53 protein-coding genes and 3 tRNA genes (2 of these 56 cut by a window edge) are annotated in these 57,671 nt (G+C 69.4%); 33 read left to right on the forward strand and 23 right to left on the reverse strand.

Annotated elements, in window-relative coordinates:
* Both HUN08_RS06400 and HUN08_RS06405 read left to right on the forward strand, forming a co-directional pair.
* Positions 1-334: the 3' portion of a DUF3817 domain-containing protein gene (locus HUN08_RS06400; protein WP_124248352.1), read on the forward strand. 56 nt of this gene lie to the left of the window's left edge; only the last 334 of its 390 coding nucleotides appear in the window; its start codon lies off the left edge, out of view; it ends in the stop codon at positions 332-334.
* Positions 331-1,299: a tetratricopeptide repeat protein gene (locus HUN08_RS06405; RefSeq protein WP_301546924.1), complete on the forward strand. Its 969-nt coding sequence runs from the start codon at positions 331-333 to the stop codon at positions 1,297-1,299. The genes HUN08_RS06400 and HUN08_RS06405 overlap by 4 nt, the downstream gene beginning before the upstream one ends.
* A 129-nt stretch (positions 1,300-1,428) precedes the next feature.
* Here the strand turns inward: HUN08_RS06405 and glgB are convergent, their stop codons facing one another.
* Genes glgB through HUN08_RS06420 form a run of 3 tightly spaced genes read right to left on the reverse strand, consistent with a single transcriptional unit; the run spans position 1,429 to position 7,050 of the window.
* On the reverse strand, positions 1,429-3,648 hold the full coding sequence (gene glgB, locus HUN08_RS06410; RefSeq protein ID WP_301546973.1) for a 1,4-alpha-glucan branching protein GlgB: 2,220 nt from the start codon (positions 3,646-3,648) through the stop codon (positions 1,429-1,431).
* Positions 3,649-3,667: 19 nt separating this feature from the next.
* Positions 3,668-5,740: an ATP-dependent DNA helicase gene (locus HUN08_RS06415; protein WP_301546925.1), complete on the reverse strand. Its 2,073-nt coding sequence runs from the start codon at positions 5,738-5,740 to the stop codon at positions 3,668-3,670.
* Positions 5,741-5,748: 8 nt separating this feature from the next.
* Positions 5,749-7,050 (reverse strand): nicotinate phosphoribosyltransferase, encoded by a 1,302-nt coding sequence (locus HUN08_RS06420; RefSeq protein WP_124248354.1) that lies wholly within the window; start codon positions 7,048-7,050, stop codon positions 5,749-5,751.
* A gap of 18 nt (positions 7,051-7,068) precedes the next feature.
* Here HUN08_RS06420 and clpS point away from each other — a divergent pair, with 18 nt between their 5' ends.
* From clpS to murI, 7 genes are read left to right on the forward strand one after another with little or no spacing between them, the layout of a single operon-like run.
* Positions 7,069-7,386 (forward strand): ATP-dependent Clp protease adapter ClpS, encoded by a 318-nt coding sequence (gene clpS / locus HUN08_RS06425; protein WP_174900887.1) that lies wholly within the window; start codon positions 7,069-7,071, stop codon positions 7,384-7,386.
* Between the two features lie 11 nt (positions 7,387-7,397).
* Complete coding sequence (locus tag HUN08_RS06430; RefSeq protein ID WP_301546974.1) at positions 7,398-7,991, forward strand: DUF2017 domain-containing protein; 594 nt, start codon at positions 7,398-7,400, stop codon at positions 7,989-7,991.
* Positions 7,988-9,097, forward strand: coding sequence for a P1 family peptidase (locus HUN08_RS06435; protein WP_124248356.1), 1,110 nt, complete (start codon positions 7,988-7,990; stop codon positions 9,095-9,097). The genes HUN08_RS06430 and HUN08_RS06435 overlap by 4 nt, the downstream gene beginning before the upstream one ends.
* Positions 9,097-9,576, forward strand: coding sequence for a Mov34/MPN/PAD-1 family protein (locus tag HUN08_RS06440; protein WP_124248357.1), 480 nt, complete (start codon positions 9,097-9,099; stop codon positions 9,574-9,576). Before HUN08_RS06435 ends, HUN08_RS06440 begins: the two co-directional genes overlap by 1 nt.
* A gap of 2 nt (positions 9,577-9,578) precedes the next feature.
* Complete coding sequence (locus HUN08_RS06445; protein WP_124248358.1) at positions 9,579-9,878, forward strand: MoaD/ThiS family protein; 300 nt, start codon at positions 9,579-9,581, stop codon at positions 9,876-9,878.
* 1 nt (position 9,879) lies between these two features.
* Complete coding sequence (locus tag HUN08_RS06450; RefSeq protein ID WP_124248359.1) at positions 9,880-10,866, forward strand: PLP-dependent cysteine synthase family protein; 987 nt, start codon at positions 9,880-9,882, stop codon at positions 10,864-10,866.
* A 32-nt stretch (positions 10,867-10,898) separates the two neighbouring features.
* Entirely contained in the window at positions 10,899-11,720 is an 822-nt protein-coding gene (murI, locus tag HUN08_RS06455) for a glutamate racemase (protein ID WP_174900888.1), read from the forward strand.
* A 70-nt stretch (positions 11,721-11,790) separates the two neighbouring features.
* Here the strand turns inward: murI and HUN08_RS06460 are convergent, their stop codons facing one another.
* The gene (locus tag HUN08_RS06460) at positions 11,791-12,900 is read right to left on the reverse strand and encodes a type I restriction endonuclease (RefSeq protein ID WP_301546926.1); all 1,110 of its coding nucleotides are present in this window, start codon (positions 12,898-12,900) and stop codon (positions 11,791-11,793) included.
* A gap of 304 nt (positions 12,901-13,204) precedes the next feature.
* Here HUN08_RS06460 and HUN08_RS06465 point away from each other — a divergent pair, with 304 nt between their 5' ends.
* Genes HUN08_RS06465 through rdgB form a run of 3 tightly spaced genes read left to right on the forward strand, consistent with a single transcriptional unit; the run spans position 13,205 to position 15,385 of the window.
* The gene (locus HUN08_RS06465) at positions 13,205-13,987 is read left to right on the forward strand and encodes a cyclic nucleotide-degrading phosphodiesterase (protein ID WP_124248360.1); all 783 of its coding nucleotides are present in this window, start codon (positions 13,205-13,207) and stop codon (positions 13,985-13,987) included.
* A 25-nt stretch (positions 13,988-14,012) separates the two neighbouring features.
* Positions 14,013-14,774, forward strand: a complete 762-nt coding sequence (rph, locus tag HUN08_RS06470; RefSeq protein WP_124248361.1) for a ribonuclease PH — start codon at positions 14,013-14,015, stop codon at positions 14,772-14,774.
* Positions 14,774-15,385: an RdgB/HAM1 family non-canonical purine NTP pyrophosphatase gene (rdgB, locus tag HUN08_RS06475; RefSeq protein WP_124248362.1), complete on the forward strand. Its 612-nt coding sequence runs from the start codon at positions 14,774-14,776 to the stop codon at positions 15,383-15,385. The genes rph and rdgB overlap by 1 nt, the downstream gene beginning before the upstream one ends.
* 41 nt (positions 15,386-15,426) lie before the next feature.
* Here rdgB and HUN08_RS06480 read toward each other — a convergent pair whose 3' ends face one another.
* The 3 genes from HUN08_RS06480 to HUN08_RS06490 form a co-directional block, all read right to left on the reverse strand.
* Complete coding sequence (locus HUN08_RS06480; RefSeq protein ID WP_124248363.1) at positions 15,427-17,169, reverse strand: HNH endonuclease signature motif containing protein; 1,743 nt, start codon at positions 17,167-17,169, stop codon at positions 15,427-15,429.
* A gap of 74 nt (positions 17,170-17,243) precedes the next feature.
* Positions 17,244-17,603 carry a DUF3817 domain-containing protein gene (locus HUN08_RS06485; RefSeq protein WP_124248364.1) on the reverse strand — a complete coding sequence of 120 codons (360 nt, stop codon included), beginning with the start codon at positions 17,601-17,603 and terminating at the stop codon, positions 17,244-17,246.
* Positions 17,600-18,031 carry a transcriptional regulator gene (locus tag HUN08_RS06490; protein ID WP_124248365.1) on the reverse strand — a complete coding sequence of 144 codons (432 nt, stop codon included), beginning with the start codon at positions 18,029-18,031 and terminating at the stop codon, positions 17,600-17,602. Before HUN08_RS06490 ends, HUN08_RS06485 begins: the two co-directional genes overlap by 4 nt.
* Before the next feature lie 67 nt (positions 18,032-18,098).
* On the opposite strand from HUN08_RS06490, the gene HUN08_RS06495 reads away from it, so the two are divergent.
* Positions 18,099-18,180 (forward strand) — tRNA-Leu (locus tag HUN08_RS06495).
* A gap of 66 nt (positions 18,181-18,246) precedes the next feature.
* On the opposite strand, the gene HUN08_RS06500 is transcribed toward HUN08_RS06495, so the two are convergent.
* On the reverse strand, positions 18,247-18,984 hold the full coding sequence (locus HUN08_RS06500) for a trypsin-like serine protease (protein WP_124248366.1): 738 nt from the start codon (positions 18,982-18,984) through the stop codon (positions 18,247-18,249).
* A 116-nt stretch (positions 18,985-19,100) separates the two neighbouring features.
* On the opposite strand from HUN08_RS06500, the gene HUN08_RS06505 reads away from it, so the two are divergent.
* Positions 19,101-19,835 (forward strand): HNH endonuclease family protein, encoded by a 735-nt coding sequence (locus HUN08_RS06505; RefSeq protein ID WP_301546927.1) that lies wholly within the window; start codon positions 19,101-19,103, stop codon positions 19,833-19,835.
* A gap of 5 nt (positions 19,836-19,840) precedes the next feature.
* Complete coding sequence (locus tag HUN08_RS06510; RefSeq protein ID WP_124248368.1) at positions 19,841-21,349, forward strand: class I SAM-dependent methyltransferase; 1,509 nt, start codon at positions 19,841-19,843, stop codon at positions 21,347-21,349.
* On the opposite strand, the gene opgC is transcribed toward HUN08_RS06510, so the two are convergent.
* Together opgC and HUN08_RS06520 are read right to left on the reverse strand one after the other, a co-directional pair.
* A complete protein-coding gene (opgC, locus tag HUN08_RS06515) occupies positions 21,315-22,556 on the reverse strand; it encodes an OpgC domain-containing protein (RefSeq protein WP_301546928.1) in 1,242 nt (413 codons plus the stop codon). The two genes, HUN08_RS06510 and opgC, sit on opposite strands and share 35 nt — an antisense overlap.
* Positions 22,537-24,321: a long-chain fatty acid--CoA ligase gene (locus HUN08_RS06520; protein WP_165353419.1), complete on the reverse strand. Its 1,785-nt coding sequence runs from the start codon at positions 24,319-24,321 to the stop codon at positions 22,537-22,539. Before HUN08_RS06520 ends, opgC begins: the two co-directional genes overlap by 20 nt.
* Positions 24,322-24,471: 150 nt before the next feature.
* Between HUN08_RS06520 and HUN08_RS06525 the strand changes: the two genes are divergently transcribed.
* Both HUN08_RS06525 and HUN08_RS06530 read left to right on the forward strand, forming a co-directional pair.
* Positions 24,472-26,214, forward strand: a complete 1,743-nt coding sequence (locus HUN08_RS06525; protein ID WP_124248369.1) for a DEAD/DEAH box helicase — start codon at positions 24,472-24,474, stop codon at positions 26,212-26,214.
* A gap of 178 nt (positions 26,215-26,392) precedes the next feature.
* Complete coding sequence (locus HUN08_RS06530) at positions 26,393-26,695, forward strand: rhodanese-like domain-containing protein (protein WP_301546929.1); 303 nt, start codon at positions 26,393-26,395, stop codon at positions 26,693-26,695.
* Between the two features lie 59 nt (positions 26,696-26,754).
* On the opposite strand, the gene HUN08_RS06535 is transcribed toward HUN08_RS06530, so the two are convergent.
* Positions 26,755-27,186, reverse strand: coding sequence for an HIT family protein (locus HUN08_RS06535; RefSeq protein WP_124248370.1), 432 nt, complete (start codon positions 27,184-27,186; stop codon positions 26,755-26,757).
* Between the two features lie 290 nt (positions 27,187-27,476).
* On the opposite strand from HUN08_RS06535, the gene HUN08_RS06540 reads away from it, so the two are divergent.
* Positions 27,477-36,782 carry a type I polyketide synthase gene (locus tag HUN08_RS06540; RefSeq protein WP_301546975.1) on the forward strand — a complete coding sequence of 3,102 codons (9,306 nt, stop codon included), beginning with the start codon at positions 27,477-27,479 and terminating at the stop codon, positions 36,780-36,782.
* On the forward strand, positions 36,779-37,180 hold the full coding sequence (locus HUN08_RS06545) for a holo-ACP synthase (protein ID WP_124248372.1): 402 nt from the start codon (positions 36,779-36,781) through the stop codon (positions 37,178-37,180). Before HUN08_RS06540 ends, HUN08_RS06545 begins: the two co-directional genes overlap by 4 nt.
* A 25-nt stretch (positions 37,181-37,205) precedes the next feature.
* Here HUN08_RS06545 and HUN08_RS06550 read toward each other — a convergent pair whose 3' ends face one another.
* On the reverse strand, positions 37,206-37,841 hold the full coding sequence (locus HUN08_RS06550; protein WP_124248373.1) for a TetR/AcrR family transcriptional regulator: 636 nt from the start codon (positions 37,839-37,841) through the stop codon (positions 37,206-37,208).
* A 9-nt stretch (positions 37,842-37,850) separates the two neighbouring features.
* A complete protein-coding gene (bcp, locus tag HUN08_RS06555) occupies positions 37,851-38,327 on the reverse strand; it encodes a thioredoxin-dependent thiol peroxidase (protein ID WP_124248374.1) in 477 nt (158 codons plus the stop codon).
* Positions 38,328-38,422: 95 nt separating this feature from the next.
* On the opposite strand from bcp, the gene HUN08_RS06560 reads away from it, so the two are divergent.
* The 13 genes from HUN08_RS06560 (at position 38,423) to HUN08_RS06620 (ending at position 48,667) form a co-directional block, all read left to right on the forward strand.
* The gene (locus HUN08_RS06560; RefSeq protein ID WP_124248375.1) at positions 38,423-38,647 is read left to right on the forward strand and encodes a DUF3618 domain-containing protein; all 225 of its coding nucleotides are present in this window, start codon (positions 38,423-38,425) and stop codon (positions 38,645-38,647) included.
* Positions 38,644-39,843 carry an Ig-like domain-containing protein gene (locus HUN08_RS06565; RefSeq protein WP_174900889.1) on the forward strand — a complete coding sequence of 400 codons (1,200 nt, stop codon included), beginning with the start codon at positions 38,644-38,646 and terminating at the stop codon, positions 39,841-39,843. The genes HUN08_RS06560 and HUN08_RS06565 overlap by 4 nt, the downstream gene beginning before the upstream one ends.
* A 75-nt stretch (positions 39,844-39,918) precedes the next feature.
* Positions 39,919-39,994: transfer RNA gene (locus tag HUN08_RS06570), tRNA-Lys, on the forward strand.
* Positions 39,995-40,176: 182 nt separating this feature from the next.
* On the forward strand, positions 40,177-41,394 hold the full coding sequence (locus HUN08_RS06575; RefSeq protein ID WP_124248376.1) for an Ig-like domain-containing protein: 1,218 nt from the start codon (positions 40,177-40,179) through the stop codon (positions 41,392-41,394).
* Positions 41,395-41,445: 51 nt separating this feature from the next.
* Positions 41,446-42,588 carry an acyl-CoA dehydrogenase family protein gene (locus tag HUN08_RS06580; protein ID WP_124248377.1) on the forward strand — a complete coding sequence of 381 codons (1,143 nt, stop codon included), beginning with the start codon at positions 41,446-41,448 and terminating at the stop codon, positions 42,586-42,588.
* Positions 42,589-42,680: 92 nt separating this feature from the next.
* Entirely contained in the window at positions 42,681-44,165 is a 1,485-nt protein-coding gene (locus tag HUN08_RS06585) for a DUF4185 domain-containing protein (protein WP_124248378.1), read from the forward strand.
* Between the two features lie 115 nt (positions 44,166-44,280).
* The gene (locus tag HUN08_RS06590; protein ID WP_124248379.1) at positions 44,281-44,529 is read left to right on the forward strand and encodes a hypothetical protein; all 249 of its coding nucleotides are present in this window, start codon (positions 44,281-44,283) and stop codon (positions 44,527-44,529) included.
* Positions 44,530-44,555: 26 nt separating this feature from the next.
* The gene (locus HUN08_RS06595) at positions 44,556-45,056 is read left to right on the forward strand and encodes a hypothetical protein (protein WP_124248380.1); all 501 of its coding nucleotides are present in this window, start codon (positions 44,556-44,558) and stop codon (positions 45,054-45,056) included.
* Between the two features lie 67 nt (positions 45,057-45,123).
* Positions 45,124-45,327, forward strand: a complete 204-nt coding sequence (locus tag HUN08_RS06600) for a hypothetical protein (protein ID WP_124248381.1) — start codon at positions 45,124-45,126, stop codon at positions 45,325-45,327.
* A 49-nt stretch (positions 45,328-45,376) separates the two neighbouring features.
* Complete coding sequence (locus tag HUN08_RS06605; RefSeq protein WP_301546976.1) at positions 45,377-46,294, forward strand: alpha/beta fold hydrolase; 918 nt, start codon at positions 45,377-45,379, stop codon at positions 46,292-46,294.
* Between the two features lie 113 nt (positions 46,295-46,407).
* The gene (ectA, locus tag HUN08_RS06610; protein ID WP_124248383.1) at positions 46,408-46,917 is read left to right on the forward strand and encodes a diaminobutyrate acetyltransferase; all 510 of its coding nucleotides are present in this window, start codon (positions 46,408-46,410) and stop codon (positions 46,915-46,917) included.
* A 71-nt stretch (positions 46,918-46,988) separates the two neighbouring features.
* A complete protein-coding gene (gene ectB / locus HUN08_RS06615; protein WP_124248384.1) occupies positions 46,989-48,275 on the forward strand; it encodes a diaminobutyrate--2-oxoglutarate transaminase in 1,287 nt (428 codons plus the stop codon).
* The gene (locus tag HUN08_RS06620; RefSeq protein WP_124248385.1) at positions 48,272-48,667 is read left to right on the forward strand and encodes an ectoine synthase; all 396 of its coding nucleotides are present in this window, start codon (positions 48,272-48,274) and stop codon (positions 48,665-48,667) included. Before ectB ends, HUN08_RS06620 begins: the two co-directional genes overlap by 4 nt.
* Before the next feature lie 76 nt (positions 48,668-48,743).
* Here HUN08_RS06620 and HUN08_RS06625 read toward each other — a convergent pair whose 3' ends face one another.
* From HUN08_RS06625 to HUN08_RS06665, 9 genes are all read right to left on the reverse strand, one after another.
* The gene (locus HUN08_RS06625) at positions 48,744-49,826 is read right to left on the reverse strand and encodes an AI-2E family transporter (RefSeq protein WP_124248386.1); all 1,083 of its coding nucleotides are present in this window, start codon (positions 49,824-49,826) and stop codon (positions 48,744-48,746) included.
* A 78-nt stretch (positions 49,827-49,904) separates the two neighbouring features.
* A complete protein-coding gene (locus HUN08_RS06630; protein ID WP_124248387.1) occupies positions 49,905-50,714 on the reverse strand; it encodes an SDR family oxidoreductase in 810 nt (269 codons plus the stop codon).
* 75 nt (positions 50,715-50,789) lie between these two features.
* Positions 50,790-50,862 (reverse strand) — tRNA-His (locus HUN08_RS06635).
* A gap of 107 nt (positions 50,863-50,969) precedes the next feature.
* Complete coding sequence (gene orn, locus HUN08_RS06640) at positions 50,970-51,566, reverse strand: oligoribonuclease (RefSeq protein WP_124248388.1); 597 nt, start codon at positions 51,564-51,566, stop codon at positions 50,970-50,972.
* A 10-nt stretch (positions 51,567-51,576) separates the two neighbouring features.
* The gene (gene cmrA / locus HUN08_RS06645) at positions 51,577-52,395 is read right to left on the reverse strand and encodes a mycolate reductase (RefSeq protein WP_124248389.1); all 819 of its coding nucleotides are present in this window, start codon (positions 52,393-52,395) and stop codon (positions 51,577-51,579) included.
* 23 nt (positions 52,396-52,418) lie between these two features.
* Complete coding sequence (locus HUN08_RS06650) at positions 52,419-54,518, reverse strand: FAD-dependent oxidoreductase (protein WP_124248390.1); 2,100 nt, start codon at positions 54,516-54,518, stop codon at positions 52,419-52,421.
* Positions 54,519-54,544: 26 nt separating this feature from the next.
* The gene (locus tag HUN08_RS06655; protein ID WP_124248391.1) at positions 54,545-55,102 is read right to left on the reverse strand and encodes a PadR family transcriptional regulator; all 558 of its coding nucleotides are present in this window, start codon (positions 55,100-55,102) and stop codon (positions 54,545-54,547) included.
* An 86-nt stretch (positions 55,103-55,188) separates the two neighbouring features.
* On the reverse strand, positions 55,189-56,100 hold the full coding sequence (locus tag HUN08_RS06660) for an NAD-dependent protein deacetylase (RefSeq protein ID WP_124248392.1): 912 nt from the start codon (positions 56,098-56,100) through the stop codon (positions 55,189-55,191).
* A gap of 24 nt (positions 56,101-56,124) precedes the next feature.
* On the reverse strand, positions 56,125-56,490 hold the full coding sequence (locus HUN08_RS06665) for a PLD nuclease N-terminal domain-containing protein (RefSeq protein ID WP_124248393.1): 366 nt from the start codon (positions 56,488-56,490) through the stop codon (positions 56,125-56,127).
* 49 nt (positions 56,491-56,539) lie between these two features.
* Between HUN08_RS06665 and HUN08_RS06670 the strand changes: the two genes are divergently transcribed.
* Positions 56,540-57,163, forward strand: a complete 624-nt coding sequence (locus tag HUN08_RS06670) for a TMEM175 family protein (protein WP_124248394.1) — start codon at positions 56,540-56,542, stop codon at positions 57,161-57,163.
* Between the two features lie 84 nt (positions 57,164-57,247).
* Here HUN08_RS06670 and HUN08_RS06675 read toward each other — a convergent pair whose 3' ends face one another.
* Positions 57,248-57,671, reverse strand: the 3' portion of a protein-coding gene (locus HUN08_RS06675) for a hypothetical protein (protein ID WP_124248395.1). It continues 35 nt past the right edge of the window; only the last 424 of its 459 coding nucleotides appear in the window; the start codon falls outside the window, past its right edge — the gene reads right to left on this strand; the stop codon is at positions 57,248-57,250.

Genomic DNA, 57,671 nt, shown 5'->3' on the forward strand with positions numbered 1-57,671 from the left:
CGCCGAGGCGATCACCTGGGCCGCGCTGTTGGTGGCGATGTACTTCAAGTGGGTCGAGGGACATGAGTCGGCCGTCCGGATCCCCGGCATGGTGCACGGCATCGTGTTCCTGGCCTTCGTCGCCGTCTCCTTCCTCACCGCCCGTGCGCTGAAGTGGAATCTGATCACCCTCGGGTTGGCGCTGGTGTCGTCGCTGCCGCCGTTCGGCACCCTCGTCTTCGAGTGGTGGGCGCGCCGCAGCGGACGGTTGGCCGAACTCTCGGCGGCCGTGCAGGAGCCCGCCGGTGATCGCGACGGCGAGGCGCCCGCCGAACATGCCAAAATGGACGTGTGAGCAGACCAGTCAATCGTCAGCAGGCCGCCGCGGCCGCCCGTCAGCAGCAAGCTGCCGCAGCGATGTCGGGCGCCGTTGACCTGTCCGTCCTCAAGGACCGGGCCGAGGCCCGTCGCGCCGGGCAGTCCGCGCCGCCACCACCCGCGGGGGGAGCGGGCGCGGCGCCGGTTCCGTCCGGGCCGGTCGTCGACGTCACCGAGGCGACCTTCGAGCGCGACGCCATCGAGGCGTCGACGCGCCAGCCCGTAGTGGTCGAGCTGACCGCGGCGTTGGGCGGGGAGACCGCCGAGCTGTCGTCGGTCCTGGAGCAGTCGGCCGCGCGGGCCGGTGGTCGCTGGGTGCTCGCCCGGGTCGACGTCGAGACGAATCCGCGCATCGCCCAGGCGTTCCGCGCGCAGTCGGTGCCGATGGTCATCGCGCTCGCGCACGGGCAGCCGGTGTCGGCCTTCGCCGGCGCCAAATCGCCGTCGGAGGTCCAGACCTGGCTCGACGACGTCTTCGCCCAGGTCGGCCAGGCCTATCCCAACCTTCCCGGAGCCCCGGCGCCGGTCGAGGAGCCGGAGGACCCGAAGATGGTCGCCGCCGCCGACAAGCTCGACGCCGGTGATCTGGACGGCGCGCTCGCCGACTATCGGGAGATCGCCGACGCGGAACCGCACAACGTCGAGGCGGCGTCGTTGGTCCGAAACCTGACCTTCGTCGCCCGCGCGTCGAAGCAACCGGCCTCCGCGGTCGAGCTCGCCGTCCCCGGTGACGTCGACTCCCAGCTCGCCGCCGCCGACGTCGAGCTGCTCAACCAGCAACCGGAGGCGGCCTTCGACCGGCTCGTCGAGTTGGTGCGGGCCACCGCGGATGACGACCGCGCGCGTGCCCGGGCACGACTGTTGGAGTACTTCGAGCTGTACGAGCCGAGTGAGCCGGTCGTGATGGCCGCGCGTCGAAAGCTGGCCTCCGCCCTCTTCTGACCGCCGAGTGGGCACCCCAACCCCGCCGCGCTGGTCGAGTGGATCCGAGCCCCCTGGGGCGAGGAACCGTATCGAGACCGTGGGCACCCAAATCGTGCCGAGTGGGCACCCAGGTCGGCGGATAGCGGCTCAGCCGAGCTCGAGCCAGACCGATGTGTTCGCGGCCAGCGGGAGGGCGATCGACGTGGCGCGACCCTGCCAGGGGATGTCCTCGGTGTCGTAGACCGCGCCCACGTCGACCTGTTCGGAGCGACGGCCGCCGTACCGCTCGTCGTCGCTGTCGAACACGACCGTCCAGCGCCCGGGTTCGGGCATCCCCACGCGATACTCGCCGAACGGATCGGGCGCGACGTTGAACAGGCACACCAGCGTCGAACCGTCGCCGCGACGGCAGAAGCCGAAGACGGGTGAGGAGGCCTCGCCCGCGGAGATCCATTCGTAGCCGGTGGGTGACGCGTCACGGCCGTGGAGCGCGGACAGGCGGTGCGAGAGTGAGTTCAGCTCCCCGACGAGGCGCGCGATCCCGCGGTGCAGCGCCGCCGGCCCCTCGCCGCGACCGTCCTCGTCGAGTTCGTGCCAGTCGACGCCGCGCTGATCGGCCCATTCGGCGGTCTGGCCGAACTCCTGGCCCATGAACAGCAACTGCTTGCCCGGATGGCACCACTGATAGGCCAGGAAGAAGCGCACCGCGCGGGCCTTCGCGTCGTCGTCGCCGGGGACCCGGGTCCACAGTGTGCCCTTCTCGTGGACCACCTCGTCGTGGGAGAGCGGCAGCAGGAAGTGTTCGTTGAACGCGTACATGAGCGAGAACGTGATCTCGTGGTGGTGGAAGGCACGGTCGGTCGCGTCGCGGGAGAGGAACGCGAGGGTGTCGTGCATCCAGCCCATACTCCATTTGAGGGAGAAGCCGAGGCCGCCGGCCGAGGTCGGGCGGGTGACCCCCGGCCACGACGTCGACTCCTCGGCGATCGTGACGACGCCGGGATGCGCGTCGTGGACCGCCTCGTTCAGCTCCCGCAGGAAGGCCACGGCCTCCAGGTTCTCCAAGCCCCCGTGGATATTCGGCGTCCACCGCCCGGGACCGCGCGAGTAGTCGAGATACAGCATCGAGGCGACCGCGTCGACGCGCAGCCCGTCGAGATGGAATTCCTCGATCCAGTACAGCGCGTTGGCGACGAGGAACCCGGCGACCTCGCGACGGCCGAAATCGAAGACGAGGGTGCCCCAATCGGGGTGTTCGCCGCGTTGCGGGTCGGCGTGCTCGTAGGTGGGGGAGCCGTCGAACCGGGCGAGCGCCCACGCGTCGCGGGGGAAATGCGCCGGCACCCAGTCGACGAGCACGCCGATGCCGCGCCGGTGGAAGGCGTCGACGAGAAACCGGAAGTCGTCGGGGGTGCCCAACCGCGACGACGGCGCGAAGTAGGAGGTCACCTGGTAGCCCCACGACCCGCCGTACGGGTGTTCCGCGACGGGCAGCAGCTCGACGTGGGAGAAGCCCGCAGCGGCGACGTAGTCGACCAGCTCGACGGCGAGCTCGCGATAGCCCAGCCCGGGACGCCACGACGCGAGGTGGACCTCGTAGATGCTCATCGGGGCGGTGAGCGGATCGGTATGCGAGCGCCCCGCCAGCCAATCCGAGTCACCCCAGCGATGCCCGCCGTCGCCGGTGATGATCGACGCGGTGCCGGGCGCGGTCTCGGCGAAGCGCGCCATCGGGTCGGCTTTGTCGACGACCGTCCCGTCGGCGCCGTGGACGCGGAATTTGTACAGCTCACCGGCGCGCACCTCGGGCAGGAACACCTCCCACACGCCGCTGGAACCCAGGCGTCGCATCGGGGCCATGCGCCCTTCCCAGCCCTCGAAATCGCCGACGACGGTGACGCCGCGAGCGCTGGGCGCCCACACCGAGAAGGCCACCCCGGCCACCGGGCCCGACGCGGAGTCGACGGCGAGGGGCCGGGCCCCGAGGACCTCCCACAGCCGTCGGTGCCGGCCCTCGACGACGAGCCGCAGCGCCTCCTCGTCGACGGTGGGCGCGAACCGGTAGGGATCGGCGACGACGAATTCGCGGTCGGGGTCGGTGTAGTGGGCGCGCAGCCGGTAGTCGTCGACGACGGCGTGCCCGGATTCCACCGCGGCCGTCCACACCCCGTCGGCGGATTCGGTCATCGGCCACTCGGTCTCGCCGACGAGGACGGTCACCGCCGTCGCCTGCGGGCGCAGGACGCGGACCGCCCATCGGCCGTCGGGCAGCGGGTGCGGACCGAGGACCGAATGGGGATCGGTGTGGGTGTGCGCGCCGAGGGCGTCCAGATCGGCCGCCGGAAGCCGCGGGTCGCTCCCCGCGATGCTCACGCGACCCCGGACGTCATGCGGTCAGCCGGTCGAGGGCGGCGAGGACCGTCGCGGTGTCGGTGGTCTTCCAGAACGGGGGCAGCGACGTGAGTAGGTAGTTCCCGTACCGCGCGGTGGCCAGGCGGGAGTCGAGGACGGCGACGACGCCGCGATCGGTGGTCGACCGGAGCAGCCGGCCAGCACCCTGGGCCAACAGGAGCGCCGCGTGGTTCGCCGACACCGCCATGAACCCGTTGCCGCCGGCCGCTTCGGCCGCGCGGGCGCGGGCACTGGCCAGCGGATCGTCGGGGCGCGGAAAGGGGATGCGGTCGATGACGACCAGGGAGAGGGAGTCGCCGGGCACGTCGACCCCCTGCCACAGCGACAGCGTGCCGAACAGGCAGGTCGCCGGGTCCTCGCTGAAGCGGCGGACCAGCGTCGACGTGGAGTCTTCGCCCTGACACAGGATGGGGGTGTCGGTGCGCTCGCGCAGTGCCTCGGCGGCCTCGCGGGCGGCCCGCATCGACGAGAAGAGTCCCAGCGTCCGCCCGCGCGCGGCGGCCATGAGCTTCTCCAGTTCGGCGAGCATCTCGTCGGACAACCCGCCGCGCCCGGGCGGGGGCAGGTGCTTGGCGACGTAGAGGATGGCCGAGCGCGGGTAGTCGAATGGTGACCCGACGTCGACCCCGCGCCACCGGAGCACCTCGTCGTCGGCGGGGACCGCCTTTCCGGTGGCCGTCACATCCCCGGTGGTGGCCGCCTCGTCGCGCGCCTGGTTGCCGGCGACGGGGAGTCCCCACGTCGTCGCCAGGGCGTCGAAGGAGCCGCCGACGACGAGGGTGGCCGACGTCAGCACGACGGTGGCGTCGGCGAAGAGCGAGGCGCGCAGCAGCCCGCCGACCGAGAGCGGCGCGATGCGCAGCACCCGCCGAACGGAGCCGGATTTCAACGGTTCCTCGGCCAGCCACACGACATCGCGCCGTTTGGCGGCGTCCGGCTCGTCGAAGGCGGTCAGCACGCGGACGGCCGCGTCGTGCAGTTCCTCGAGCGACGTGATCGCCGCCGATCGCGCGGCGGCCGCGTCGCCGTCGGTGTCGCCGCTCGCGCGCACCGGGCCGATCCCGCTGCGCGCCCGCCACAACCGGTCGCGCAGGCTGGCCAGCGCCGAGTCCCAGCCGTTCGGCAACGACGTCAGCAGCCGCGGCGTCGAATCCTCCAGCAGCCGTTCGAGCAATTCGGCGCCGCCGAGCACGTCGTCGACCAGTTCCTCGTCGACCAGTTTGGCCGCGCGCCGGGCGGCCAGCGTCACCGACGCGGCCGAGAGTTCGTCGGTGGCGACCGAGGTGATGCGGTCGGTCAGCTCGTGGGCCTCGTCGATGATGACGACGTCGTGCTCGGGCAGGATCTGGGCCGGGGAGAGCGCGTCGATGGCCAGCATCGCGTGGTTGGTGACGACGACGTCGGAATGCGCCGCGAGGTCGCGGGCGCGCTCGGCGAAACAGTCGTCGGAGAAGCTGCAGTTGGCCGCGCCGAGGCATTCGCGCGCACTAACGCTGACCTGCCGCCAGGAGCGGTCGGAGACGCCGGGGGAGAGGTCGTCGCGATCACCGGTCTCGGTGTCCGAGCACCATTCCCGCAGGCGGGTGACCTCGCGCCCGGTTCGCGACATCTCGAAGGCGTCGAACAGCTCGGTATCCGGTTCGTCGGCGAGGCCGCCGTGGATCTTGTTGAGGCACAGGTAGTTCGAGCGGCCCTTGAGGATTGCGAAGCTGGGTTCGGAGCCCAACGGGTCGGCCAGCGCCGGCGCCAACCGGGGCAGGTCGCGCTCGATGAGCTGGCGCTGCAGGGCGATGGTCGCGGTCGAGACGACGACGGTCTTGCCCGACTCGCAGGCGTGGGCGATCGCCGGGACCAGATAGGCCAGCGACTTGCCGGTGCCGGTGCCGGCCTGCACCGCGAGGTGTTCGCCGGTGTCGATGGCGTGGGCGACGGCGCCGCACATGCGGACCTGGCCGTCGCGGGTCTGTCCGCCCAGCGCCTGTACCGCCGCGGCGAGGAGATCGGTGGTCGCGGCGGAGATTGGCGCCGGCGAGGTCTCAGCGGTCACGCGTCGACTCAGAACGCATAGCGGGTGGGGATGGCGGGTTCGCCGTGTGAGAGGCCCAGCCCCTCCCACGGCAGGGTCACCAGCGCGGCGCGCAGGTGCTCGCGGGCGTCGGTCAGCGTGCCGGCGTCGGCGACGACGGCACCGTCGCGGACCAGCGGCACCTGCAGCGGTGTCGTCGCGTGGCCGGCGACCTCCGGTGCCGGCGCGCCGGCCGGGTACAGCACCTCTTCGGTCACCGTCCCCGACGGCCGGGCGATGCGCGCGGCACCCTTCGCCCCGCCGTGCGATTCCTTGTGGCTGGACCGTTTGGCGACGGGGATGCCGTCGATCTCGACGAGCTTGTAGACCATGCCTGCGGTCGGCGCACCGCTGCCGGTGACCAGCGACGTGCCGACGCCGTAGATGTCGACCGGCTCGGCGCGCAGCGAGGCGATCGCGTATTCGTCGAGGTCGCCGGAGACGACGATCTTCGTCTTGTGCGCGCCCAGGGAGTCCAGCTGGTCGCGCACCTGGCGGGCGAGAATGCCCAGGTCGCCGGAGTCGATACGGACCGCGCCCAACTCCGGTCCGGCGGCCTCGATGGCGTTGGCGACGCCGCGGGTGATGTCGTAGGTGTCCACCAGCAGCGTGGTGCCGGTGCCCAGCCGGGCGACCTGCGCGCGGAAGGCGTCGGTCTCCTGCGGCCCCTTCTCGTCGGTGAACAGCAGGGTGAAGGCGTGCGCCGCGGTGCCCGCGCTGGGCACGCCGTAGCTGCGTGCGGCCTCCAGGTTCGACGTCGCCGTCACACCGGCGAGGTAGGCCGCCCTGGCACTGGCCACCGCGGCGTACTCGTGGGTGCGCCGCGACCCCATCTCGATGATCGGCCTGGTCCCGGCCGCCGAGACCATGCGCGCGGCGGCCGAGGCGATGGCGCTGTCGTGGTTGAGGATCGAGAGGATCAGGGTCTCGAGGATCACCGCGTCGGCGAAGGGTGCCTTGACGGTGAGGATGGGGGAACCGGGGAAGTACAGCTCGCCCTCGCGGTAGCCGTCGATCTGGCCGGTGAAGCGGTAGTCGGCGAGCCAGGCCACCGTCTCGTCGTCGAGGAATTCCGAGACGAGGGCCAGCTCGTCGGAGGTGAACCGGAAGTCGGCGAGGGCGTCGAGGAGTCGTCCGGTGCCGCCGACGACGCCGTAGCGACGACCGTCGGGCAGACGTCGGGCGAATACCTCGAACACGCAGGGCCGGTCCGCCGCGGGGTGTGATCGCGCGGCCGAGATCATCGTCAGCTCGTAGTGATCGGTGAGGAGAGCTGTGCTTGGGCGGGTCACTCTCGTTACCCTAGTCTCATGTCCCTCGAGTCAGGCGGCAGCGCGGCCGCGCCTTCGGGTGCCACCGTCGCCGAGCCGGAGACGACGGTCGACGAGTCGATCGACCGTCCGTGGGTGGCGGTCGTCTGGGACGACCCGGTGAACCTGATGCCGTATGTGACCTACGTGTTCCAGAAACTGTTCGGCTACTCGCGCGCCAAGGCACACGAACTGATGATGCAGGTACACACGGAGGGCAAGGCTGTCGTCTCGTCGGGGTCGCGGGACCGGATGGAGGCCGACGTGCGCAAACTCCACACCGCCGGGCTGTGGGCGACGATGCAGCGGGATTCATGAGCGTGCACCATCTGGCCGGGTGGAGGCGACGGGGTTCGGGCGAGCGCGCCACCTACTCCGCGCACTGCAGCCAGCACGAATCCGAGTTGCTGCGGTCCATCGTCACCTCGATGTGCGAGCTGCTCACCGAGCGCGCCGACTCCGCGCCCGTCGACGACCTCTCGGCGCTCACCGGCATCGCGTCCGGGCACTCGGTTGCGCCGCAGGACGCGACGCTGGGCCGGTTGCTGCCCGACTTCCACCGGCCCGACCAGGACGAGGAGCTGGGCTGCGACGCGGTCAACGGGGACCTCAACGGCGCGTTGCGCAGCATCAACGAGCCGCTCATCATCGACGACAAGCTGGCCGCGGCGCATTGCCTGCTCGACACCGTGCCGGTGGGCGGCGGCGAGATCACCCTCACCGCGGCGCAGGCCGACCAATGGCTGACCGCGATCAACGACGTGCGGCTGTCGTTGGGGGCGATGCTCGGCATCTCCGAGGACACCCCAGAGGAATTGGCACCCGACCATCCCTATGCCGCGCACTTGCACGTGTACCGGTGGCTGACCGAGCAGCAGTGGATCCTCGTCGAGGAGATGATGGGGAGTGGGGAAGGCCGATGACGACGAGCACGCCGGGCGACCGGATCACCGAGGTCGCCGGGATCGGCGTCGGCCACCACACGCGCCTCGACGCCGAGGTTGTTCTGGGCACGCCTGAGTCCGCGGGTAGCGGCTGGGCGACGGGGACCACCGTCGTGACGGTTCCGCCCGGAGCCGCGGTCGCCGTCGACGTCCGCGGCGGCGGGCCGGGCACCCGGGAGACGGATCTGCTCGATCCGGCGAACACGGTGCAAACGGCGCACGCCATCGTGTTGAGCGGCGGCAGCGCGTTCGGGCTCGCCGCGGCCGACGGCGTGATGCTCGGGCTGGAGGAGCGCGGCATCGGGCTCCCGATGGACACGCTGGGCCACGTGGTGCCGATCGTCGCCGGGGCGGTGATCTTCGACCTCCTCGTCGGTGACTGGTCGGCCCGCCCGGACGCCACCTTCGGCGCCGCCGCGCTGGCCGCCGCCGGACCGGATTTCGCCACCGGCACGGTGGGCGCCGGCACCGGTGCGCGGGCCGGTGCGCTCAAAGGCGGCATCGGCACGGCGAGCATCACTTTCGACGAGGGGGCGGCTGCCGGGATCACCGTCGGCGCGCTGATCGTCGCCAATCCCGTCGGTGACGTGCTCGATCCCGCCACCGGTTTGCCGTGGGGCGCGGGCGAGAGCGATCTGCGGTACTACGGGCTACAGCCGCCGTCGGAGTCGGACCGGGCCGCGCTGGGGGCGGCGCGCGCCAAGTCGACGCCGCTGAACACGACGATCGGCGTGGTCGCGACCGACGCCGATCTCGACCAGGCTTGCACCAAGCGGATCGCGATGGCGGCCCACGACGGCCTGGCCCGCGCGATCGTGCCCGCGCACTCGCCGCTGGACGGCGACACGATTTTCGCGGTCGCGACCGGTGCCACCCCGGGTTCGGCCCGCGACGCGCTGCGCGGTCTGACGCCGCCGGGGATGCACCCCGACGTGGCGATCGTGGCCGCCGTGAGCGCCGCCGCGGCAACGGTGACGCAGCGGGCGATCGTCAACGCGGTGCTGGCCGCCGACCCGGTGGCCGGATTGCCCGCGCTGCGGGAGCTGCTGCCGTCTGCGCTGGCGCCGGCCGATAGCGGGGAATGATGCTGCGGATCGATCGTCGGCTGGTGACGCAGATGGTGGAACACGCGCGCGCCGACCATCCCGACGAGGCCTGCGGAATCCTGGCCGGTCCGGCGGGGTCGGACGATCCGACGCGGTTCGTGCCGATGCTCAACGCCGAGCGCTCGCCGACGTTCTACCGGTTCGACTCGGGTGAACAGCTCAAGGTGTGGCGGGCGATGGACGAGGCCGACGAGGAGCCGGTCGTCGTCTATCACAGCCACACGGCCACCGAGCCCTACCCGTCGCGGACCGATGCCGGGCTGGCCGCTGAACCCGGCGCCCACTACGTGTTGATCGGGACGGCCGATCCCGACGTCGCCCTGGTGTGCAGCTATCGGATCGTCGACGGGGAGATCACCGCCGAACCCGTCGTCGTCGACGGGGAGGGCGGGGACGGCCCGGCCTTCGTCGTGCCCGATCCGGACTCCGACGACCATCCAGCCCGAAACAAGGAGTGATCATGTCCGTCTCCGTATCGATCCCGACGATCCTGCGGCCGCACGTCGGCGGGGCCAAGCGGGTCAGTGCCGACGGCACGACGCTGGCCGAGGTGTTCGCCGACCTCGAGGCCAACCACCCCGGACTCAAGGGGCGGCTGCGCGACGACGACGGCGCCCTGCTGCGCTTCGTCAACATCTATGTCAACGACGAGGACGTCCGCTTCACCGGCGGCCCGGACACCCCGGTCGGCGACGGGGACGACGTCACCGTGCTCCCGGCCGTCGCCGGGGGCGCACCGTTCATCGCCGCCGGGGGCTGAGGTGGCGCGTTACGACTCGCTCGTCGAGTCGGTGGGCCACACCCCGCTGGTCGGATTGCCGCGGTTGTCACCGCGCTGGGCCGACCCGGCGCCGGGAGCGGAGCGAATGGACCTCCACGTCCGGTTGTGGCTGAAGCTCGAGGACCGCAATCCGACCGGGTCGATCAAGGACCGGGCGGCGTTGGCGATGGTCGAGGCGGCCGAGCGCGACGGGACGCTGAAACCCGGGGCGACGGTGCTGGAGCCGACGAGCGGCAACACCGGGATCTCGTTGGCGATGGCCTGCAAGCTCAAGGGGTACCGCCTGATCTGCGTGATGCCGGAGAACACGTCGGCCGAGCGACGGCAGTTGTTGGAGATGTACGGCGCGCGGATCATCTCCTCGCCCGCCGCGGGCGGGTCGAATACCGCTGTCGCGGTGGCCAAGGAGCTGGCCGCGGACAACCCGGATTGGACGATGCTCTACCAGTACGGCAACGAGGCCAACGCCCGTGCGCACTACGAGCACACCGCGCCCGAGCTGTGGGCCGATCTGCCGGAGATCACGGCATTCGTCGCGGGCCTGGGCACCACCGGCACCCTGATGGGGGTCGGTCGGTTTCTGCGGGAGAAGCGCGACGACATCGCGATCGTCGCGGCCGAGCCGCGGTATGGCGACGAGGTCTACGGCCTGCGCAACGTCGACGAGGGGTTTGTGCCGGAGCTCTACGACGAATCGGTCCTCACCAGGCGCTTCTCGGTGACCGGCGAGGACGCGGTGGCGCGGGTGCGCGAACTCGTCGAGGTGGAGGGGATCTTCGCCGGGGTGTCGACCGGGGCCATCCTGCACGCCGGGATGCGGCTGGCGCAGGCGGCGGTGCGCGCCGGCGAGTGCGCCGACATCGCGATGGTGATGCCCGACGCGGGCTGGAAGTATCTGTCGACCGGCGTGTACGGGGCCGATCCCGACGCCGCCGTGGCGGGCGTCGAGGGCCAGCTGTGGGCATGAGCGCCGATGCGTCGGCGTAAAATCGTCTCACTGTGGACCAGGCCAGCCCGATCAGCATCGACCAGCAGGCGCCGATCGGCATCTTCGATTCCGGTGTGGGCGGCCTGACCGTCGCGCGCGCGATCATCGATCAACTGCCCGACGAGGACATCGTTTACATCGGCGACACCGCCAACGGTCCGTACGGCCCGCTCACGATCCCCGAGGTCCGCCGGCACGCGTTGGCGATCGGCGACGAGCTGGCCTCACGCGGCGTCAAGGCCATCGTCATCGCCTGCAACACCGCGTCGGCCGCATGTCTGCGCGACGCCCGGGAGCGATACGCGCCCATCCCGGTCATCGAGGTCGTGCTGCCCGCGGTCCGTCGGGCCGTCGCGACGACCAAGTCCGGGCGCATCGGTGTGATCGGCACCCAGGCCACGGTCTCCTCGCGCGCCTACGAGGACGCGTTCGCGGCCGCGCGCGACGCACAGATCACCTCGGTGGCCTGCCCGAAGTTCGTGGACTTCGTGGAGCGCGGGATCACCAGCGGGCGCCAGATCCTCGGATTGGCGCAGGGATATGTGGAGCCGCTGCAGGAGGCCGCCGTCGACACGTTGGTACTCGGCTGCACGCACTACCCGCTGCTGTCCGGGGTCCTCCAGCTCGCGATGGGCGAGGAGGTCACCCTCGTCTCCAGTGCCGAGGAGACCGCCAAGGATGTACTGCGGGTGCTGACCGAGATGGACCTGCTGCACCCGCACTCCAACCGCGAGAGCAAGCGCGTCTTCACCGCGACCGGCGCCCCCGACTCCTTCGCCAAGCTGGCCAAGCGGTTCCTCGGCCCGGCGGTCGGGCACGTCGAGCACCTGTAGCGTCGATTCGACCGTAATGCCGAGGTTTGGTGTCGCTATCCGGTCGCAAACCTCGGCGCAGCGGAAGTCGTCAGGTCAGGTGGCTGCGGATCGTCTGCCGAATCTGGTCTGACACGCGGTAGATGTCGACCACGGATTCGATGTCGTGCCGAGTCGGTGCATCTTTTCCACGCTCGAAGGTCGATACGAACTTCACATTCTGACCGTTCAAGTGCAGGCGAATAACAGGTTTGCGGTTGTTGTCGTCCAAGAGCACGGCGAAGTATGCCTTGCCGTCGCGGAAGCTGACGCGCTCGGGCGGGACTTCGGCGACGGCGATCGCCCTCACGATGTTGAACCCATCGATCTCCTCATCGGTCGTGACGATGTCCGGCGACGGCGTGTCCGCCTCGACGAGGGGTTCGGTCTCGATCTTGGTCTGCTGCCTAGCCGCCACTGATGCGTCGTTCTCCGCGTTTGCGTCGTCGCCCAACGCGGCCTTGAGTCGGTCGTTGACCTGTGCGCCGACGTATTGACCGAGTGCCTTCGCGACGAGGGGGCGGAACTGGTCGAGCACTCTCTGAGTCGCCTTGCCGTCGTAGATTCGAGAGACGAAGTATCGGACCCAATCGTCGGAAGGTTCTTTGACCTCGTCGGCGATCAGACGGCGGATACCGCCGACATACTTCAGCTCTTGTGCGGCGTTGATAACCGAGTCCAGATCGAAAGCGTCCTTCGATAGCTTCTGAATTTCGGGCAGGAGGCTGCGATCCAGATCGAGTAGGTCGAACACCAGGAACGGCTTCTCGTCCATACGGTTCGGCAGCTCGCTATCGGTGAACACCTGGTATTCCTGTCCGTTGGTCAGGATCGCGATGCGGGCGGACGTGACCGAGAAGTAGCGGAAGAGCTGGCCTGCATGTCGAAGATCAAGGGGTGATCCGATGGGTTTGCATTCGATCAGAAGTTGAATGCTTCCATCGTGGAAGATTGCGTAGTCGACCTTCTCGCCGCGCTTTAGCGCCACATCAGCGGTGAACTCTGGCACCACCTCGGCCGGATCGAATACGTCATATCCGAGCACGTTGGAGATGAACGGCATAATGAAGGCATTCTTTGTAGCTTCCTCGGTTTCGATGCCGTCTTTCGTGGATTCAATCTTCCGTGCCAATGCGCTGATTTGCTCGCTGAGCGTTGCCACGATCGACTCCCATCGCCTTTGAAGTGGGACTCACACTATTCCCTGTGGTGAGGACCGCGTGCGTGTTCAGGCCGAAACCTTGTCGGTCGCAGCTGGCCAAGCGGTTCCTCGGCCCGGCGGTCGGGCACGTCGAGCACCTGTAGCGTCGATTCGACCGTAGTGCCGAGGTTTGGTGTCGCAATACGGTCGCAAACCTCGGCGCAGCGGAAGCCGATGTGGACGTGAGCAGCGGAGCCGGGTCACAGATGGGTCGCAACAGGCCATTCGGCGTCGGGCGTCGAGCGCGGCATGGCAGAGTGGTGCCATGCATCTGACAGTCCTTGGATGCTCGGGCAGCGTTAACGGCCCCGGGGCGGCGTGTTCGGGATACCTTGTGTCCGCCCCCGGTGAACTGCCCGTTCTCATCGACTGCGGACCTGGCGTGTTCGGGGAACTCCAGGCCGTCGCCGACCCCAACGACGTGGCAGTGGTGTTGAGCCACCTGCATGCCGACCACTGCATGGACCTGCCCGCGATGTTGGTGTGGCGCAGATGGGCGCCCGTTCCGGCGACCGGCCGCGCGCCGATGTTCGGACCGGAGGGAACCGCACAGCGGATCGGCGCGGGTTCGTCGGAGTTCCCCGGCGAGATCGACGACATCAGCGACACCTTCGACGTCGCCGAGTGGGTCGAGGGCGAGCCGGTGGCCCTGCGGGGGCTCACCTTCGACGCGCGCAAGATGGACCATCCGCCGGCGACCTATGGTCTGCGGATCGCCGGCCCGAACGGGGAGGTCCTGGCCTACAGCGGTGATACCGCGCCCTGCGATCAGCTCATCGAGTTAGCGCGCGGCGCCGACGTCTTCCTGTGCGAGGCATCGTGGACGCACGACCCCGCTAACCGGCCGTCGCATCTGCACATGTCCGGGGTGGAGGCGGGGCAGGCGGCGCAGGCCGCCGGCGTCGGGGTCCTCGCGATCACGCACATACCGCCGTGGACCTCGTCGGCCGACATCCTCGCCGAGGCGCGGTCTGCCTTCTCCGGTCATATCGAGCTGGTGCAGCAGGGCCAGGAGTTGGACGTGTCGGCGGTGGCGTCGCGGGCCTGACGCGCAGGGCATTAGAGTTGTGCGCGTGACGACACGTGCAGACGGCCGAGCCGACGACGAACTCCGGCCCATTCGATTCACCCGCGGATTCACCACCCACCCGGCCGGCTCGGTGCTGGTCGAATTCGGTCAGACCAGGGTCCTGTGTACGGCCAGCGTGACCGAGGGCGTGCCCCGGTGGCGCAAAGGCTCCGGCAAGGGCTGGCTCACGGCCGAGTACGCGATGCTGCCCGCGGCCACGCACGAGCGCAACTCGCGCGAATCGGTCAAGGGAAAGGTCGGCGGCCGCACCCACGAGATCAGCCGGTTGATCGGCCGGTCGCTGCGCGCCTGCGTCGACCTCTCGGCCATCGGCGAGAACACCATCGCCATCGACTGCGACGTCCTCCAGGCCGACGGCGGCACGCGCACCGCGGCGATCACCGGTGCCTACGTCGCCCTCGCCGACGCGATCACCTACCTGCGCGCCGGTGACAAGCTCACCGACCCGCAGCCGCTGTCCTGCGCGATCGCGGCCGTCAGCGTCGGCATCGTCGACGGGCGGGTGCGCCTGGACCTGCCGTATGAGGAGGACTCGCGCGCCGAGGTCGACATGAACGTCGTCGCGACCGATGCGGGCACCCTCGTCGAGGTGCAGGGCACCGCCGAGGGGGCGACCTTCTCCCGCGCGACGCTCGACAAGCTGCTCGACCTGGCCCAGGCGGGAACCGAGAAATTGTTCGCCGCCCAGCGCGAAGTGCTCGCCGACGACTACCCGGGCGTCCTGCCCGGCGTCGCGAACTCCTGATGACCCGCGTCCTGCTCGCGTCGCGCAATGCCAAGAAGCTGACGGAGCTGCGCCGCGTCGTCGCCTCCGCCGGTCTGTCGGGCATCGAGATCGTCGGACTCGACGACGTGCCGGCCTACCCGGAGGAGCCGGAGACCGGGGCGACCTTCGAGGAGAACGCACTCATCAAGGCCCGCTCCGGGGCGGCGGCGACCGGGCTGGCCTGTGTGGCCGACGATTCCGGGCTGGCCGTCGATGCGCTGAACGGCATGCCGGGTGTGCTCTCCGCGAGATGGTCGGGTCGTCACGGCGACGATCAGGCCAACAACGACCTGCTGTTGGGCCAGCTGGGCGATGTGCCGGTCGACCGTCGCGGTGCCGCCTTCGTCTCGGCCTGCGCGCTGGTCCTGCCCTCGGGGGCGGAGACCGTCGTGCGCGGGGAGTGGCGGGGAACCATCGTGTCGGCACCGCGCGGGGCATCCGGGTTCGGCTACGACCCGCTGTTCGTCCCCGACGACGAGGCCGCCGGGGGTCGTACCTCGGCCGAACTCGAGCCTGCCGAGAAGGATGCGCTCAGCCACCGGGGCAAGGCATTGGCGCAGTTGCTGCCCGCGCTGCGTCGGCTGGGCTGACCACTTCGGGGAGTGACGTCAGAGAGTGACGTCAGAGTAAGTCAAAAGGGCGGGTCGCCATCGGTTTCGCGGGGGCTGGTCTTGCGCCGGTGGTAGTCGTGTTCGGCGGCTTCCCATTCGAGGGCGAGCCGGTGGGCGCGGTTGGCTTGACGTTCTGCCCGACGGCGGGCGTGTTTGGCTTTGGTGCGGTCGCGGGGAGGCCGGTGGTCGAGTGACCGCGACGAAGGAGCGGTTGTATCGAGACCCGGCCGATGCCAGCGAATCTCGTCGAGACTGAGGAACAGGTCGGCGTTGGTTTCGGCGGGTCCGGGACACCGGATGCCTTCCGGGGTGATGACTTCGGAGATCAGGCGCCCGCGGGGACTGCGGTATTGGTCATCGACCCACCTTTCACCGAAAGTCTTGAGCAGGTGGTGCAACCGGCATTTTGCCGCTAGGCCATCGGGAGTGGTTTGCCCACCTCGTTCGGGATGGTCGTGGTCGTACTCGGTGACGTGGTCCAGATCGCACCGAGATGCCGGTTGGTCGCAGCCGGGGGCGGTGCAATACCCGTCGCGGGCTCGCACGAACACATCTAGTGCGGTGGACGGACGGTAGGGGTTCGACGGCAGATGCGTCGGCAACGACAACGCTGCACCACTGCTGCCGGGCGTGCCGGTGGTGGGTGCGAGGGGTCGGATCCGGGTGTCGTCGCGGTCGATCAGGTCGCGTAGGTGGGCGGCGGAGATGACGCCGTGCCCGTCCATGAACGCCGGCTGGTCGTTGTGGCAGTCGACGGTGCTCTGGTCGGCGATGACGTGCACCAACACACGGCCCTTGGCGATCGCGGTGTTCTGGCGGTCGGCCACCCATGCTGCGAGTGCGTCGGGCTCGGGAATTGTGGCGGTACACGGCTCAGTGCTGTCACCGGTGGTGGCGTTGGTGTGGTCGCAGGTGAACGTGGTGCCGGTCAACAACGCGAACAGGGCGTCGCATCGCCGCTCGCTCGTGGTGCGACGATCGTTGGGGCACACCGTGTCGGCGAGTAGGTGCACGCTGCCCAACGCGATCTGGGCATCGTGGGCGGTCATGGTGGCGCCGAGGGTGGCCATGCCGTCGGCACCGGGGGCGATCCAGACGGACCGCGATTCTTTCGCATTCTCGTGGCGGCGGCGCACCGCGTCGGGGTCGTGGCGGAATACGATCCGATCGATCATGTCGACCAGGCGCTTGTTGGACCACGTCCCGGTTCGTCCGCGCAGCAAGTCGGCGATCGCGGTATCGATGTCCGCTGACCACGGTTCGATCAGTTCGACGCGTGTGATGATCAATCGGAACTGGCGAGGTGAGATGATCCCGTCCCGCAGACAAGTACCGACTTCGACAAGTCGATCACGCATGACGATTGCATCGGCGAGCCAGGATTCGGCCGAGCGTTGGGTGATGGCCCGGGACATGGCGATGCGAGCGGCGGCCTGGGTGTCGACGTCGAGGAGTTTGACCCCACCCGCGGACGGTTCGGGTTTCCCGGTGGCCAGCAGTTCGGTGTGCATGGCCCCGATCTCGCGGTACTCGATCCACGCCAACATCGCCGCTGCGGACCCGCAGCGGGCGAGGACATCGACGGTTGCCTCGGGTTCGCCGACCGCGAAGGCGGCCGGTACTGCGACCGCGCGGGCGCGCGATTGCCACAGGAGATCATTGGTGGTGAATTCGGCCCACAGCTCTGCCAGACGTGGGTCGATCGGGGTGGGGAACACACTCTGGACCTGCGGCACGTCTCGCGCGGCGGCTGTGGTGTTCATACACCGAATTCTATCGAATAAATGTTCTATCTACAACCCTAAGACTGCAGGTGAGGCCACATCGCCAGGGTCTTCTAGAGCCCGAACTGCGCTTTGACGTCCTTCGTGCGGATGTGCTCGACGTAGAAGGACAGGAACGGGATCGTGCCGGCCAGGGCGGTGGCGATGGTCTTGCCGATGCTCCACCGCGCCTTGAACGCGAGGTCGAGGCAGAAGATCAGGTAGACGAAGTACACCCAGCCGTGGACGATCCCGATCCAATTCAGGTGTTGGACACCGAAGCCGTACTTGGCGATGATCTCGGCGACGAGCACCAGCAACCAGATACCGGTGAACCAGGCGAGGGCCCGATAGCGCGCGAGGGCACCGGGGATCTTGGCCGCGTTGGCCGCCTGCGTCGCGGTGTCGGGGGTGGTGGGCTGGGTGTCGGTCACGGGGACATCCTATCGGCGTCGTTCGCGTCGGTATCGTTCAGCTGTTTCAGGTAGGCGTTGTAGCTCGCCAGCTCGTCGTCGTCGGTCGGCCGACCGGCCAGGTCGTCGCGCACGGCGTCGACGCTGGGCAACGTCGGCCGCTGCGGCAGCAGGTCGTCGGGGATCTCGGTGCTGGCGCGCAGCCGTGCCTCGAGCTTCGCCTTCTCCTCCGGGTCGCTCTCGAGGACCACGAAGCGCCGGTAGGCATAGATCACCGCGGCGGCGAACGCCGGCCATTGAAGTGCGTAGCCGAGGTTCTGGAAAGTGCCGGCGGCGGACTCGAACCGGGTCCACTGCCAATACGCGAGTCCCAGGCAGGTCAGCGCCGCGACCAGCGTTAACGCGATCAGCGCCGGGCGGTGGCGCCGTGGTTGACGGGTCTGCGACATACGTTCGACGGTACCCGTCCCGACCGTGTCGAGGGCAATCGCCTCGGTGTAGTGTGGTGCGCGCTACGCGCGAGTGGCGGAATTGGCAGACGCGCTGGATTTAGGTTCCAGTGTCTACGGACGTGCAGGTTCAAGTCCTGTCTCGCGCACCGGATAGACCAGCGCCGGGCCACTCGTCGACGAGTGGCCCGGCGCTGGTGTTGGTCCCGGTTGGGCTACCGCAGGTTGCCCGGGGTGAACGAGATCGGCGTGTAGAAGGAACGGATGATCGGGCGTCCCTTGGCGTCGGTCGAGGTCGGGATCGACGAGACGATGCCGACGATCTGGCCCGCGCCGTTGCGGACCCCGCTGCCCGAGTCGCCCGGCTTGGACTGGAAGGAAGCCTCGATCACGAGCGTGTGCTGGTTGACCAGCAGCGCCGGCGGGATCACGGCGCACACGGCGCCGGGGGTGAACAGCGGGCACTCGACGGCCGTCAGGAGCTGCGGCTTCGGGTTGACGACGGCGCCGCGCGTGGTGCCGGTGGTGATGCCGGTCTTGCTGACCGGCGCACCCTTGGCGATGCTGCCGCTCCAGTTGATGGCGTCGACCTTGGTGGCCAGACCCGGGTTCAGCGTGATGACCGCCAGGTCGGCACGGCGGGAGATCAGGTTCGACGTGATGGTGCCGATCTGTCCGCCCTTGGCGTTGTAGACCTTGGTGCCGACCTTGCCGCAGTGGCCCGCGGTGATGGCGCGCCGGTTGCTCACGACGGCACCGAGGGTGCACTTGGCCGGGGTGACGAGGCCGTAGCTACCCAGGTCCACGATGGTCTTCTCCATCGTGATCTCCATTCCGGAGTACACGGGGGCGCCGGAGGGGGCCGGTGCTGCGGCGGCAGGGGCGGCCATGCCGATCGTCAGGGCGACGGCGGCGGGCGCCAGGGCGGCAGTCAGCAGGGCGGATGCGCGCATGGGTGGTCTACCTCGATCTGTCGGGAGGGTGGTCAACTTCACTGAACTTAGTTGCAATTGATGCGGATGGGCAACGCAGAGACCGCTTTGACACCTACTTGACGCATAATTTGGATGTGATTCACAGGTTCCGGACGGCCGCAGTCGTACTCGCGGGTCTGCTCGTGCTCTCCGAATCGGGCTGTGGCCTGCAGGATTACCTGTTGGAAAAGGCCGAATCGGTCAGCGCGTCGGGTATTCCGTCCACCGTGGCCATCGGCCCGGCCTCGACCTACATCGATACCGCCGGCCTCGGCAAGCTGCTGCGACTGCCGGTGCGCAGGCGAGTCTCGATGCAGGGCTATACGCGTGACGCGTTCGGGCCGCTGTGGGACGACAACGTCGACGTGGAGTTCGGCCACAACGGCTGCAACACCCGCGACGACATCCTGCGCCGCGACCTGACCGACGTGGTGATGCGCCCGGGCGGGTGTTTCGTCTCGACCGGGACGCTGCACGACCAGTACACCGGGCAGGCGGTCGCCTTCGTGCGCGGCCCGACGACCTCGGGCGCGGTCGAGATCGACCACCTGGTGTCGCTGGCCAATGCCTGGACCACCGGGGCGCGGTACTTCGACGACGCGAAACGGCGCAACCTCGCCAACGATCCCCGCAACCTGCAGGCGGTGCAGCGGTGGGTCAACCAGGACAAGGGACCGATGGACGCCGCCGTGTTCCTGCCGCCGAACCGCGCGTACCGGTGCACCTACGTCAACCGGCAGATCGACGTGAAGCTGGCCTACGGACTTTGGGTCACCCAGAACGAGGCGGCCGCGATGCGCGCGGTGCTCGCGACGTGCGTGAAGGCGTGAGCGCGGTGGCAGACGGCCGGCGGGCCCAGCCGTGCGCCGATCTGGGCGTCGTCGAGCGCTTGGCCGCCGCGCTGCGGTCGGCGGGTTTCACCACGACCGGGATCGAGGATCATCTCGGCGCGGAGGTCGGCGCCGCGCTCACCGGCGGCGTGTCCTGGCCGGCGGTCGCCGTCGTCGGCGACGACTCGCCGCTGTCGACGTTGATCGCGGTACTCCTCCTCGGGCACGCGCGCCCGGTCGACCGGCTCGCGGCGGCGCTGCCCGGAGTCGAGGTCGCCGAACTCGTGGAGCAGGGGATCGTCGAGCTCGTCGACGACCAGGTGATCCCGCTGCTCGACGTCCGGCCCTACGCCGACGACGCCGGCGAGTACTACGTCTTCGCCGACCAGGACTCCGGCCGCCGGTCCGGTGCGCTCGCCGAGGACCACGTGCTGGGGATCGGCGGGGCGTCGATCTCCTTGGCGCGGGCCGTGATCCGCCGGCCGTTTCCGCGTGCGCTCGACCTCGGTACCGGCTGTGGTGTGCAGGCGTTGCACCTGGGCGCGCACTGCTCCGACGTCGTCGGCACCGATACGAACGAGCGGGCGCTGTGCCTGGCCGCGGCGACCGCGCGGGCCAGCGGACAGTCGTGGGATCTGCGGCGGGGCAGTCTGTTCGAGCCGATCGCGGGGGAGACCTTCGACCTGATCGTCTCCAACCCGCCGTTCGTCGTCAGCGGCGGCGACCAGGACTACATCTACCGCGACTCCGGGATGCCGGCCGATGCCCTGTGCGCCCGTCTGATCGCGGAGCTGCCCGACCATCTCAATCCGGGCGGGATGGCGACGGTGCTGGCCAACTGGGTCGTCACCGATCGCGACGACTGGCCGGCGCGGCCGCGGGAATGGCTGGCGGGCACCGGCCTCGACGCCTGGGTCGTCCAGCGCGAGTTGGCCGATCCGATCAGCTACGTGTCGCTCTGGCTGGCCGACGCGGGTGAGTCCCCCGAGCGCAGTGCGGCGCGCGGACGCAAATGGCTGGACTACTTCGAGCGGGCCGGGATCGTGGCGATCGGCATGGGGGTGTTGACGCTGCGTCGACCGTTCGACCCGACCGCCGGCCCGCGCTTTCAGATCGTCGAGGAGATCACCGGCGCGGGCGAGGAGGTCACCGGTGACGAGGCGCTGGCCTTCTTCGACCGCCAGGACTTCCTCGCCGACCACTCCGACGAGGAATTGCTCGACCTGCGTCTCGCGACGGCGCCGGTCATCCTCGACGAACAGTCGATGCTCGGCGAATCCGGTTGGCAGACAATCGGATCGGTGATCCGCCGACCGGGCGGGCCGGGGGCGGCGTTGGTCGTCGACGAGGTGTCGCGCGCCTTGGTGGCCGGCTGTCGGGGCCAGGTGCCGCTGGCCGACCTCGTCGCACTCCTCGCGGCCCACCACGGGGTCGACGCCGACGCGCTGGCACGGGCCGCGATGCCGGTGGTGCGTGAGGCTATCGCCCGCGGGATCCTCTTCGCAGCCGTTTGACCGTGATCATCGGCAGGCGGTGCAGCTTGTCGACGGCCCAGGCGCGGCGGAATTCGGCCCAGGCCCAGCAGGCGCCGAACACCCCCAACGTGGCCAACGCCGTCTCCAGCGGCGTCCACGGACGCGCGACCACGAAGATCGGGATGGCGACCAGGCACAGCGCCTGCAGCACGTAGGAGTCGAGGCTGCGCGCCCCGGTCATGATCAGCGGCCGCAGCAGGTTGACCCGTCGCAGATGCGGCACGAGCCAGCCGAACAGGGCGTACAGCGTGGCGACCACCAACCACGACGCGAAGACCCGGGCGACGCGGAAGTCGACCTTGTCGGCGACCTTCGGTTCGAGGTGGTGCCACGGTCCGGTCTTGAAGGCGAAGTAGAGCGCGCACCAGCCGACGACCGCGGCGAGCAGCAACCACGGCAGTCGGCGCACCAGCCGTTCGTCGAGTTTCCAGCGCCGCCAGTACCAGCCGATCACCAGCGCCGGGAAGAACATGATCTGCCAGGCCGCCCAGTTCTGGATGCGGCCCTTCTCGGTGCCGAAGGCGATGGTCCACCAATCCGACCAGTCCGGGTGGCCGATCCAGGCCTGGCCGGGGGAATTGGTGATGAAGAACCAGTAGGGGGAGTGCAGCTGCGAATAGACGTACAACCCGACCGACGCCACCAGGATCAGCCAGCCCAGTCCGCGTCGCAGCAACGGCAGCAGCAACCCGGCCGTGCCGAGGAACACGAGGTACATCAGCAGGATGTCGCCGCCGGAGGGCAGGTAGCGCAGCAAGAGCGACAGCCCGACCCCGGTCCCGGCGTCGGTCACCGGGCGCAACCGGATCAGCTGGTAGTAGCCGGCCAGGCCTGCGGCGACCGCGCTCAGGCAGATCAGGACCTGGCACAGATAGAGGACGACGAGCCGTTTGCCCAGCCGCCGATAGGTGAACCCCCATCCGCGCCGCCGGATCCACCCGCCGTACACCAGGCCGAAGACGAGACCGGAGAGCAGCACGAAGGCGGCCATCCCGTCGACATACGGGTAAGCGTGCGTCGGGTAGCCCAAGGTCGACTTCGGCCCCGAGAAGTGCGCCGCGACCATGCTCCAGATCGCCAGTCCGCGAGTGGCGTCGATCGCCCAGTCGCGTCCGACCGCCGGAGTGGCAGCCGTGGCCGACGGCACCTTCTCGGAGATCGCCGACTCAGGTGTAGAGGTCGGCAATAGCCTGCTTGTGCGCGTCGTGGATGACGTTGCGCTTGAGCTTCAGCGTCGGCGTCAGGCCACCGTTCTCGACGGTGAAATCGGTGTCGAGGATGGTGAACTTGCGGATCGCCTCGGCCTTGGAGACGGTGGCGTTCGCCGCGTCGACGGCACCCTGCACCTCTTTGCGCAGGTCGGCGTTGTTCACCAGCTCGGCCACCGGGGTGTCGGCGGGCAGGCCGTTGCGCTCGAGCCAGCCCGGCAGCGCCTCGGGGTCGAGGGTGATCAGCGCCGCGATGAACGGCTTCCCGTCGCCGACGACGAGGCACTGGCTGATCAGCGCGTTGGCGCGGATGGTGTCCTCGAGCTGTGCCGGGGAGACGTTCTTGCCGCCCGCGGTGACCAGGATCTCCTTCTTGCGCCCGGTGATCGACAGGTAGCCGTCGTCGAGGCTGCCCAGGTCACCGGTGTGGAACCACCCGTCGACGATCGCTTCGGCGGTCGCCTTGTCGTTGTTCCAGTAGCCGTTGAAGACGACCGGTCCCTTGAGCAGGACCTCGCCGTCCTCGGCGATCGCGACGCTCATGCCCGGAACGGGACGGCCGACGCTGCCGACCTGCTGTTCGCCCGGCTTGTTGACCGTGACCGCGGCGGTCGTCTCGGTGAGGCCGTAGCCCTCGAAGATGGGTACGCCCGCGCCGCGGAAGAAGTGGCCCAGGCGCGCGCCGAGCGGGCCGCCGCCGGACACTGCCGCCTCGCAGCGCCCGCCGAGTGCGGCGCGCAGCTTGCTGTAGACCAGCTTGTCGAACAGGCCGTGCTTGAGCTTGAGGACCAGTCCGGCGCCGCCGGTGTCCTGGGCCTTGCTCCACTCGATGGCGGTCTCGGCCGCCGCGCCGAAGATCTTGCCCTTGCCGCCGTCGATGGCGTTCTGCTCGGCCGAGTTGTAGACCTTCTCGAAGACGCGCGGCACCGACAGCACGAAGTCGGGGGAGAAGGTGGCGAGTAGCGGCACCAGGTTCGAGATGTCGCTGGTGTGCCCGACGATGACCTTGTTCTCCAGGGCGGTCACCGCGATCACGCGGGCGAAGACGTGCGCCAACGGCAGGAACAGCAGCGTCGACTTGCCCTCGCGCATCATCGAGCCCAGGCTGGCCGACACCGCCGCGGCCTCGGCCATGAAGTTCGCGTGCGTGAGGACGACGCCCTTGGGGCGGCCGGTGGTGCCCGAGGTGTAGATGAGGGTGGCGGGATCGGCGGCCGACGCGGCGTCGTGGCGCGCCTCGAGATCGGCGTCGGCCACGTCCTTGCCGCGCTTGACCAGCTCGGCGATCGCGCCGTCGTCGATGACCAACGTCTCCCGCACGTCCTTGCAGCCGGCGATGACCTCGGCGTGGGTCTTGGCGTTGGCCTGCGACTCGAGGATCACCAGCGAGGTGCCGGAGTCGGACAGGATCCAGTTGACCTGGTCGGGGGAGCTGGTGTCGAAGATCGCGACGGTGGTCGCGCCGGTGCGCCAGATCGCGTAGTCGACGACGGTCCACTCGTACCGGGTCGAGGAGAGCAGGGCCACGCGGTCGCCGGCTTTGACGCCGGAGGCGATCAGGCCCTTGGCGACGGCATCCACCTCGTCGGCGAACTGGGCGGCGGTCACATTGACCCACGCCCCATTGGCGTGGCGTCGGAACAGCGGCATCGTCGGACGCTGGGTGCGGTACCTCAATACCGTATCGACGCAGGTCGAAGCTTCGTCGACGGTGTAGTCGGCCGGTGTGGTGGATTCCCTCATGATGCTGCTCCCCAGCGATATCGAACGCGGAATGTCTGATTCGGTCGACTGACACGGTAGCAAGCCGGTGTCCACGGTCACACCCCGTGGGCGCCGGGCACGCATGGATGCGGTCGTTGGGGCCGTCGGGCGATAGAGTTATCGACCATAATGACTGATAACCACGCCGAATCCTTCGACGATCTGGGTCTCGACGACCGCGTCCGCCGCGCCCTCGACGATGTCGGCTACGAAACGCCGTCGCCCATCCAGGCGGCGACCATCCCGCCGCTGATGTCCGGGCGCGACGTCGTCGGACTCGCGCAGACCGGAACCGGTAAGACCGCGGCCTTCGCGGTGCCGATCCTCTCGCGCATCGATACGTCGGCGCGCAAGCCGCAGGCGCTGGTGCTGGCGCCGACCCGCGAGCTGGCCCTGCAGGTCGCCGAGGCCTTCGGCCGCTACGCGGTACACATCCCGGAACTCAAGGTGCTGCCCATCTACGGCGGCCAGAGCTACGGCGTGCAGCTCTCGGGGTTGCGCCGCGGCGCCCAGGTCATCGTCGGCACGCCGGGCCGCGTCATCGACCACCTCGACAAGGGCACCCTCGATATCTCCGAACTCGAGTTCTTGGTCCTGGACGAGGCCGACGAGATGCTGACCATGGGATTCGCCGAGGACGTCGAGCGGATCCTCGCCGACACCCCGGACTCCAAGCAGGTCGCGCTCTTCTCCGCGACCATGCCCAAGGCGATCGGGCGGCTGGCGCAGAAGTACCTCGACGATCCGGTGGAGATCACGGTCAAGGCCAAGACCTCGACCGCGCAGAACATCACCCAGAAGTTCCTGCAGGTCTCCCACCAGCGCAAACTCGACGCGCTGACCCGTGTCCTGGAGGTCGAGCAGTTCGACGGGATGATCGTCTTCGTCCGCACCAAGTCGGGCACCGAGGAACTCGCCGAGAAGCTGCGCGCGCGCGGCCACTCGGCGATGGCGATCAACGGCGACATGGTGCAGGCGCAGCGCGAGCGGACCATCAACCAGCTCAAGGACGGGTCGCTGGACATCCTGGTGGCCACCGACGTCGCCGCCCGCGGGCTCGACGTCGACCGCATCTCCCACGTCGTCAACTACGACATCCCGCATGACACCGAGTCCTACGTGCACCGGATCGGGCGCACCGGGCGCGCCGGGCGGTCGGGCACCGCACTGCTGTTCGTGTCCCCGCGCGAACGCCACCTGCTGCGGGCGATCGAGAAGGCGACCAGGCAGTCGCTGACCGAGATCGACCTCCCGTCGGCCGAGGACGTCAATGCCCAGCGGGTGGCGCGGTTCGCCGACTCGATCACCGAGAACCTGGCGTCGGACAACCTCGACCTGTTCCGCGGCCTCGTCGAGAACTATGCGCGCGAGCACGATGTCGCGATGGCCGACATCGCCGCCGCGCTCGCCCTGGAGACCCGCGACGGCGGCTTCCTGATGTCCCCCGATCCGCCTCCGGGGGAGCGGCGGGAGCGCGATCGCGAGTCGCGGGAACGCGGGCCGCGCAAGGGCGGCGGGTCGTTCGCGACCTATCGCATCGCCGTCGGGCGCAAGCACAAGGTGACCCCGGGCGCGATCGTGGGCGCCATCGCCAACGAGGGCGGTCTGACCCGCGGCGACTTCGGCAATATCAGCATCCGAGACGACTTCACGCTGGTCGAGCTGCCGGCGAGCCTCGACGCCGAGACCGTCGCGGCGTTGCGGCACACCAAGATCGGGCGCAACCCGATCGACCTGCGGCCCGACATGGGACCGCCGCGTGCACGCGGCGGCCGCGGCGGACACGAGAAGCGCGGCTACGACAAGCGCGGTCAGCGCGACGGGAACCGGCGGGGCAACCCCAAGGTGGCCGGTCGGCGCGGGCGCGGCTAGCCGTTCGGCCTTCGCCGCTAGCTGATCCTCAAGTCAAGGTCGAGACCGAATCTTGGCTGGACCGGTGTTTGATCCGAGATGTGGCGTAGCCAACATTGTCTCTGGTCGGGGAACTCGGCATCGGCGGGCGTCGTTGGACGCACGGATGCATCGAGACCACCGGGAAGGGAGTTCGACGATGATGCGTGAGATCTCGGCGGCGCAGGCGATGGAGCACGCCCAGCGCGGCGATGCGGTGATCCTGGACGTCCGTCCCCAAGTGGTCCGACACCAGGGCAGCGTGCCGGGCGCGCTCGTGGTGGAGCCCGGCGAGTTGACCGGCAAGCTCATGGCCAACCCTCGGGTGGATCGGGATGCCGAGGTCGCCGTCGTCGCGCTGAACGCGCAGACCGACGAGATCGAGTCGAGCCTCTCGCGCCTGGGATTCACCAAACTCGTGCGGATCGCGGGCGGCTTCATGGCCCTGCGCGGCAGCGCCTGAACCCTATTCTTCGCACAGCGCAACGGATCAGTGCTCGTCTGTGGCACTAATCCGTTGCGCTATTTCGCCAGTGCTGCCCGGATCAACTCGGCGGTCTCGTCGGGATCGGGGTCGCGCCGGATGACCAGTCCCTTGGCGAAGGACAGCTTGTCTCCCCGATGCCGCGGCACGACGTGCAGATGCGTGTGGAATACCGTCTGCATGGCCGCCCGCCCGTCGTTCACCAGGAGGTTGACGCCGTCGGCGTCGAAGGCGGTGCGCATGGCGACTCCGACGCGCTGGCCGACAGCGAACATCTTCTCCCCGTTGCCCGTCTCGAGATCGGCGAGCCCGCTCGAATGTGCACGGGGGATGATCAGCGTGTGGCCGCGCATCACCGGGCGGATGTCGAGGAAGCCGACGACATAGTCGTCGGCGTAGACCTGCCGGGCGGGGGAGGTGCCGGCGACGATGTCGCAGAAGACGCAATCGGCGGCGCGCGGGGATTCCATGACCCGGACCATATCGAATCGCCGCACCCGCGTTAGATAACGATTCGATAACAAAGCGACGTTGCCGCAGGTGGGGGACCTGCGGCGGGGGCGAAAAGGTGTGAGCAGCGCATTTGAATCCCGCCTGTGAAGCACGTCACGCGCTCGTCGAAGTTACCGACGAGGCTACTGGTCGGTATACCGACGGGTCACCATCAAACATGAGGGTTCCCTCATTTTTGCGTGCGAGGATGTTCCGTGAACCTCAAACACACCTATTGCTCAAGCACGCCAAGGAGCCACCTGTGACCATCGACCAGGACCGCATCTCGACCGCCCGAGTCGGCGGCATTCCCCGCGCCGGGGAATCCCTCATCGACCGTATCGCCGACGGCGAGGCCTACGCGCTGGCCTTCGGCGGGCAGGGCGCCCCGTGGCTGCCGACGCTGGCCGAGTTGGTCGTCGACGCGGAGCTCGGGCGCAACCTGGACCAGGTGGTCGCCGCGGCGAAGCGACTGACCGAACCGGTTGCCGCGGAGCTGGCGATGGCGGCTCCCGACGGCTTCGATCCGCTGCCCTGGGTGGAACGCTACGACGCCGCGGACGCGCTCGGCGACTCCGGTGAGGGCGGCTACCTGCCCGACGAGACCGCGCTGCGCGCCGCCGCCGCGTCGGTCCCCGGAATCCTGCTGGCCCAGCTCGCCGGCCTGGCCTCGCTGCGCAAACAGGGCCTCGACACCGACGAGTTCCCGCCGACCAGCGTGGTCGGCCACTCCCAGGGCTGCCTGGCCACCGACGCGGTGCGCATCGGCGAGAACCTGGCCGACCGGCCGGGGGAGGGCGCCATGCTGGCGCTCGCACAGCTCATCGGTGCCGCCGCCACCGTCGTCGCCGCCCGGCGCGGGTTGGCCGCCGCCGCGGACGGTGCGCCGATGCTGTCGGTGACGAATATCGTGCCCGCCCAGATCGATGCGATCCTCGACGAATACCGCGCCGAATGCGCCGACGGTGAGCGCGGACTGCCCGTCGTCGCGCTGCGCAACGGCCGGCGCGGCGTGGTCCTGGCCGGCGCTCCCCACCACTTGGCCGCCTTTGCGGCGCGCTGCGAGCAGATCGCCGCGTCGCAGGCCGACGACCGCAAGCGCAAGCTGACCGGCGGCGCCCCGTTCTCGCCCGTCTTCGACCCGCTGGCGGTATCGGTCGCCTTCCACCACCCGGAGATGGCCGACGCCGTCGACCTCGCCGTCGCCTGGGCGCAGCGCTGCGGCCTGGACGAGGCATGGGCGCGCCGACAGGCGTCCGCGGTGCTGGTGGAGCCGGTGGACTGGACGGCGACCATCGCCGACGTCCACGCCGACGGCGCCAAGTGGATCCTCGACGTCGGCCCCTCCGACGTCGCCACGCGGCTCACGTCGTCACTCATCCGCGGTACCGGCATCGGCGTCATCCCCGCGGCGCTGCGCGGCGGCCAGCGCAACCTGTTCGCACCCGGCGGGATCCCCGACGTGGCGCTGCCGTGGGGCCGCTACGCCCCGCGCCTGGCCACGCTGCCCGACGGCAGGCAGGTCGTCGACACCGCGTTCACCCGCCTGACCGGCCGCTCGCCCATGCTGCTGGCCGGGATGACCCCGACCACGGTCGACCCCGGCATCGTCGCGGCCGCGGCCAACGCCGGCCACTGGGCCGAGCTGGCCGGCGGCGGCCAGGTGACCGAGGAGATCTTCGCCGACAACCTCGCGCGGCTCACCGAACTCCTCGAGCCCGGCCGCGAGGCACAGTTCAACTCCCTGTTCCTCGACCCGTACCTGTGGAAGCTGCAGATCGGCGGCAAGCGCCTGGTCCAGAAGGCCCGCGCGCAGGGGGCGCCGCTCGACGGCGTCATCGTCACCGCGGGTATCCCCGAACTCGAGGACGCGGTGGCCCTCGTCGACGAACTCGTCGAGGCCGGCATCCACTACGTGGCGTTCAAACCCGGCACGGTCGCCCAGATCCGCGACGTCGTGCGCATCGCCGCCGAGGTGCCCCACCACCCGGTGATCGTCCAGATCGAGGGCGGTCGGGCCGGCGGGCACCACTCGTGGGAGGACCTCGACGACCTGCTGCTGGCCACCTACGCCGAGCTGCGCGACCGCGCCAACATCGTCATCTGCGTCGGCGGCGGGATCGGCACCCCGGAGCGGGCCGCCGAGTACCTGTCCGGCCGCTGGGCGCTGGCCCACGACTACCCGCTGATGCCGCTGGACGGCATCCTCGTCGGCACCGCCGCGATGGCCACCAAGGAGGCCACGACCAGCCCCGAGGTCAAGCAGCTCCTGGTCGACACCGCGGGGTGCGACGACTGGATCGGCGCCGGTCACGCGGCCGCCGGGATGGCGTCGGGCCGCAGTCAGCTCGGTGCCGACATCCACGAGGTCGACAACACCGCCTCGCGGGCCGGACGCCTCCTCGACGAGGTCGCCGGCGATGCCGACGCGGTCGCCGCGCGTCGCGACGAGATCGTCGAGGCGCTCGACGGCACCGCGAAGCCCTACTTCGGCGACCTGACGACGATGAGCTACGAGCAGTGGCTGCGCCGCTACGCCACCCTCGCCGTCGGCGAACCCGGTGCCGGGCTGCCGTGGGCCGACATCACCTGGGAACAGCGCTTCGTCGACATGCTGCAGCGGGCCGAGGCGCGGCTGCACGAGCGCGACCGCGGCGAGATCGCCACCCTGTTCGCCGATGCCGCCGTCGTCGACGCCCACGGCTGCGTCGACCGCCTCGTCGCGGCCTACCCGCAGGCCGGGGCCGACATCCTGCACCCCGCCGACGTCGCCTTCTTCCTCGAGCTGTGCAAGACGCCGGGCAAGCCGGTGAACTTCGTGCCCGTCATCGACAAGGATGTGCGCCGCTGGTGGCGCAGCGACTCGCTGTGGCAGGCCCACGACCCGCGCTACGGCGCCGACGAGGTGTGCATCATCCCCGGCCCGGTCGCGGTCGCCGGCATCACCCGCGTCGACGAGCCGGTCGGCGAACTACTCGACCGATTCGAGGCGCAACTCGTCGGCGAGCTGGTGCGGGCCGGTGAGTCGGTCGTCGAGATCGACGCCCGCCGTCGCCGCCTCGCCGGAGCCGTCGGACCGATCGCCGCGATCCTCGCCAGCCCCGACGCCCGCTGGGCGGAGCGCATCGTGCCCAACCCGGCGCTGCGCCTGGGTGATCCGGACCGCTGGGAGATCATCGGGGAGGAACTGGCCGAGCACGCCCCGTCGGGTGCGGTGCTGCGCCGTCACAGCGACACCCGCTTCGACCTGGTCGTGCCGATCGGCTCCTCGTCGACCACCATTCCGTTGACCGTGACCCCCGCCCTCGTCGACGGCGGCGCGCCGATCGTCGGCCTGGACGGCGCCGGTGCCGCGATGCGCGACATCGTGACCGTCGCGGCGGGCGGCACCCTCAGCGAGGTCGTCGAAGCCGATGCCGGGCTCACCGCCCGCGCGACCATCGCGTGGGATCCGGATCAGGCCGCCGATCACCGCGGCGTCACGACCGCCTCCCTGCCGTCGACCCTGGCCCCCGAGCCCGGGTTCACCGTCCCCGACGCACTCGTCGGTCTGACCTGGCCGTCGGTGTTCGCGCTGATCGGCGCGGCCCGCACCGAGGCCGGCGTCCCCGTCGTCGAGGGTCTGCTGGACCTGGTCCACCTCGACCACGCGATCGCGCTGCACTCCGCGGTGCCCGCCGAGCGCGCCGAGCTGACCGCGACCTCGGTGCTGCGCGGCGTGGCCGACACCCCCGTCGGGCGGGTCCTGCGGGTCGACGTCGAGGTGACCCGCGGCGACGCGGTCGTCGCCACCATGACCGAGCGGTTCGCCATCCGCGGCCGCCTCGGCGCCGGCGAGCTGGCCGAGCCCGTCCGGGCCGGTGGCCGCCTCGACGACGAGCGCGAGGCCACCCGCAAGTTCTGGCGGGCGGCGACGATCGTCGCACCGCGCGCCATGAACGGTTTCGCACTCGTCTCCGGCGACCACAACCCGATCCACACCGATCGCAACGCCGCCGCATTGGCCGGCCTCGGTGCGCCGATCGTGCACGGCATGTGGCTCTCGGCAGCCGCCCAGCAGGTCGTCACGGCCCGCGACGTCCGGCGCGGCGGAGCCCCCCGCCCGATCGAGGGCTGGACGATCCGCTTCCTCGGCATGGTCCGCCTCGGCGACGCCGTGGACGTGCGCGTCGACCGCGTCGGCCTGGACCGCGGGCGCGAGGTCGTCGAGGTGACGATGAAGGTCGACGGCGAGTTGGTGGCCGCGGCCACCGCGCTGCTCGCCGCGCCGCGCACCGTCTACGCATTCCCCGGTCAGGGCATCCAGCGCCAGGGGATGGGGCTGGACGCGCGTGCGCGCTCGGCCGCCGCGCGCGACATCTGGGATCGTGCCGACGAGCACACCCGCAAGGCGCTCGGCTTCTCCATCCTCGCCGTCGTCCGCGACAACCCGACCACCCTCGTCGCCAACGGGACCACCTACCACCACCCCGACGGGGTGCTGTTCCTGACGCAGTTCACCCAGGTCGCGATGGCGACCTTGGGCGTCGCCCAGGTCGCCGAGCTGCGAGAGGCCGGCGGCTTCGTCGACGACGCGATCACCGCCGGGCACTCCGTCGGCGAGTACAACGCCTTGGCCGCCTGCGCCGGCGTGCTCCCACTCGAAGCCGTGCTGGAGGTCGTCTTCCAACGCGGCGAGGCCATGCACCACCTCGTCCCGCGCGACGCGAAGGGCAACAGCGACTACCGGATGGCCGCCATCCGGCCCAGCCAATTCGGACTGGCCGACGAGGATGTCGCCGCCTTCGTCGAGGGCGTCGGCAAGCAGACCGGTGAGTTCCTGGAGGTCGTGAACCTCAATTTGCGCGGTTCGCAGTACGCGATCGCGGGCACGGTCGCCGGGCTCGAAGCGTTGGAGTCCGAGATCGAGCGCCGCGTCGCCGAATTCGGTGGCAAGCGGGCGTTCATCCTGGTCCCCGGTATCGACGTCCCCTTCCACTCGACGGTGCTGCGCGAGGGGGTGCCCGCCTTCCGCGAGCGCCTCGACGAGCTGCTGCCCGAGCACGTGGATCCGGAGATCCTGGTCGGCCGGTACATCCCCAACCTGGTCCCGCGCCTGTTCAACCTGAGCCGCGAGTTCGTCGCAGAGATCGCCGAGCTGGTCCCGTCCGAGCCGCTCGACGCGGTGTTGGCCGACTTCGACTCCTGGGCCGCCCGGCCGGAGGCCCTGACCCGCGTGGTGCTGATCGAGCTGCTCGCCTGGCAGTTCGCCAGCCCGGTGCGGTGGATCGAGACGCAGGACCTCCTGTTCGGTGCCCCCGGCCAGGGCGGGCTGAACGTCGGCCGCTTCGTCGAGGTGGGCGTCAAATCCGCCCCGACCCTCTCCGGTATCGCGGCCAACACGCTCAAGCTGGACCGCTTCGCCGCCGCCGACGCCGAGGTGCTCAACGTCGAGCGCGACACGGCGGTTCTGCTCGCGACCGACGAGGGTGCCGAGCCGGAGCCGGAGACCCCGGTCGACGATTCCCCGGCCGAGGCGGCGCAGACCGGCGCAGCCCCGGCGGCGGCCCCTGCCGCTGCGGCTCCGGCCCCCGTAGCCGCGGCCGGACCCCGCCCAGACGACCTGGCGTTCGCGCCGGCCGACGCGGTGCGCGCGGTGATCGCCCAGTGGACCAAGATCCGCGTCGAGCAGATCGGCGCCGCCGACACCATCGAGGCGCTGTGCGACGGTGTGTCCTCGCGCCGCAATCAGCTCCTGCTCGACGTCGGTGCCGAACTCGGCCTCGGTGCGATCGACGGTGCCGCGGAGGCCCCGCTGACCGCGCTCGGCGAGTCGGTGAACACCCTGGCTCGCGGCTACCGTCCGCTCGGGCCGGTGCTCACCGATGCCGTCGGCGACCAGCTGCGCCGCATCGCCGGGCCGCTGGGCAAGCGTCCGAACTACATCTCCGAGCGCGTCGCCGACGTGTGGCAGCTCGGACCCGGTTGGGCGACCCATACCGCGGTCGCGGTGGCGCTGGGCACCCGCGAGGGCGACAGCGTCCGGGGCGGTGCCCTGGGCGACCTGGCCGACGGGGCGGTGGCCAACCTCGCCGCCCTCGACGCCGTCATCGACCGCGCCGTGACGGCCGTGGGGGCCGCCCACGGCATCCCCGTCGCCCTGCCCGCCGCCGGCGGCGAGGGCGGTGGAACCGTCGACGCGGCCGCGCTCGGCGAGTTCGCCGAACAGCTGACCGGTCGCTCCGGCGTCCTGGCCACCGCGGCGCGCACCGTGCTCAAGCAGCTCGGCCTCGATGATGTCGCGGGCTTCGACGCGGATACCGACGACGAGGCCGCCGTGCTGGCCGAGCGGGTGGCCGCGGAGTTGGGCAAGGACTGGTCCCGCACCGTGACGCCCGTCTTCGACGACCGGCGCGCCGTGCTGCTCGACGACCGCTGGGCCAGTGCCCGCTCCGACCTGGCGCAACTGTGGGTGGCACCGGAGGAGGCCCTCGCCGGCGACCCCGCCGAGTCCTTCCGCGGTGCGGGGGAGACCGTCGCCGACCATGCTTCCTGGTGGCAGGCCAGGGCCGAGGCGGAGGGCCGTGAGGCACACGCCGGTGTGTTCGCGGAGATCGCGCGGCTCGCCCGGGACACCGCTCCGGGCGTCTACGCCGACGACATCGCCGTCGTCACCGGCGCGGCCGACGGCTCCATCGCCGGCGCCGTCGTCGCCGGTCTGCTGCGCGGCGGTGCGACGGTCATCGCGACCACCTCGCGCCTCGACGCCGACCGGCTGGAGTTCTTCAAGAAGCTGTACCGGTCCAGCGCCCGCCAGGGTGCGGCGCTGTGGATCGTGCCGGCCAACCTGGCGAGCTACACCGACGTCGACGCGCTGGTCGAGTGGATCGGCGACGAGCAGTCGCAGACCCTCGGCGGGGCCACCGAGGTCACCAAGGAGGCCATGCGGCCCACGTTGCTGTTCCCCTTCGCGGCGCCGCGCGTCGCGGGGGACCTCACCGACGCCGGCGCCCGCGCCGAGGCGGAGATGAAGGTGCTGCTGTGGTCGGTGGAGCGCATGATCGGCGGACTGTCCGGCCTGCACGCCGACCACAACATCGCGGCCCGGATGCACGTGGTGCTGCCCGGCTCGCCCAACCGGGGCATGTTCGGCGGCGACGGTGCCTACGGCGAGGCCAAGGCCGCGCTCGACGCCGTGGTCACCCGGTGGTCGGCGGAGTCGTCGTGGGGTGAGCGGACCACGCTGGCCCACGCGCTGATCGGCTGGGTGCGCGGCACCGGGCTGATGGGTGGCAACGATCCGATGGTCGCCGCCGTCGAGGCCGCCGGTGTGCGCACCTGGAGCACCGACGAGATGGCCGCCGAGCTGCTCGCGCTGTGCACCGCCGAGCAACGGGAGGCGGCGCGGACCGCACCGCTGCACGCCGACCTGACCGCCGGGCTCGACCCGTCGATCGACCTCAAGGAGCTGGCCAAGGCCGCGCAGGCCGACGCCCCGAAGGCGGATTCCGCCGATCGGCCCGAGGCCGAGCGTGGCGACCTCGCCGCGCTCCCGCATCCGGCCCGGGCACCGCAGGAGGCCCCGATGAGCTGGGGCGAGGTGTCCGTCGCGCCGGAGGACATGGTCGTCATCGTCGGCGCGGGCGAACTCGGGCCGTACGGCTCGGCGCGCACCCGCTTCGACATGGAGGTCTCCGGCGAACTCTCGGCGGCCGGTGTCGTCGAACTCGCGTGGAGCACCGGGCTGATCACCTGGGAGGAGAACCCGAAGCCGGGTTGGTACGACGCGCAGACCGGTGACGCCGTCGCCGAGTCGGATATCGCCGAGAAGTATCACGACGCCGTCGTGGAGCGCTGCGGCATCCGCCGCTACGGTGACGACGGGGCGATGATCGACAACTCCTCGCCGCTGCTGGAGTCGGTCTTCCTCGACGAGGACCTGACCTTCACGGTGACGTCGGAGGAGGCCGCGCGTGCCTTCGTCGCGGCCGACCCGGAGCACACCCGCATCGCCGAGGTCCCCGACACCGGCGAGTTCACGGTGACGCGCCTGGCCGGCACCGAGATCCGCGTGCCGCGCCGCTTCGAACTGAGCCGCACCGTCGGCGGGCAGATCCCCACCGGTTTCGACCCGGTGCGCTGGGGTGTCACGCCCGACATGGCGAGTTCGATCGACCGGGTCGCCCTGTGGAACCTGGTGGCCACCGTCGACGCCTTCCTCTCCAGCGGGTTCACCCCCGAGGAATTGATGCGCTGGGTGCACCCGACCCTGGTCGCCAACACGCAGGGCACCGGCATGGGCGGCATGACGTCGATGCGCTCGCTCTACGTCGACACGCTCCTGGGCGAGTCGAAGGCCAACGACATCCTGCAGGAGGCCCTGCCGAACGTCGTCGCGGCCCACGTCGTGCAGTCCTACATCGGCAGCTACGGCTCGATGATCCACCCGGTCGCCGCCTGCGCCACCGCCGCCGTCTCGGTGGAGGAGGGTGCGGACAAGATCCGCCTCGGCAAGGCGCTGTTCGCGGTCACCGGCGGCTTCGACGACCTCGGCATCGAGGGGATCGTCGGCTTCGGCGACATGTCCGCGACCGCGGATTCGGCCGCCATGGCCGCCCGCGGGATCGACGAGCGCCGCTACTCGCGGGCCAACGACCGTCGCCGCGGCGGATTCGTCGAATCCCAGGGCGGCGGCACGGTGTTGCTCGCCCGCGGCGACGTGGCCGCGCAGATGGGCCTGCCGGTCCTCGGCGTCGTGGCCTTCGCGCAGAGCTTCGGCGACGGGGTGCACACCTCGATCCCGGCCCCCGGCATCGGCGCCCTCGGTGCCGCGCGCGGCGAGCAGGACTCGCCGCTGGCCAAGGCGCTGCGCGAATTGGGTTGCGGCCCAGACGATGTCGCCGTCGTCTCGAAGCACGACACGTCGACCAAGGCCAACGACCCCAACGAGTCCAAGCTGCACGAGCACCTCGCCGAGGCGATCGGCCGCAGCGACGGGGCCCCGCTGTTCGTGGTCTCGCAGAAGTCGCTGACCGGTCACGCCAAGGGCGGCGCGGCGGCCTTCCAGCTGATCGGCCTGTGCCAGGTGCTCGGTTCGGGCGTCATCCCGCCCAACCGGAGCCTGGATTGCGTCGACGAGGATCTGGCGAAGTACCCGCACCTGGTGTGGTCGACCAGCCCGCTCGACCTGAACGGTCGGTTCGGGCTCAAGGCCGGTCTGCTGACCTCGCTCGGCTTCGGCCACGTCTCCGGCCTGGTCGCGGTCGTCCACCCGGAGGCGTTCGTGGCGGCGCTGCCCCAGGCCGATCGGGAGGCGTACCGCGCCCGGCGCGCGCAGCGCCTGCGCGATGGTCAGCAGCGACTTCTCGCGGCGATGTGCGGCGGGGACGCGGCCTACCAGCGCCCGTCGGGACGTCGCTTCGACGAGCAGGCCGCGGCGGCCGAGAGCACCCAGGAGGCACAGCTGCTGCTCGACGCCGACGCCCGGCTCGACGATGCGGGCGCCTACCGCCTCGGCTGCGAGGTCTCGGGTCCGATCGCTCCCGGCGCTCGTCGAATCGGGACCGCTCGCTCCGCTCCCGGCGCCCAGCGGTGAGCGTCCTCGGCGTGGGGCTCGACATCGTGTCGATCCCCGAATTCGGCGAGCAATTGGCCCAGCCCGGGACCCGGTTCGCCGACGCCTTCACCGCCGGTGAGCGCCGCGACGCCCGGGCCGGCGCCGGGGATTACGAGCGCAGCCTCGCCGCGCGGTGGGCGGCGAAAGAGGCGGTCATCAAGGCCTGGTCGGTGAGCCGGTTCGCCCGGCGACCCGCCCTGCCGATGATCGTGCACTCCGACATCGAGGTGGTCACCGACAACTGGGGGCGTCCGGCCATCCGGTTGTCGGGGGCCATCGCGGAGTTCCTCGCCGACGCGCGGATCCACGTCTCGCTCACCCATGACGGCAACACCGCCGCCGCGGTGGTGATCCTGGAGGAGCCCCCCGCCGAGTGAGCCCGGATCGCCGTCGGGTGAACCGTCAGGAGTCGAGCTTGTCCTGCTCGCGCAGCAGGTAGCCGCCGAGCATGCGCTTGAGTTCGGCGACGACGGCGGCGCGGTCCTGACCGTCCTGCACCGAGAAGCTCAGCGCCGAGTAGGCGGTGTGGACGAGCAGTCGGGCCATGGTCTTGCGGCGCTCGCGCTGGTGCGGGGTCAGCGGCGCGAGGATGTGCTCCACCTGCTCGGCGAGCGCCTGCTCGTTGAGGGCCGCCGTCGCACGCGTGGCGGGGGTGGATTGCACGGCCAGCCAGACCGCGCGTCGGGACGGATCGTGCTGCCACAGCGCGGCGAGATGATCCAGGAAGCGTTCGAGCAGGTTCGGCCAATCCAACGACGGGATGGCCGAACCCAACTCGGCCAACTCGGCCTGGACCCCGACGGTGTCCTGCCGGTCCAACTCGCACACGATGACGTACTTGTTGGCGAAGAACTGGTACAGGGTGCCGATCGGCACGTCAGATCGGGCCGCGATCTCCTCGCAGGTCATCGACTCGAACCCGACGTCGGTCAACAGGTCGCGGGCAACCGCGAGCATCGTCTCGAACTTGCGGCGGCTGCGTTCCTGCGTCGGACGGCGACGGGGGACGAGCGGCCGCGTCGCGGGGAGATCGGCCACCGCTGAATTTTAGACGCCGAGGTCGCGGCGCAGCTTCGCGACGTGCCCGGTGGCCCGGACGTTGTACTGGGCCACCTCGATGCGACCGTCGGCCCCGACGACGAAGGTCGACCGGATGACACCGGTCACCGTCTTGCCGTACAGCTTCTTCTCGCCGAACGCGCCCCACTGCGCCAGGACCTTCTTGTCCGGGTCGGACAGCAGCGGGAAGGTCAGCCCGTCGGCCTGCGCGAACTTCGCCAGCTTCTCCGGCTTGTCCGGTGAGATGCCGACGACGTCGAGGCCGGAGGAGCCCAGATCCGCGAGGTTGTCGCGGAAATCGCAGGCCTGTTTGGTGCATCCCGGGGTCATCGCGGCGGGGTAGAAGTACACGATCACCCGGCGCCCGGCGTAGTCCGAGAGGGATACCGGATTGCCGTTCTGGTCGGGCAGGGTGAAGGCCGGAGCGGGGTCTCCGACGGCTAGTCGAGTGGTGGAATCAGACATATGGGTCAGGCTATCGGATGAATTCGAATGCGGTGGTCAACGCAGAGTAAGCTGGATCACCGAGTGTCCGACCATCGTTTCAAGGAGTGCCGTCAGTGGCCGACAACACCGAGCGTATTGAGCAAGAGATTGCTCAGGCCCGAGAAGATCTCGCGGCCACCCTCGATCAACTCGCCGACCGGGCGAACCCCCAGCGGATCGCCGACGACGCCAAGCAGCGCGCCGTCGAGACGATCAACAAGCCGGCCGTCAAGTACGGCCTGGCCGGTCTGGGTGTCTTCGCCGGCTGGCTGCTCGTTCGCAAGTTGCGCCGCCGGTGAGCCGCGCGACCACATCGGCCGCCGTCGTCGCGCTCGCCTTCACGGTGGGCCTCGGCACGGTGAGCTGCACCAAGAGCCCCAGCTACTCCGACCAGGTCGGCAAGGCCGAGAACTTCCAGAACGAGGCGCGTCCGCAGCTGACGGTGACCGGGTGGCAGAACAAGCCGCTCAAGGACCAGGCGGTCGGGATCATGCCCGGCGCGCCCATCACGGTCAGCGCCCGCGACGGTCAGATCTCCGACGTGAACGTCGTCGGGCCCAACGGCCCGGTGCCCGGCAAGCTGAGCGACGACGGTCTGCAGTGGCAGTCGACCGCGACCCTGTCCTACGGGTCGAAGTACACGGTGACCGCGAACGCCCACGGCGTGGCCGGCGAGAGCGCCGAGAAGGTCGGTTTCGCGACCAGCTCGGCGTCGAGCCTGGCCGACGCGTCGACGACGACCGCCGACGGCGAGAGCGTCGGCGTCGGGCAGACGGTCGGGATCAACTTCGACGCCCCGGTCTCCAATAAGCTCAACGCCCAGCGCGCCATCACCGTCACCACCGACCCGCCGGTCGAGGGGGCGTTCTACTGGATCAACGAGTCGATGGTGCGGTGGCGGCCCAAGGACTTCTGGAAGCCGGGCACCAAGGTGTCCTTCCAGGTGAAGACGAAGGGCATCGACCTCGGTGACGGGGTCTACGGCGCCAACAACCTGGCGTCGCACTTCACCGTCGGGCGCCGTCTCATCGGCATCGCCGACGACAAGACGAAGATCCTCAACATCTTCGTCGACGGCAAGCTGGTCAAGTCGATGCCGACGTCGATGGGCAAGGACTCCACGCCGACCAACACCGGCGTCTACATGGTGGCCGAGCGCGTGCCCAGCGTGATCATGGACTCCTCGACCTACGGCGTCCCGGTGAATTCGCCCGCCGGGTACAAGGAGGTCGTGTACAGCGCCTCGCGTATCTCGTTCAGCGGCATCTACGTGCACTCCGCGCCGTGGTCGCTGGGGGACCAGGGCAACACCGATGTCAGCAACGGCTGTTTGAACGTGAGCCCGGACAACGCGCTGTGGTTCATGCAGAACGCCAAGCGCGGCGATTTGATCATCGTCAAGAACACCGTCGGGCCGCCCCTCCCGGGCGACGACGGGCTGGGCGACTGGAATGTCCCGTGGGAGCGGTGGAAGAAGGGTAACGCCACCTCCTGACGTGAAAACCGTCCGCCACCAGCGGATTTCGCGACGCGGTACCGGCAGTGATAATGTCTTGGAGTCGCTTCGCGAGCGCCATTAGCTCAATTGGCAGAGCAGCTGACTCTTAATCAGCGGGTTCGGGGTTCGAGTCCCTGATGGCGCACCAGAATCCCCTCTCATCGATGACGATGAGGGGGGATTTCTCTTGTCGGGCGGCTCACCGACACCGGATATGTCCGAAATGGATTATTCGCCTACAATAGGCGGAAATCGCGCTTGCGCCACCCGATGTCCGCACCGGGGGCGGTGGCGCGCGCTCAAATCGCCCGTTTCGATGGTTGGAGAACGATGGGTTACCCGCGTGGTCTCGTCCGCAGTCCCCGGCGCTTGCCGCTTGTCGTCGTCGCCGCGTTGATCGCCCTGTTGGGCTCGGTCACGTCGTGCACCAAGGCGCCGACCTATTCGGACAAGGTCAACGATTCGTCGCAGTTCGACGACATGGCAGCGCCCGAACTGACGGCCACCGAATACGGTGACGCCCCGCTCAAGGAGGGGGCCATCGGCGTGCAGCCGGGTGCCCCGGTCACCGTGAAGGCGACCCAGGGCTCGCTGACCTCGGTGACGGTGAAGAACGGGGACCGGACCGTCGCGGGCGAACTCAGCCCCGACGGCGCCACGTGGACCAGCAAGTCCCCGATGGAGTTCGGCAGCCGGTACACGCTCGCGGCCCAGGCCGAGGGCGTCGGCGGCACGGCGGATCTGCAGCGCTCCTTCACCACGCGCTCGCCCAACAACTTCGCCATGCCCTACCTCGTCCCGCGCAACGGCGAGGTCGTCGGCGTCGGCCAGCCCATCTCGGTGAAGTTCGACGAGCCGATCACCAACCGCAAGGTCGTCCAGGACGCCATCGCCATCAAGACCGAGCCGAAGACCGAGGGCGCCTTCTATTGGATCTCCCCGCAGGACCTCCGGTGGCGTCCCAAGGAGTTCTGGAAGTCGGGCACCAAGGTGAGCGTCGACGTCAACGTCTACGGACTCGACCTCGGCGACGGGGTGTTCGGTCAGAAGAACGTCCGGTCGAACTTCACCGTCGGCCGGCAGATGCTCATCACCGCCGACGACAAGACCAAGATCGTCAGCTTCGAGCGCGACGGCAAGGTCATCCGCAAGATGCCGACCTCGATGGGCAAGCCCGGCACCCCGACCGACAACGGCATCTACATCGTCGGGGACAAGCACGCGCACCTGGTGATGGACTCCTCGACCTACGGCGTGCCCATCAACTCGGCGGACGGCTACCGCACGCCCGTCGACTACGCGACCCAGATGTCCTACAGCGGCATCTACTTCCACTCGGCCCCGTGGTCGGTGTGGGCGCAGGGCAACACGAACACCAGCCACGGCTGCCTCAACCTGAGCCCCGACGACGCGTTGTGGGTCATGAACAACACGCTGCGCGGCGACCCGGTGACCGTGCTCAACACGCAGGGTCCGCGGCTCTCCGGAACCGACGGCCTGGGCGACTGGAACATCCCCTGGGAGCGGTGGAAGCGCGGTAACGCGTAGCCCGACGGGGCCGGGAAAACCTTGACATCGGGCGGTGTTACGATCACCCGCATGGCTGATAATTCCCCCTGGTCCAATGATGAACTGCGCGCCCTCCGCGAGATGGCCCGCGCCTTCTGCGAGAAGGAAATCGAGCCCAACGGCGAGAAGTTCCGCGAGCAGCACCACGTCGACCGCGACCTGTGGAACAAGGCCGGCGAGGTCGGTCTGCTGTGCATGTCGATCCCCGAGGAGTACGGCGGCGGTGGCGGCACCTTCGCGCACGAGGCCGTCCTGATGGAGGAGCAGTCGCGCATCGCCGATTCGTCGTGGGGCGTGAGCCTGCACAACGGAATCGTCGCCCACTACCTGCTGGCGTACGGCTCGGAGGACCAGAAGCGCAAGTGGCTGCCGAAGATGGCCTCCGGCGAGGTCGTCGGAGCCATCGCGATGACCGAGCCCGGCACCGGCTCGGACCTCCAGAGCGTGAAGACCAAGGCCATCAAGGATGGCGACGACTACGTGATCGACGGGTCGAAGACCTTCATCACCAACGGCGGACAGGCCGACCTGATCATCGTGGTCGCCAAGACCGACCCCAACGAGGGCGCCAAGGGCATCTCGTTGATCCTCGTCGAGGCCGACCGCGAGGGCTTCAGCCGCGGGCGCGTCCTGGACAAGATCGGTCAGCGCGGCCAGGACACCTCGGAATTGAACTTCGAGGGCGTGCGCGTGCCGCAGTCGAACCTGCTCGGCACCGAGGAGGGGCAGGGCTTCATCCAGCTGATGCAGCAGCTGCCGCAGGAGCGCCTCATCATCGCGGTCACCTCGGTGGCCGGCATGGAGGCGGCCATCGAGCAGACGCTGGCCTACACCAAGGAGCGCGAGGCCTTCGGCCGGCCGGTGTTCTCCTTTCAGAACACGAAGTTCAAGCTCGCCGAGTGCGCCACGGAGGCCAAGATCGGGCGGGTGTTCGTCGACGACTGCATCGTCAAGCACATCAAGGGCGAACTCGACATCCCGACCGTGGCGATGGCGAAATGGTGGACCAGCGACCGCTCGCAGGTCGTCGCCGACGAGTGCCTGCAGCTGTTCGGCGGCTACGGCTACATGAACGAGTACCCGATCGCGCGCATGTGGGCCGACAACCGCGTGCAGAAGATCTACGCCGGCACGAACGAGATCATGAAGGAGATCATCGCGCGGTCGTTGTGATCACGGTCGTTGTGATCACGCGGCGTCACGGTTGCGTTTCGGCCCCGCGTCGCTGGTCAGTGCCCGGAACCGACCCGCTACTCTAGGGATCCATGGCTGGTTCGATACCGCGCTTGCTGCTGTTCGGTGTGACTGCGGGGCTCGTCGCGACCCTGGTCGCGCCCGGTAGCGTCGTCGCGGCGCGTGCGTTGCCCAGTTCGGGCTGCGTCAACGATCTGCCGGTGAAACCCCGGCCGGGGCGGCCGGGTGCGCTGCTCCCGCCGGAGTTCCGGTTCGAACTCCCGTATCCGCGGTTGCGCCCGGTTCCCGAGCCGGGGCCGAAACAGAAGCCGGTGCGCATCGAGTCGCAGCAGCCGCCGAAGCGGGACAAGCGCTGCGTCGACCCGTGCCCGGATCTCACCAATCCGAAGAAGCCGGCGCCGGGGGCCACCGGCTCGTTGGGCAGCCTCGCCGCGCCGAAGCTCACCTTCAAGCTCAAGCCGATCGACATCCCGTATCCGGTGCCGAATCCGAATCCGCCGTCGATCCCGCCGCCGCCTCCCGCGGTTCACCCCGGGGCCGACGCCGCTCCGCTGGCGCGCGCGCCGCACACCCCGCGGGTGCGGTGGGTGCGCTGGGTGTCGACGCTGACCGGCAAGGGTTCGACGAGTCGGACCGACAAGCGGTGGCAGGTGATGGGCACCGACCTGGGCATCATGTGGGAGTCGCGGCCCGGTCAGATCGCCATCGCGTTCGGCGACACCTTCGGCAAGGGCTTCAACCCGCCGGGTGCCAACGGCGGAGACTGGCGCAGCAACATCATCGGCTTCAGCTCCGACAGGCAGCTGGCCAAGGGGATGTCGATCGACACGATGATCCAGGACAGCCGCTGCCATGCGGTGCAGGTCGTCGACGCCCGCCACATCAACTACTACGAGCTGACGACGATCCCCACGTCGGGCTTCGCCATCGGCGACCGGCAGTTCATGACCTACATGTCGATCCGTGCGTGGGGACCGATCCCGGGCGTCTGGCTGACCAACTACGGTGGCCTGGCCTATTCCGACGACAACGGTTCGACCTGGACGCGCGATCCGTACCTGCGTTGGGACAACGTCTTCGGCACCTCGCAGTTCCAGGTGGCCTCGATGGTCCCCGAGGGCGACTACGTGTACATGTTCGGGACGCCCAACTCGCGACTCGGCTCGCTCGGCCTGGCCCGGGTGCGCAAGGAGGACGTGCTCAACAAGACCGCCTACCAGTATTGGCGCGACGGCCGCTGGGTGCCCTCGCGCGACGGCAATGCCGCGTCGGTCCTCTTCGGCGGACCCACCGGGGAGCTCTCGGTGCGCTACAACGCGTCGACCAAGCGCTGGGAGATGACCTACCTCGACGTGGCCCAGGGCGCGATCGTCATGCGGACCGCCCGCGAGCCGCAGGGGGCGTGGTCGGCACCGGCCAAACTGGTCGATTCCGGCCAGCGGTCCCAGCTCTACGGCGGGTTCATCCATCCGTGGTCCACCGGGAGCGATCTGTACTTCACGCTCAGCCAGTGGTCGACCTACAACGTCAGCCTCATGCACGCCAAGGTGTACTGAGCCCGCGCGCTGTTTGCAGCTTCCTGTAATGCCGATACAGGATTGCCTATACCTCGCTATGCTTCGGCCAGAGTTCGCATCGTCGGTGCGAACCCGTCGTGGAGAGGTGATCGAAATGACCGCACGGTACAAGGTGGCGGCCGCCGTGCCGCTGGTGGCGCTCGCGCTGGGGATGGGCGGCGCCGTCGCGGCCGCGGCCCCGCAGAGCGGCGACCCCGGTGGCAAGCCCTGTCAGAACCAGGACGGCGCCCGTGGCCACTACATGTGGAGCAACACGGGGAACTACTGGTATTGCAACATCGATGTGCGCAACGCCCCGAAGTACAAGAAGAAGGCGCCGCCCCCGCCGCCGTTCGGTAGCTGACTGACCGGGTGATGGGAGAGCACAGCATGGGATTCCGATCAACGAGGTGGATGGCCGTCGTCCCGATGGCCGCGGCGGTCCTGGTCCTGGGGGCCTGCGGGACGTCGGGCAACGACTCGCCGACGTCGAGTTCGGCGCCGCCGAGCACGCCGTCGTCGGTGCCGACATCGCCGGCCGAGGCGCCGGTGCCCGCACCGGTGGCACCCGGCAATCCGGCGCCCGCGCCGAAACCGCAAGGGCGCGACGACGATCCGGGCGGTAAGCCGTGTACGAACCAGAGTGGGGCTCCGGGCCACTACATCTGGAGCGACAGTTCCAACATGTGGGTCTGCGAGATCACCGGGGACGCACCGCAGCAGCCGCCGGCGCCGGCCCCAAAGCCGCAGCCGCAGCAGCCGCAGGGGCGCGACGACGATCCGGGCGGTAAGCCGTGCACGGATCAGAGTGGGGCTCCGGGCCACTACATCTGGAGCGACAGTTCCAACATGTGGGTCTGCGAGATCACCGGGGACGCACCGCAGAACTGATCGCGTCACCACCGCTGTTCGTCAACATAGGTTGACGAACAGCGGTGGTGTGTGCATGCTGGAGCGCATGAGGACAGCAGTGGGGAACGACGACGGCGAGACGCCGATCGAGGCGCTGGCCCGCGTCGCCGGGTTGCGCCAGGAGGTCGCACGGGCCGAGGAGGTCGCCGTGCGCCGCGCGCGCCTGGCCGGCATGTCCTGGGCGGAGATCGGATTGCTCCTGGGCGTCTCGAAACAGGCGATGCACAAGAAGTACCGGAAGGTCGGCTGAGGCCGTGGGTGCGTCGCGTCGCGGTTCGCTGGCTGTCGGGCTGGGCTGTCTGATCCTGGCGCTCGGATCGGCCCAGGGCGTCGGCCCGGCCTCGGCACGCCCGACGCTGCCCGTCGACTATTCCTTTGCCAGCGGGATCCGCGCCGAATTGGCGCATCCCGGTGGATCGCTACCCGGGACCAACGACTTCGGTTGCCGCCCGGGCGAACGTCATCCGCGCCCGGTGGTCCTCGTCCATGGCAGCGGGGGCGGTGGGCAGACGAATTGGGGAACCCTGGCGCCCGTCCTCGTCAACGCCGGCTACTGCGTCTTCGCGCCGACCTACGGGGCGATGTCGACCGTGTGGCCGGCCTCGGCGCTCGGTGGGCTCGGTCCCAAGCCGGACAGTGCGTGGGACCTCAAGGCCTTCCTCGACCGGGTGCTGCGCGCCACCGGGGCCGCGCAGGTCGACATCGTCGGGCATTCGCTGGGAACCGAGATCCCGACCTATTGGATGAAGTACCTCGGCGGCCGGGGAAAGGTCGGCGCCTATGTGTCACTGGCGCCCTATTGGCGCCAGGGTCCCGACGACGACGATGCCCGCGGGGAGGCCATCGCCGCCTTCCGGCGGGGGTTGGGAATCCCGGAACCGACGCGCCCACCCTGTGCGACCTGCGCGGATCCGCCGGCGGACGCGTCTTTCAACGCCGCGGTCCGGCGACCGACGCCGTACCTGAGCGGGGTCCGCTATACCAACATCGTGACGCGCGACGACGAGATCGTCACCCCCTATACGGCCGGGATCCTCCCCGGCCCGCCAGGGACGTCGGTGCGCAATACCGTCGTGCAGGACGGGTGCCCGATCGACCACTCCGGGCATGCCGCCCTCGTCGCGTCGCGGCGCTCGGCGGCACTGGTGCTCAACGCCCTGGAGCCCGCCCGCCCGCGTCCGGTGCCCTGCGAGCGGGTCGAGGAGCCGTTGGGCTGATGTGAGGTAAGTCATACCCATGGGCTGAGCAGTGGCAAGGCGCCATCTGGGATGACCGATTTTCGATCGGGCGTGACTAAGGTCCCGGTCGGTGGTTACGGTCGGAGACAGGTATGAGGCTGTCACAGACAAGCGCGACCACGAATAGCGAGACGGTGACCTTGCGGTCACCGCGGATCTCCGATGGTGCGGCGATGCACCGCCTCGCCGAAGCCACCGGCGTCCTCGACGCCAACACCCTGTACGCCTATGTGCTGTGGTGTCACGACTTCGCGGCGACATCGGTCGTCGCCGAGGTCGACGGCGAGTTCGCCGGCTTCGTCACCGGCTATCGCAAACCCGACGACCCGTCGATCCTCATGGTGTGGCAGGTGGCCGTCGACGAGAGGTTCCGCGGCCGGGGGATCGGGGCGCGGATGCTGCACGGCCTCCTCGACGCGGTCGCCGATTCCGGGTGCCGCGCGCTGCACACCACGATCAGCCCCGACAACGACGCGTCGCAGCGCCTCTTCGCCTCCGTCGCGCAGCGGCGCGGACTCAGCCTGTCGCGCCGACCGCTGTTCGCGGCGGCGGATCTCGGCGGCGCCCACGAACCCGAGGATCTCTACGTCCTCGCCCCATAGTCACTTCGGCGGACGGGGACCGCCACAGCTACGAAACCAGTGTTGATACGAAACCGAAAGAGGAATTTTCGATGCAAATCCTGTCGAATCCGGTGACCGAGCAAGTGTTCACCGAGCATGAATCCGAAGTCCGCAGCTATTGCCGCAACTGGCCGACGGTGTTCAGCCGCGCCAAGGGCGTCTGGCTGACCGACGTCGACGGCAAGCGCTACCTGGACTTCTTCGCCGGCGCCGGTGCGCTCAACTACGGCCACAACAACCCGGCCCTCAAAGGCCCGCTGATGGAGTACCTCGCCCGCGACGGGATCACCCACGCGTTGGACATGTACACCGAGGCCAAGGGAGAGTTCCTGCAGGCCTTCCACGAGCTGATCCTGGAGCCGCGCGGCCTGGACTACAAGGTGCAGTTCCCCGGCCCGACCGGGACGAACGCCGTCGAGTCCGCCCTCAAGCTGGCCCGCAAGGTGACCGGTCGCGAGTCGATCATCAGCTTCACCAACGCCTTCCACGGCATGACGCTTGGCTCGCTCTCGGTGACCGGCAACTCCATGAAACGCGCCGGGGCCGGCATCCCGCTGGTCCATGCGACACCGATGCCCTTCGACAACTACTTCGGCGGCGTCACCGAGGACTTCGGCTGGTTTGAGCGGGTCCTCGACGACTCGGGCAGCGGGCTGAACCGGCCGGCGGCGGTGATCGTCGAGACCGTGCAGGGCGAGGGCGGCGTCAACGTGGCACGTGCCCAGTGGCTGCGCGCGCTGCAGGAGCTGTGCCGCCGCCGCGAGATCCTGCTCATCGTCGACGACGTGCAGATGGGCTGCGGGCGCACCGGCTCGTTCTTCTCCTTCGAGGAGGCGGGCATCGTGCCGGACATCGTGACGCTGTCCAAGTCGATCGGCGGCTACGGCCTGCCGATGGCGCTCACCCTCATCCGGCCCGACCTGGACGTCTGGGGGCCGGGGGAGCACAACGGCACGTTCCGCGGCAACAACCCGGCGTTCATCACCGCGACCGCGGCGTTGCGCGAATACTGGTCCGACGACCGGCTCGCCCGCGAGGTGATCGCCAAGGGCGATCGCATCGCCACCGCGTTCACCGAGCTGTGCGAGAAGCACGACGGCCTGTCGCACCGCGGGCGCGGCATGGTCCGCGGCCTCGTCTTCGACAACCCCGAAGACGCCGCCAAGGTGTGTGCGGCCGCGTTCGACGCCGGTCTGCTGACCGAGACCTCCGGCCCCTCCGACGAGGTGGTCAAGCTGTTGCCGCCGCTGACGATCGGCGTCGACGACCTGGAGGTCGGCCTCGCGATCCTGGCGCAGGCGGTCTCGAGCGTCCTCGCCGGGGAGGTGACCGCATGATCGTCCGCACCACCCGCGACATCACCGGGACCGAGCGCGACGTCGCCGATCCGAAGGGCAACTGGCGTTCCAAACGGATCGTCCTCGCCGGCGACGGCGTCGGCTTCTCCTTCCACGAGACGACCATCGAGGCGGGCACCGTCAACGAGTTCCACTACGCCAACCACGTCGAAGCGGTGTGGCTGGTCGAGGGGGAGGGGCTGCTCACCAACCGGGAGACCGGCGAGGTGCACGTCCTCGCTCCGGGGTCGATGTACCTGCTCGACGGGCATGAGCGGCACACCGTCTCCGCGTCGACGCGGATGCGCATGATGTGCGTCTTCAACCCGCCGGTGGTGGGCACCGAGGTCCACGACGAGAACGGCGTCTACCCGTTGGTCGAATCGGCCTGAGGCTTTCCAACACCGCGACACGGTTTCCAACACGAGATGGTGTTGGAAACCGTGTCGCGGTGTTGGAAACGGGTGCTCACGTCACGGCGGCCGCGCGGCGGTGCCGCAGTGCCCGGATCGATTTCATCGCGGCCGCGAGAACCGGCGCACCCAGGACCATGCCGAGCAGCCCGGCGATGGTGCCGCCGATGATCGTCGCGAGCAGCACCGAGACCGGGTGGAGCTGTAGCGAGTTGCCCAGCGCCCAGGAGGAGACCGCGCTCTGGATGGTTCCGTTGGAGATGACGAAGGTGGCGCCGATGATCAGGGCCGCGGGCAGGCCGCCGGCGCCGAAGGCGATGAGCACCGCGAAGACCCCGGTGATCCAGGCGCCCAGGAAGGGGATGAACGAGAGGAAGAAGTAGAGGATGAAGATGGGGATCGCCAGGGGGACGCGCAGGATCAGCAGCGGCACCATGAAGATCGGCGCCGTGAGCAGTGCGGTGAGCGCGGTACCGCGGAAGTAGCCGCGCACCGAGTCGCGCGAGAGTCCGACGATCTCGGTGACCGTCTCCTCGTCGAGCGTGGTGGCCCGCGCGATCCAGGCGGGGAACCGGTACCCGTCGCGCAGGGTGAAGAACAGGAAGAACACCGAGAAGAAGATCCCCATGACCAGCGAGACCGCGCCGTAGAAGGTGTGCGTCACCACGCCGAGCACACCCTGGCCGAGCTGGGCGGAATGGCCGTCGAACGCGGTGCGCGCCCGTTCCAGCCAAGCCGGGTCGAGGTCGTGTTGCCGCACCCATTCGACGAGGGAGTTCCATCCGGTGGTCAGCTGCCGGGAGATCTCGGGCACCTGCGCGACGAAGCCGCGGATGACGACGGTGGCCGTCGCCGCGAGGACCAGTACGGCCAGGAGCAGCGTCAGCGCGGTCGCGACGGTCGGCGGCACACCGCGGTGGCGCAGGAAACCGGCGACCGGGTCGAGAACCATGCCGAGGATGACCGCGACGACCAGCGGGACCAGGATGCCGCTGACCGCGCTCACCCCCAGCGATGCGACCACGACGAGGGCGATGACGCCCAGCAGTGCCCAGCTGGCGAGGCCGACCCGTTTGAGGAGGGCCATGATCCCGGTGTCCGGGGCAGGGGTGCCGGCAACGGCGGTGTCGGCGGTCATGGGGCTCCTCGGTGTGAGATTTCGCGGTGTTGACCGATTGCGCGCTGAGCCTACGTCACTTTCGGGCGGCCATCGCGATCAGCGGCGCGGGCGCCAACTCTCGCGCGCGGCGATCGACGCCGCATCCCCCTGCGAGCCGGTGCGGAACACCGTGTCGTCGGTGCGGACGTTGCGCGCCAGGACCCGCAGGATTCGACGGCCGACGGTGGGCAGGGCGAGCGCGGGGTAGTAGATCCGGGGGAAGACGACTCGGATGCGGTCGCGCTCGATCGCCGTCGCGATGCGCCGGGCCAATCGGTCGGCGCTGCCCGTCGGCAACTTGTCGAGAACCCGGGCGCTACCCGGGATCAGGCGCACCTCGGCTTGCACCGGGGTATCCACCGGACCGGGGACGACCTCGACGACCTGGGTGTCGGGCAGCTCCATCCGCAGCGTCTCGGTGGCGACCGACAGTGCCGCCTTGGCGGCGGCGTATCCGCCGGACAGCGGCCACGGGGTGACCGGCGCCAGCGAGGTGACGTTGACGATCATCGGGGGCGTCAACGCGTGGATCAGGGCGAGCGGGCTCCAATAGTTGAGTTCGAAGGCGGCGCGGGCCTCGTCGTCGTCACCGATCGTCGCCACGGGTGCGGCGAGTCCGGCACCGGCATTGTTGACGAGGATGTCGACGGGACCGACGCGGGCGGCCAGATCGGCCGCCGCCCCGCGGATCGAGAGGTCGGCCGGATAGACCTCGGCGCCGGTGGCGGCGGCCAATTCCTCGAGCTTGTCGACGCTGCGCGCGGTGACCGCGAGTCGTGCCCCGCGCGACGCCAGCTCCAGGGCGAGCGCGTGCCCGATCCCGCTGGACGCGCCGGTGACGAGGATTCGCCGTCCCTGGATCTCCACGGTGCCAGCCTAGTGAGGGCCCCTCGACAGATGAAACGGCGCCCGCCTGCGTGTGCAGGCGGGCGCCGTCGTCGGGGTGGCTGACGGGACTCGAACCCGCGACAGCCAGGATCACAACCTGGTGCTCTACCAACTGAACTACAGCCACCATCGGCGCTGGCCGGCGGGATCGCCGTCGTCCAGAGCCAGGGTCCTACTCTAGCGGGTCGACGGCGACGAAGACCAATCGGTTACGCGTTGGCGTGTTACTCCTGGTCAGGCCGGGCCGAGCTGCTCGACGATCGCGGCCAGCTCGTCGGTGTCCGGGCCGGGATCGGCCACGAAGACGGCTCGGCGGTAATAGCGCAGCTCCTGGATCGACTCCCGGATGTCGGCGAGCGCCCGGTGGGCCAATCCCTTGGGCGGCTGCCCGAAGTAGATCTTCGGGTACCAGCGCCGGCACAACTCCTTGATGGAGCTGACGTCGACCATCCGGTAGTGGAGGTATTCGTTGAGCTCCGGCATGTCGCGGGCCAGGAAAGCGCGGTCGGTGGCGATCGAGTTGCCCGCCAGGGGGACCTGCCCGGCCGACGTGTGTTTGCGCAGGTAGTCGAGGACCTGCTGCTGCGCCTCCTCGATGGTGACCGTCGACGCCCGCACCTCCTCGGTGAGCCCGGAGGAAGCGTGCATCTTGGTGACGACGTCGGGCATGTTGTCCAGCGCCTCGTCGTCGGCGTGGATCACGATGTCCACGCCCTCGCCCAGGATGTTGAGGTCGCCGTCGGTCACCAGGGCCGCGATTTCGATGAGTTTGTCCGACGTGGTGTCCAGGCCGGTCATCTCACAGTCGATCCACACCAGTTTGTCTTGCACGGAGCTAACCCTAATCCCCGGACGGCTGCTCTCCGAGTTTGCGGTAGAACCGGCCGACGATGGGAGCGGTGATCTTGCGCGGCGAGTAGCCGCCGGCCACCGACATCGCCTTGGAGAGCGCACCGGGCACGACGCGCATCTTGTTGCGCCCCAGGGCGTCCAGCGTCATCCTCGCGACGGAGGTGGTGTCATGCCAGAGGAAGTCCGGCACGTTCGCGTCGACGTTGGTCGCCTCCTCGGCACTCGGCGTCGCGTCCCGGACCGGGCCGGGGGCCAGCAGCGTGACGTGGATCCCGCTGTCGGCGACCTCGCCGCGCAGCGACTCGCTGAACGTGTTCACGAAGGCCTTGCTCGCCGCGTACGTGGCGTTGTTCGGGATCGGCATGTTGCCCGCCGCCGAGCCGACCATGAGGATCCCGCCGGAGCGCCGCGCCACCATCTGCGGCAGCACGGCGAGCGTCAGGTCGTGTACCGCGTTGACGTTGAGCCGCACCTGGGCCTGCTCGTAGGCGGGATCGAGCTTGGCCAACGGGCCGAAGGTCGCGATACCGGCGTTGTTGGCGAGGATGGAGACCTCGCGCTGCGCCAATTCGCCGCACAGCACCGCGACCGCCGTGGGGTCCGACAGGTCGACGGCCCGCACCTCGACCGCCGTGCCATGCTGCTCGCGCAGCTGCGCGGCGAGGTTCTCGAGGATCTCGCCGCGACGGGCGACGATGATCAATCCGTATCCGCGTGCGGCCAACTCCCGCGCCAGGGCCATGCCGATGCCCGACGAGGCGCCGGTGACGACGGCACGCGACTGCGGAGACGGCGCTGGTATACCCATGCCGCCAATCCTAGTGGCGTCCCTCAGGGGAGCGCCGCGGCGACCTCCGTGCCCTGCCGGATGGCGCGCTTCGCGTCGAGTTCCGACGCCAAGTCGGCGCCACCGATCACGTGGGTGGTGATTCCGGCGACGGTCAGCGGGTCGACGAGTTCCCGCACCGATTCCTGGCCGGCGCAGACGACTACGTTGTCGACCTCGAGCACGCGCGTGTCGGTGGGGTTGCCCTCCTTGTCGTGCAGGGTGATGTGCAGCCCCGCGTCGTCGATCAAGTCGTAGGAGGCGGCGGAGATCTGCTCGACCTGCTTCATCTTCACCGTCGCGCGGTGCACCCAGCCGGTGGTCTTACCGAGGGTCTTGCCCTGTCGGCCCGGCTTGCGCTGGACCATGTAGACCTCGCGGACCGGCGGCAGCGGGCGCGGCTTGGTGACGAAGCCGGGGACGCCCAGGTCCTCCGAGACACCCCACTCCTGCTCCCACTCCTTGAGGTTCAGGGTCGGCGATTCGTCGACGGTGAGGAACTCGGTGACGTCGAAGCCGATGCCGCCCGCGCCGATGACCGCCACCCGCTTGCCGATCTCCCGGTGGCCGAGCACCGCGTCGGCGTAGGTCATGACCATCGGGTGGTCGATACCCGGGATGTCGGGGATGCGCGGGGTGACGCCGGTGGCGATGATGACGTCGTCGAACTTGGCCTTGTCGCCCTTGGCGTTGCTGGCGCTGCCGTCGAGGATCTCCTCGGCGCTCACGCGCTTGCCCAGGTGGACGGCGACGTTGTTGATCTCCAGCTGGCGCGTGTAGTAGCGGATGGTCTCGTTGAACTCCTCCTTGCCCGGGATGCGGGCGGCGATGGAGAACTGTCCGCCGATGGACTCGCCGGCTTCGAACAACTCGACGCGGTGGCCGCGCTGGGCGGCGGAGACCGCGGCGGCGAGTCCGGCCGGGCCGGCGCCGATGACCGCGACGTGGCGCGCTCGGCGGGTCGCGCCGAGGGTGAGGGTGGTCTCCCGGCCGGCGCGGGGGTTGAGCAGGCAGGACACCTTCTTGCCGACGAAGGCGTGGTCGAGGCACGCCTGGTTGCAGCCGATGCAGGTGTTGATCTCGTCGGCCCGGCCGTCGCGCGCCTTGTTCGGCAGGTCGGGGTCGGCGAGCATCGGGCGCGCCATCGACACCGCGTCGACGCGGCCGCGTTCGAGGATCTCCTCGGCGAAGTCGGGGGTGTTGATGCGGTTGGAGGCGATCAGCGGGATCGACACCTCGTCGCGCAGCCGCTCGGTGAACTTCACGAAGGCGCCGCGGGGGACCGAGGTGACGATCGTCGGGATACCGGCCTCGTGCCAGCCGATGTCGGTGTTGATGGCGTCGACACCGTGTTCCTGGGCCTTACGCGCCATGAGCGCGATCTCGTCCCAGGTCTGGCCGTTCTTGACGAAGTCCGCGATGGACTGGCGCAGGATGATCGGGAAGTCGGCCGAGACGTGCTTGCGGACCTCCTTGATGATCTCGACGAGGAAGCGCTGCCGGTTCTCCGTCGAGCCACCCCATTTGTCGGTCCGGTCGTTGGTGTGCGGGCAGAGGAACTGGTTGATCAGGTAGCCCTCGCCGCCCATCAACTCCACCGCGTCGTAGCCGGCCTTCTCGGCGAGCTTCGCCGACTGGCCGAAGGTGCGGATGACGTGCCAGATGATCTGCTCGGTCATCTTGAGGTGCTTGAACGGGTGGATGGGCGAGGGCTCGGAGCCCGCGGCGACCTTGAGCGGCGTGTAGCCGTATCGGCCGGCGTGGATCAGTTGGATCGCGATGCGGCCGCCGTTGCGGTGCACCTCGTCGGTGATCCTGCGGTGGCGGGCGACGTCGACGCGGTTGGTGATCTTGCCCGCGAACGGCAGGAGCTGTCCGGTGCGGGTGGTGGCGAATCCGCCGGTGATGATCAGTCCGGCGCCGCCGCGGGCGCGCTCGGCGTAGTAGGCGGCCAGCTTGTCGGTATCCCACAGACGGTCCTCGAGCCCGGTGTGCATGGATCCCATGACGATGCGGTTGGGCAGCGTCAAGCCGTTGATCTGCAGTGGCTCGAAGAGCAGCGGGTAGTGCTGGTTGCGGCTGGCCGGAGTGGTAGGAGAGGTCACTTCTGGTCCTTCGGTGTAGGGGAGGGCTACTGGGCTGGTTGTTCGTGTAGTTCGCGGGTGAGGCCGGCGATCACCTCGTCGCACCATTGCACGACGCTGTGCGCGGCTCGAATGCCGCCGCGCAGGACGAGGTGCTGGTGCAGTTTTCGTCCGGTGAGGGTGTCGGGGTCGGGATAGTCCTTGGCCGCGAACCCCTCGTAGAGGCCGAGGAGTCGTTGGCTGTCGGCGCGATACTGCTCGAGTTCGAGGATGATCGCGGCGAGATCGCCGTGCTCGGCCCCGCGGATCTTGACGCCGAGTTCGTTGCGCAGGGGGGTCACCGGGGTGGGCGTGGCAACCCATTTGGCGAGGGCTTCGCGGCCGTCGTCGGAGAGCTGGTAGACCTTCTTGTCCGGCCGCCCGTCCTGGATGACCGGCTCGAAGTCGACGAGGCCGTCGGCATGGAGTTTCTTGAGCGTGCGATAGACCTGCTGGTGGGTCGCCGACCAGAAATGTCCGATCGAGCGGTCGAACTGCTGGGCGATCTCGTATCCGGTGCCCGGCCGCTCGGCCAGCGAGACCATGATCGCGTGCTCCAACGCCATAGGTGCAGGGTAGCAGTGCGCTTAGTTGCTATGCAACACAGAGCATAGGGCGTATGGCTCGGTTGGGTTGGTGTCCTGGCCGTCCGCTAGGTCGGTTGCTGTTGGAGCGGGTCGGTCGTGGCCGCGTCGAGGAGATGTGCCGCCGCCGGGAGGATGAGTTCGCACTGATGGTCGATCTTCAGGGCGGCAAGGTCGTCGCCGCGCGTCGCACCGCGGTTGACGATGGCCACCGGCTTGCCGTTCTTGGCGGCGTGCCGGACGAAGCGCAGCCCCGACATGACGGTCAGCGAACTACCCGCGACGAGGAGCGCATCCGCCTCATCGACCATGTCGAAGGCGCGGGCGACGATGTTCTTGGCCACGCTCTCGCCGAAGTAGACGATGTCGGGCTTGAGCACTCCGCCGCAGATCGGGCAGTCGACGACGACGAACGAGGCGGTATCCGAGAGGACCACGTCGGCGTCGGGGGCGACCTCGATCGCGCCGCGCCCGACGACCCGCTCGGCGAATCCGGGGTTCGCGGCGTCGAGCCGGCCGTGCAGATCGTGCCGGGACAGCCGGTGGCCGCAGTCGAGGCAGATGACGCGGCCGTACGATCCGTGCAGGTCCAGCACCTTTCGCGACCCGGCTTTCACATGCAGCATGTCGACGTTCTGCGTGACGACGCCGGTGACCGCGCCGACGGCCTCCAGTCGTGCCAGCGCGCGATGCGCCGCATTGGGTCGGGCCGCGTCCATGTGTTGCCAGCCGAGGTGGTTGCGCGCCCAGTAGTGGCGGCGGAAGTCGGCCGAGCCGAGGAACATCTGGATCGTCATCGGCGTGCGCGGCGGCGAGCCCGGACTGCGGTAGTCCGGGATCCCCGACGGCGTCGACAGCCCAGCGCCGGTCAGCGCCAGCGTCCGCCGGTCGCGCAGGAACCCGGCGAGTTCGTCGACGCGGCTCGTCGGATCGGGGTCTGGCTCGGTCGGGGCCCCGGGCTCCCAGGCTGCGGTGCGCATGTCAGTCGCGGGTCGGTAGGCGGGTCATTCGGGGTCGGCGTCGCGGCGGTCCTGGGCCGCGCGCTGTTCACGGCCTTTTCGGCGTTGTTCCTCGGCCCGGGCGCGAACCTGCTCGAGGAACACCCGGTCGGCCTCGGGATCGGCGGCGACGTGGCGTCCGGGCCGTTCGTACTCGGGGAAGGCGCCGGCCTGGGGATCGCGGCGGGGCAGGTCGTCGGCGGTCGGTCGGCCGACGGCGATCCACGCGATGGCTCCGACCAGCGGGATGAACACGACGAGCAGGACCCACGCGATCTTGGGCAGGCCGCGGATCAGCGCATCGTCGGTGCGGATCACGTCGATCAGGGTGATCGCCATGACGAGCAGTAGGAAAAGTCCCATGTACGGCATGAGGCGAAATCTATCAGCGTTCCTGCGGGGTCGTGCCTACGCTTCTCCCATGCCGCATCCCCCGCAACGACGCACCGCCGACGGCCTGCACCGCCTGGTCGCCTTCGCCGACGCGGTGGTCGCGATCGCTATGACGCTGCTCATCCTGCCGCTGGCGGACCTGGCCAGCGATCTCAAAGCCCAACGCACCCTGTTCCAAGTGATGAACGATCACGGCGACGCCCTCCTCGGCTTCTTCATCAGTTTCGCCGTGATCTGGGTGTTGTGGCGCAACCACCACGAGATCATGGAGAACTTCGTCGGCTACAACGCGACGATGTTCAACCTGCACTTCTTGTGGTTGCTCTCGATCGTGTTGCTGCCGCTGGCGACCGCGCTGATCTCCAACGATCGGGTGAACTGGGGCGTCGCCTTCTACATCCTCGTGCTCGGGTTGGCGATCTGCTCGCTCATCGGCATCTCGCGCCAGGGGGTGCGGCACCCCGACCTCGTCGTCGACGGCGACGCGGTGCGCCGCAGCCTCGCCGGGTGGTCCGGCGTGGGGACGGTCGCGGCCCTGGCGGTGGCGCTGGTCGTCACCCTCGTCTGGCCCGGTCTGGGTAGCTGGCCGCTACTCCTGCTGGCCATCCCCGGTCCCGCCACCGCTATCTGGACCAGGGTGCGAGGGGGATAGTGCCCACTCGGCGGCCCCGAGGTGCCCACTCGGCGGGGTTGGGGTGCCCAGTCGGCGGGGTTGGGGTGCCCACTCGGCGGGTGGTCAGCCGTGGAACAGGAGGGCGGCCGCGACGACGATCAGCGCGACGATCTTCACGACCTCGAAGCCGACGTAGTAATAGTGCGCGGTGCTGCGCTTGTCCTCGGCGGTGGTGCCGTCGCCCGCGAGCACCTCGTTGGATCGCCGCGTCAAGGCCGGTCGCACGCCGACGACCTGCGCGAGAAGGCAGACGACCGCCACGACGACGCCGACCGTGACGGTCGGTGAGTAGTCCACATCCGATCTGCCCATCAAGAACAGACCGACGACGGCGACCACACTGAGCACGGCTTCGACGGCGTTCAGCGCGCGGAAGACCCGTCGACCGATCCCGAGGCCGATCGCCAACGTGACTCCGGGGGCGGTGAACTTGATCGGTGCCTCGATGAAGGAGATGGCCAGCACCATCCCGAACCAGATCAACACC

The organism is Gordonia sp. X0973 (assembly GCF_013348785.1).
GTDB lineage: Bacteria > Actinomycetota > Actinomycetes > Mycobacteriales > Mycobacteriaceae > Gordonia.

Coding starts and splice junctions, on each gene's coding strand:
- clpS (WP_174900887.1), top strand. CDS start 7,069: ATGTCCCTCGAGTCAGGCGGCAGCGCGGCCGCGCCTTCGGGTGCCACC.
- HUN08_RS06435 (WP_124248356.1), top strand. CDS start 7,988: ATGACGACGAGCACGCCGGGCGACCGGATCACCGAGGTCGCCGGGATC.
- HUN08_RS06440 (WP_124248357.1), top strand. CDS start 9,097: ATGCTGCGGATCGATCGTCGGCTGGTGACGCAGATGGTGGAACACGCG.
- HUN08_RS06445 (WP_124248358.1), top strand. CDS start 9,579: ATGTCCGTCTCCGTATCGATCCCGACGATCCTGCGGCCGCACGTCGGC.
- HUN08_RS06465 (WP_124248360.1), top strand. CDS start 13,205: ATGCATCTGACAGTCCTTGGATGCTCGGGCAGCGTTAACGGCCCCGGG.
- rdgB (WP_124248362.1), top strand. CDS start 14,774: ATGACCCGCGTCCTGCTCGCGTCGCGCAATGCCAAGAAGCTGACGGAG.
- HUN08_RS06480 (WP_124248363.1), bottom strand. CDS start 17,169: ATGAACACCACAGCCGCCGCGCGAGACGTGCCGCAGGTCCAGAGTGTG.
- HUN08_RS06490 (WP_124248365.1), bottom strand. CDS start 18,031: ATGTCGCAGACCCGTCAACCACGGCGCCACCGCCCGGCGCTGATCGCG.
- HUN08_RS06500 (WP_124248366.1), bottom strand. CDS start 18,984: ATGCGCGCATCCGCCCTGCTGACTGCCGCCCTGGCGCCCGCCGCCGTC.
- HUN08_RS06520 (WP_165353419.1), bottom strand. CDS start 24,321: ATGAGGGAATCCACCACACCGGCCGACTACACCGTCGACGAAGCTTCG.
- HUN08_RS06525 (WP_124248369.1), top strand. CDS start 24,472: ATGACTGATAACCACGCCGAATCCTTCGACGATCTGGGTCTCGACGAC.
- HUN08_RS06530 (WP_301546929.1), top strand. CDS start 26,393: ATGATGCGTGAGATCTCGGCGGCGCAGGCGATGGAGCACGCCCAGCGC.
- HUN08_RS06535 (WP_124248370.1), bottom strand. CDS start 27,186: ATGGAATCCCCGCGCGCCGCCGATTGCGTCTTCTGCGACATCGTCGCC.
- bcp (WP_124248374.1), bottom strand. CDS start 38,327: ATGTCTGATTCCACCACTCGACTAGCCGTCGGAGACCCCGCTCCGGCC.
- HUN08_RS06575 (WP_124248376.1), top strand. CDS start 40,177: ATGGGTTACCCGCGTGGTCTCGTCCGCAGTCCCCGGCGCTTGCCGCTT.
- HUN08_RS06580 (WP_124248377.1), top strand. CDS start 41,446: ATGGCTGATAATTCCCCCTGGTCCAATGATGAACTGCGCGCCCTCCGC.
- HUN08_RS06585 (WP_124248378.1), top strand. CDS start 42,681: ATGGCTGGTTCGATACCGCGCTTGCTGCTGTTCGGTGTGACTGCGGGG.
- HUN08_RS06590 (WP_124248379.1), top strand. CDS start 44,281: ATGACCGCACGGTACAAGGTGGCGGCCGCCGTGCCGCTGGTGGCGCTC.
- HUN08_RS06595 (WP_124248380.1), top strand. CDS start 44,556: ATGGGATTCCGATCAACGAGGTGGATGGCCGTCGTCCCGATGGCCGCG.
- HUN08_RS06600 (WP_124248381.1), top strand. CDS start 45,124: ATGAGGACAGCAGTGGGGAACGACGACGGCGAGACGCCGATCGAGGCG.
- ectA (WP_124248383.1), top strand. CDS start 46,408: ATGAGGCTGTCACAGACAAGCGCGACCACGAATAGCGAGACGGTGACC.
- ectB (WP_124248384.1), top strand. CDS start 46,989: ATGCAAATCCTGTCGAATCCGGTGACCGAGCAAGTGTTCACCGAGCAT.
- HUN08_RS06620 (WP_124248385.1), top strand. CDS start 48,272: ATGATCGTCCGCACCACCCGCGACATCACCGGGACCGAGCGCGACGTC.
- HUN08_RS06625 (WP_124248386.1), bottom strand. CDS start 49,826: ATGACCGCCGACACCGCCGTTGCCGGCACCCCTGCCCCGGACACCGGG.
- cmrA (WP_124248389.1), bottom strand. CDS start 52,395: ATGGGTATACCAGCGCCGTCTCCGCAGTCGCGTGCCGTCGTCACCGGC.
- HUN08_RS06655 (WP_124248391.1), bottom strand. CDS start 55,102: ATGGCGTTGGAGCACGCGATCATGGTCTCGCTGGCCGAGCGGCCGGGC.
- HUN08_RS06660 (WP_124248392.1), bottom strand. CDS start 56,100: ATGCGCACCGCAGCCTGGGAGCCCGGGGCCCCGACCGAGCCAGACCCC.
- HUN08_RS06665 (WP_124248393.1), bottom strand. CDS start 56,490: ATGCCGTACATGGGACTTTTCCTACTGCTCGTCATGGCGATCACCCTG.
- HUN08_RS06670 (WP_124248394.1), top strand. CDS start 56,540: ATGCCGCATCCCCCGCAACGACGCACCGCCGACGGCCTGCACCGCCTG.